Origin of the sequence: Escherichia sp. HH26CH (assembly GCF_009820205.1) — a bacterium.
Taxonomy (GTDB): Bacteria; Pseudomonadota; Gammaproteobacteria; order Enterobacterales; family Enterobacteriaceae; genus Escherichia; species Escherichia coli_F.
This window is the reverse complement of sequence record NZ_VNXM01000029.1, coordinates 1-57671: the sequence shown is the minus strand read 5'-3', so window position 1 is coordinate 57671 and position 57671 is coordinate 1. Positions and strand designations below refer to the sequence as shown.

Here is a 57671-nt window from a genome sequence, read left to right as displayed (position 1 = left end):
TAATAAGTCCACCACCGATAAAAACCCATGGTTCAATCTCACTGCTATTATTAACAAAATCACTTAATGAACCCGCTTTTTCAAGTGAATAAAATGAAGGATTTTTAAGATACGACACTATATCGTCAACGATTAATTGAGTTTTATTTTTTCCTCCATCCAAATCAGGTATGAAAGAAGAAGATTGTACACATACTCTGCTAACAGTTACGTTATCAACCATTTTCTTTCTCCTCATTCATATGAAAGTTGTAGTAATAATAAGGTTACTATTTAAATATCAACTATCAAATTTCGCTCATTTATAGAGTTATTCGTCTTTTTACGTCATTTCCCTATAAGGTCATCGACCTGGTAATGAGGTGAGTAAACCGCGACACGTCAACGTGGGAAAAAGCTCCTTGTAATGGTATCCCTATAATCAATGCCATCACCTTCAACAATAATGATAAAAATTAAAAAATTATCCACCCACGGATTTATGTTAATATTCCGTATGCGCCAGCTCCCACAAACACAGCCAATAACTAATTGTGATTCGATTCACATTTAAACAATTTCAGCATAGACAAATTTCTTGAGTATTATACTGTAGCCTCGTGTCTTTCGAGGATAAGTGCATTATGAATATCTTACATATATGTGTGACCTCAAAATGGTTCAATATTGACAACAAGATTGTCGATCACCGCCCTTGATTTGCCCTTCTGTAGCCATCACCAGAGCCAAACCGATTAGATTCAATGTGATCGATTCGTTTGCTATATCTTAATTTTGCTTTTTGCAAAGGCTGTCTCTCATTTATTTACTTGTTTTAGTAAATGATGGTCTTGGCATATATAACTGGCGAATTAATAGATATTGCAAATATCATATTCACAGGGATCACTGTAATTAAAATAAATGAAGGATTATGTAATGGAAAACTTTAAACATCTCCCTGAACCATTCCGCATTCGTGTTATTGAGCCAGTAAAACGTACGACTCGCGCTTACCGTGAAGAGGCAATTATTAAATCCGGTATGAACCCGTTCCTACTGGATAGTGAAGATGTGTTTATCGATTTACTGACCGACAGCGGCACCGGGGCAGTGACGCAGAGTATGCAGGCCGCGATGATGCGCGGCGACGAAGCCTACAGCGGCAGCCGCAGCTACTATGCGTTAGCCGAGTCAGTGAAAAATATCTTTGGTTATCAATACACCATTCCGACTCACCAGGGCCGTGGTGCAGAACAAATCTATATTCCGGTACTGATTAAAAAACGCGAGCAGGAAAAGGGCCTGGATCGCAGCAAAATGGTGGCGTTCTCTAACTATTTCTTTGATACCACTCAGGGCCATAGCCAGATTAACGGCTGTACCGTGCGTAACGTCTATATCAAAGAAGCCTTCGATACTGGCGTGCGTTACGACTTTAAAGGCAACTTTGACCTTGAGGGATTAGAACGCGGTATTGAAGAAGTTGGCCCGAATAACGTGCCGTATATCGTTGCAACCATCACCAGTAACTCCGCAGGTGGTCAGCCGGTTTCACTGGCAAACTTAAAAGCGATGTACAGCATCGCGAAGAAATACGATATTCCGGTGGTCATGGACTCCGCACGCTTTGCCGAAAACGCCTATTTCATCAAGCAGCGTGAAGCAGAATACAAAGACTGGACTATCGAGCAGATCACCCGCGAAACCTACAAATATGCCGATATGCTGGCCATGTCCGCCAAGAAAGATGCAATGGTGCCGATGGGCGGCCTGCTATGCGTGAAAGACGACAGCTTCTTTGATGTGTACACCGAGTGCAGAACCCTTTGCGTGGTACAGGAAGGCTTCCCGACATATGGCGGCCTGGAAGGCGGCGCGATGGAGCGTCTGGCGGTAGGTCTGTATGACGGCATGAATCTGGACTGGCTGGCTTATCGTATCGCGCAGGTGCAGTATCTGGTCGATGGTCTGGAAGAGATTGGCGTTGTCTGCCAACAGGCGGGCGGTCACGCGGCGTTCGTTGATGCCGGTAAACTGCTGCCGCATATCCCGGCAGATCAATTCCCGGCACAGGCGCTGGCCTGCGAACTGTATAAAGTTGCCGGTATCCGTGCGGTAGAAATTGGTTCTTTCCTGTTAGGCCGCGATCCGAAAACCGGTAAACAGTTGCCGTGCCCGGCTGAGCTGCTGCGTTTAACCATTCCGCGCGCAACCTATACCCAAACACATATGGACTTCATTATTGAAGCCTTCAAACATGTGAAAGAGAACGCGGCGAATATTAAAGGGTTAACCTTTACCTATGAGCCAAAAGTATTGCGTCACTTCACCGCAAAACTGAAAGAAGTTTAATTAATACATTCAGAGTGGCTATAAGGATGTTAGCCACTCTAACTCCCTACATCTTCAATAACAAAAATAGCCTTCCTCTAAAGGTGGCATCATGACTGATCAAGCTGAAAAAAAGCACTCTGCATTTTGGGGTGTTATGGTTATAGCAGGTACAGTAATCGGTGGAGGTATGTTTGCTTTACCTGTTGATCTTGCCGGTGCCTGGTTTTTCTGGGGTGCCTTTATCCTTATCATTGCCTGGTTTTCAATGCTTCATTCCGGGTTATTATTATTAGAAGCAAATTTAAATTATCCCGTCGGCTCCAGTTTTAACACCATCACCAAAGATTTAATCGGTAACACCTGGAACATTATCAGCGGTATTACCGTTGCCTTCGTTCTCTATATCCTCACTTATGCCTATATCTCTGCTAATGGTGCGATCATTAGTGAAACGATATCAATGAATTTGGGTTATCACGCTAATCCACGTATTGTCGGGATCTGCACAGCCATTTTCGTTGCCAGCGTATTGTGGATAAGCTCGTTAGCCGCCAGCCGTATTACCTCGTTGTTCCTCGGGCTGAAAATTATCTCCTTTGTGATCGTGTTTGGTTCTTTCTTCTTCCAGGTCGATTACTCCATTCTGCGCGATGCCACCAGCACCACGGCGGGAACGTCTTACTTCCCGTATATCTTTATGGCTTTGCCGGTGTGTCTGGCGTCATTTGGTTTCCACGGCAATATTCCCAGCCTGATTATTTGCTATGGCAAACGCAAAGATAAGCTAATCAAAAGCGTGGTTTTCGGTTCGCTGTTGGCGCTGGTGATTTATCTCTTCTGGCTCTATTGCACGATGGGGAACATTCCGCGAGAAAGCTTTAAGGCGATTATCTCTTCAGGCGGCAACGTTGATTCGCTGGTGAAATCGTTCCTCGGCACCAAACAGCACGGCATTATCGAGTTTTGCCTGCTGGTGTTCTCTAACTTAGCTGTCGCCAGTTCGTTCTTTGGTGTCACACTGGGGTTGTTCGATTATCTGGCGGATCTGTTTAAGATTGATAACTCCCACGGCGGGCGTTTCAAAACCGTGCTGTTAACCTTCCTGCCACCTGCTTTGTTATATCTCGTCTTCCCAAACGGCTTTATTTACGGGATCGGCGGTGCCGGGTTGTGCGCCACCATCTGGGCAGTCATTATCCCCGCGGTGCTGGCAATCAAAGCTCGCAAGAAATTTCCCAATCAGATGTTCACGGTCTGGGGCGGCAATCTTATTCCGGCGATTGTCATTCTCTTTGGTATAACCGTAATTTTATGCTGGTTCGGTAACGTCTTTAATGTGTTACCTAAATTTGGCTAATCCGTTTAAGAAGCCAGCGAAATAGCTGGCTTCTTGCCTGTCAGGAAATCACTTATGTCCAAATGGCAACTCGCCTGATTCTCCTTCACCACGTATGCTTTGCGTCACCTTACTATCAGGACGCTTTAGCCCATGTCCCGCTTTTTGATTTGTAGTTTTGCCCTGGTTTTACTTTATCCCGCCGGGATTGATATGTACCTCGTTGGTTTACCGCGCATCGCCGCCGATCTCAATGCCAGCGAAGCGCAGTTGCATATTGCGTTCTCCGTTTATCTGGCAGGTATGGCAGCAGCGATGTTATTTGCCGGTAAAGTGGCCGATCGTTCAGGGAGAAAGCCTGTCGCCATACCCGGCGCGGCGCTATTTATTATCGCCTCGGTGTTCTGTTCACTGGCTGAAACCAGCACGTTATTTCTTGCAGGGCGATTTCTACAGGGGTTAGGCGCAGGCTGTTGTTACGTGGTGGCGTTCGCCATTTTACGTGACACACTGGATGATCGACGTCGGGCAAAAGTGCTGTCGTTACTCAACGGTATTACCTGCATCATTCCGGTGTTAGCGCCAGTGCTCGGACACCTGATTATGCTTAAATTCCCGTGGCAGAGTCTGTTCTGGACGATGGCAACGATGGGCATCGCAGTACTGATGTTGTCTTTGTTTATTTTAAAAGAAACGCGCCCTGCCGCCCCCGCAGCTTCTGACAAACCACGAGAAAATAGCGAGTCGCTGCTTAACCGGTTTTTCCTCAGCCGTGTTGTTATCACCACCCTCAGCGTTTCGGTGATCCTCACCTTCGTGAATACGTCGCCGGTATTGCTGATGGAAATCATGGGTTTTGAGCGCGGAGAATACGCCACCATAATGGCGTTGACCGCAGGGGTCAGCATGACCGTTTCATTCTCCACGCCATTTGCACTGGGGATCTTTAAGCCACGTACGTTGATGATCACCTCACAGGTGTTATTTCTGGCGGCAGGTATCACTCTTGCCGTTTCACCTTCCCATGCGGTTTCTCTGTTTGGTATCACGCTGATTTGCGCCGGTTTCTCGGTAGGTTTTGGCGTAGCGATGAGTCAGGCGTTAGGGCCGTTTTCATTACGCGCGGGCGTAGCCAGCTCGACCTTAGGTATTGCGCAAGTTTGCGGTTCGTCACTGTGGATTTGGCTGGCAGCGGTGGTTGGTATCGGCGCATGGAATATGCTGATCGGGATTCTGATTGCCTGTAGCATAGTGAGCCTGTTGCTGATTATGTTCGTCGCGCCTGGACGCCCCGTTGCCGCTCATGAAGAAATCCATCACCACGCTTGATCTCAATTTACTGCTCTGCCTGCAACTGCTGATGCAGGAACGCAGCGTGACCAAAGCGGCTAAGCGGATGAACGTGACGCCTTCGGCGGTGAGTAAGTCTCTGGCAAAACTTAGAATGTGGTTTGATGACCCGCTCTTTGTGAACTCACCGCTGGGCCTGTCACCCACACCGCTAATGGTCAGCATGGAGCAAAATCTGGCGGAGTGGATGCAAATGAGCAATTTGCTGCTGGATAAACCACACCACGAAACGCCGCGCGGTCTTAAGTTTGAACTGGCGGCGGAATCGCCGCTGATGATGATTATGCTTAATGCGCTATCGAAACGGATCTACCAACGATACCCGCAGGCGACCATCAAATTGCGCAACTGGGATTATGATTCACTGGATGCGATTACCCGTGGCGAAGTGGATATTGGTTTTTCCGGTCGCGAAAGTCATCCCCGTTCGCGGGAGCTGTTAAGCTCGCTGCCATTAGCCATTGATTATGAAGTACTGTTTAGTGATGTGCCCTGCGTCTGGTTGCGCCAGGATCATCCAGCACTGCATGAAGCGTGGGATCTGGATACCTTTTTACGTTACCCACATATCAGCATTTGCTGGGAACAGAGCGATACCTGGGCGCTGGACAATGTGTTACAGGAGCTGGGGCGCGAACGCACGATTGCTATGAGTTTGCCGGAATTCGAGCAGTCACTGTTTATGGCAGCGCAGCCCGACAATCTGCTACTGGCGACCGCACCACGCTACTGTCAGTACTACAATCAACTCCACCAACTGCCGTTGGTTGCTCTACCTCTCCCGTTTGACGAAAGCCAGCAAAAAAAGTTGGAAGTCCCTTTTACCCTACTGTGGCATAAACGGAACAGCCATAATCCGAAAATCGTCTGGTTACGGGAAACCATTAAAAATCTTTACGCGTCGATGGCATAACCGAATCGTATGAAACGCGACCCTATTTCACAATAAAATGTAAAAAAGTTGTAATAAACTTATCTGAATCGAACTTTTAGCCGCTTTAGTCTGTCCATCATTCCAGTAAATGATTACTCTTGTATTCATAATGGACCATTAAGCATGGAGCGAAAAATGGCGACTCACTTTGCCCGAGGGATTTTAACGGAAGGACATCTGATTTCTGTTCGTCTCTCCTCCCAGTGTCATCAAGAAGCCCGAAATATTCCCCCTCATCGTCAAAGCCGTTTCCTGGCGTCCAGAGGTTTACTCGCAGAACTGATGTTCATGCTGTATGGCATCGGCGAATTACCGGAAATCGTCACCCTGCCGAAAGGAAAACCGGTTTTCAGTGATAAAAATTTGCCCTCGTTTTCTATTTCCTATGCCGGGAATATGGTTGGCGTGGCGCTAACAACCGAAGGTGAATGTGGCCTCGATATGGAACTGCAGCGTGCGACGCGCGGGTTTCATAGCCCACACGCGCCCGATAACCACACCTTTTCCAGCAACGAATCACTATGGATCAGTAAACAAAACGATCATAACGAAGCGCGAGCGCAACTCATCACGCTGCGCCGAAGCGTGCTAAAACTAACCGGTGATGTTTTGAATGACGATCCGCGCGATCTGCAACTGCTGCCCATTGCCGGACGCCTGAAATGTGCTCATGTAAATCATGTTGAAGCGTTATGCGACGCGGAGGACGTGCTGGTGTGGTCCGTGGCGGTCACGCCCACAATTGAAAAGCTCAGTGTCTGGGAGTTAGATGGCAAACGCGGCTGGAAAAGCCTGCCGGATATTCACAGCCGCGCCAACAATCCTACCAGCAGGATGATGCGTTTTGCCCAACTCTCTACCATGAAGTCTTTTTCTCCAAATTGATAGACAACCACAGGAGTCATCATGTCTGAAAAATTGAAGGTGGTTACGTTACTGGGAAGCCTGCGCAAAGGCTCATTTAATGGCATGGTTGCACGTACCCTGCCGAAAATTGCTCCTGCTAGCATGGAAATCAATGCATTACCTTCCATTGCCGACATTCCCCTGTATGACGCTGATGTACAGCAGGAAGAAGGTTTTCCCGCAACGGTAGAAGCTATGGCGGAGCAGATCCGTCAGGCTGACGGTGTGGTGATCGTCACGCCGGAATATAACTACTCGGTACCGGGCGGGCTGAAAAATGCCATCGACTGGCTTTCCCGCCTGCCGGATCAACCGCTGGCCGGTAAACCGGTGTTGATTCAGACCAGCTCAATGGGTGTGATTGGCGGCGCGCGCTGTCAGTATCACCTGCGCCAGATTCTGGTTTTTCTCGATGCAATGGTGATGAACAGGCCGGAATTTATGGGCGGCGTGATTCAGAACAAGGTTGATCCGCAAACCGGAGAAGTGATTGATCAGGGAACGCTGGATCACCTGACCGGACAATTGACCGCATTTAGCGAGTTTATTCAAAGGGTAAAACGCTAAATAAAAAACCCGCCTGCGGTAGCGCGTGGCGGGTTTTTTTAACGAACTATCGGTTTTAGTGAGCGTCGATAAATACAATCTTCAGGATAAACAGCAGCGCAACGATGATTACGCACGGGCTTAGATCACGCAGACGTCCGGTACCGATTTTCATCACGCAGTAGGAGATAAAGCCCAGTGCGATACCTTCGGTAATCGAGAAGCTGAACGGCATCATCACGGCGGTAATAAACGCTGGAACGGATTCGGTAAGATCCTGCCAGTTCACGCGAGCAAGACTTGAGGTCATCAACACGCCAACGTAAATCAGCGCGCCAGCTGCGGCATATCCCGGCACCATTCCCGCCAGCGGCGACAGGAAGATAACCAGCAGGAACAGCAGACCAACAACCACTGCCGTCAGACCGGTACGACCGCCAACAGAAACGCCGGAAGAGGACTCAATATACGCCGTAACAGAAGAAGTACCGATAAACGAACCGGTCACGGAAGAGATACTGTCGACATACAGCGCCTGCTTCATGCGCGGGAATTTACCTTTCTCATCCGCCAGACCTGCTTTATCGGTCACGCCAATCAGCGTACCGGAGGAGTCAAACAGGTTGACCAGCATGAAAGAGAAAATCACCCCTGCCAAACCGAGGTTAAACGAACCGGCTAAATCGACATGACCCACTACTGTCATTACGCTCGGTGGCGCAGACACGATGCCGTTGTAGTGCACATCACCCAGCATCCAGCCCAGCAGCGTCGTCACCACAATAGAAACCAGCACCGCCGCGTGAATATTGCGCGAGGCCAGAATAGCGATGATGAAGAAGCCGAGGATACCCAGCAGCACGCTGTGAGAAGTCAGGTTACCGATGCTCACCAGCGTTTCGGGATTCGCGACAATCACGCCCGCGTTTTTCAGCCCCATCATGCCAATGAACAGGCCGATACCGCTGGTGATGCCCACACGCAGACTTACCGGAATGTTAGCAATCATCCAGTAGCGAATGCGGAAAACTGTCAGTAACAATAGACCAATCGCGCCCCAGAAGATTGCGCCCATCCCGACCTGCCACGGCAAGCCCATCGCCTGTACAACCACAAAAGCGAAGAATGCGTTCAGGCCCATTGCTGGTGCCAGTGCAACTGGCAGATTAGCAAACAGTCCCATCAGAATGCTGCCAAATGCAGCAATCAGACAAGTGGTGACGAAGACGGCGCTGGTGTCCATGCCAGCAACGCCAAGAATTTGCGGGTTAACAAAAACGATGTAAACCATCGTCAGGAAGGTGGTAAAACCGGCGATCACTTCGGTCCGAGCCGTCGTTCCATGTTCGCGCAGTTTAAACACGCGTTCCAGCATCCCCTGACCAGAAGCCTGGGTTGTGTGTTGTTGACTCATTATCTATTTCCGAACTAAGGAGGGAAAATCCGTCGCTATCGTATACCAAAATGAGACAATATGGACGGCTGAAGATAACTTTTTTTCATTGTATTTGCTTATACGGCAACGATTGCGTTGTGCAAATTTGCATGACGAAAACGTTAAACTAACGATAAAGGAAAGACATGTCCCAGATAGAAGCGGTATTTTTCGACTGCGACGGTACGCTGGTCGATAGCGAGGTCATTTGCTCTCGCGCCTATGTCACGATGTTCAGGGAATTTGGCATTCATGTTGACCTGGAAGAGATTTTTACCCGTTTTAAAGGCGTAAAACTCTATGAAATCATCGATATCATCAGTAAAGAGCAGGGCGTGACGATGGTCCAGGCCGATGCAGAGCACGTTTACCGCGCAGAAGTCACCCGCCTGTTTGATAGCGAACTAGAGGTCATCACGGGAGCGAACGAATTGCTGGCGAGCGTTAACGTGCCGATGTGCGTGGTTTCTAATGGCCCGGTGAGCAAAATGCAGCATTCGCTTGGTAAGCTCAATATGCTGCACTACTTCCCGGAAAAACTGTTCAGTGGTTACGACATTCAGCGTTGGAAGCCTGACCCGGCATTAATGTTCCATGCGGCAAAAGCGATGAATGTGAACGTTGAAAACTGCATTCTGGTCGATGACTCCAGCGCCGGTGCGCAATCAGGAATCGATGCCGGAATGGAAGTGTTTTACTTCTGCGCTGACCCGCACAATAAACCAATCGTTCACCCTAAAGTCACCACCTTTACCGAGCTGGGGCAGCTGCCTGCGCTCTGGAAGGCACGCGGCTGGGATATAGCGCGTTAATTGCTCCGAACTTTAACCCTTACACATCAGTCACGCTGGTTTGAGATAAAGACTACCAAGTGTCTGATGAGTAAGCGTATGTTTCCCTTTCAAAAATTTATGTCGTTATTCGTCCAGTCAATCACTCTCTGCTTAGCTAAGCCTGGGTTATATTTTTCACAATATCGGGATATTTATCGAACCATGTAATAATATTCAAGATTATTTCACTGAGTTTTTTATACTTTTTATATTTTTTCTCCCGACTATAATTTTGAACAATATCCTGGTAAGTTCGTATTTCATCATCTATTTTATCAATATCAATCTTAAAGTTATTTAATTTTCTTTGTATATCATTACGCGTCAAATTATCTTTGTTTTCACTAACTAGTTGTGCTTTCTCTTTCACAATTTTATTATGTTCTTTTGTTAATTCGTTAATTTTTTGCAATATGTCCTCGTAACCTTCATTGGACTCTTTTACTTCCTGATAATATTTGGTTAAACTTTCCTTGTTAATTTTAAATATACCTGCTAAATTTTGAAAATCGAAAGCAAAATTATTGAGTGCTGAGTCGTAAAGTTCTTTAAAAGATTTTATTTTTTCTAGTTGTTTTTTTAGCTCTATTTTGTCTATATCAACATCGTCAAATAGGTGGACAAGATCTTTAAATTTGAAATTTAAATTTCTATCAAATTGGTTATGAGACTCTTGCCTTTCTTTTCGGATAAATTCTTCTGAATATTTAAGATCTTCTTGTGCATTTGACTGCGAAGTTTTTTCTTTTATGACAGATTCAACAAAGTTAATTCTGTCACGTCCCATCATATTGTTAATGATATGTTGTGCCCTACCATGCATATCTTTGAAGATAAAAAAATTAGCTTTTTCAATATCAAAAGAAAATTCCTCTTTAAACGATCCATTTTCATTATAGAGTGCGGCTAAAAACGACTGTAATTCTGCAAATGCTTTTTCATATATTAGCCGAGTATTTGGCAAGGATTTTTCAAGTTCCCCTATGTCTTTATATAGAGCATCTGCCTGATTTATGAAATTAGGTATTTGTTCTTTACTTATAGCTCCATCTATATTCATATAAATGTATTTTTTATCGGTAAGACTACCTTGTGAATAAATTGTAGCAGAATCGATAGCACAGCCTTCGAGTCTGTCCTCTCTGTAACAATAGCCCAGATCCGCCCCGTGCAAACGACTATTTTTAAAGAAAATGTTATTATTCTCTGTATTTTCATTGCTATATGAAGAGTTAATACCTTTATTAATATTGTCTGCACATTTAATAAAATTATCATCTAACTTAAGAGTTCTCGATCTTCTTTCAATGCGATCAGAAAAATACTCAACGGGGTTAAACATATATTTACCTGAACCAGCTTCACCAAGACCACTGTTTATTTTAATATGGTTCAAAGTACAATTATTAAATACTATCCCATGATCCCTCCCCCTGATGTAATTATTATTAGACTTGTTGAATGAGTTTGCCAAAAATTTCATTCCAGGAGCTTCAAGTCCTGTGATATCACAGTTATAAAAATGACTCAGAAGTATACTCGATCCAGGACAACTACCTCCCTGAATTGTACAGTCTTGAACAAAAGACTGCATAAAGAGATAAGCCCCTAATTTTTCTTGGATATTGACGGGTTGTTTAACGGTGTAGACTTGAGACGTCTCACAACTATATTGTTTTATTTCGCATTTAGAAATAAAACAACCTTTAAACATACCTATTATTGATTTTTCATTTCCTGACTCTGCAGTTTTTTCATTAGGATCATAAAAATGTATGTTGTTGAACTTACAATCTTCGAAATAACAATTTTCAAAAACTGGGCCTTCAAGGGTCGGAGTTTCTATATTTCCTGAAAAAGTTACATTTTTAAAACTACAATATTTTAATGAATTTAATACATCTTTAGGCAACGAAGTTAAATTGATAGTTGTATCAAAAATAGGAATTTTATTTTTAATCAGCGTCGTAAGTTTTACAGCATTATCAGAAAACTTTAATCTCTTCATGGGAGAATTATCAAAATGTAAATCATCAAGATAGTTATCAAGAGTGAATCTTTCAGAAAAAACTTGATGCTTATCGGCCTCATTTACAGTCTCCCCCGTGTAGAGATTAAAAGATCTACACACAACCACTTCATTATTTTCATTTGTGGTAAAATCTGTAGTAGTACTAAATCGCCATTGTTCTTCTGTTTTGGCCAGAGATTTAATATTCTTGAACATCTCCGCTTTATTATCATTTTTTGTCACAAATTCGTAAATAAAGGCTTTAACTTGTTTAATATTTGATCCGGGAAAAAGATCGAGAATAAACTCCCACAGTGTACGTTTTTTAAATAATGCCCCATTACCATCCAGAATATTTTCAATATCCTTAAAATTTACATCGTATTTCTTATTATTAATATCTAAAGTAACCTTGTCAGAATATCCGTTATGCTTATGCTTCTCATTTTTCACTTCTGAAAAGGGATTAGTATTTATAAGAACATCTGATCTTAATTTAGCAACCATAAATCCTCCGATGTGCAATATTGGGGTGTTTAAAAATAACGACATCTAGATTGTTAATTAACACTACCGCTAGCCAGGTTAGCAACAAGTGTTACTTATATTACCAGTGAATACTGTAAAAAATAGCTCATTTCCCTCGATTTAATCCAGGGTGTTTACCCTGGATTCCCAATTTTTATGCATAACGAACCATCCCTCAGGTAAACCGCAATATCCGAAAATGAGCGATTTTTTATAGCTGGTTATATTGTCAATGTTAGAATAAAGAGATTTTATTAAATTTTATCAAGGTGATTTATGGATAATCTTATTGGCACACCACCAAACCACGCAGTTCCCCATAAGTATATAGACATGGAGCAAATGGAATATTTATGTCATATCAATCGTTTTTCTAAAATACCTGACGATTTTTTGATAACTGGTCAGAGAGAGGACCTTTTTACATACAAATATGTTTTAGATGGCTCTTTTTCAAATTTACAGCATTTACTTCCCAAAGGACAACTACAGAAGATACAACAGAGATTAAGTTCTCTTATTGACAAAAATAAGTTCCATTGTTTTCATATTTTTTTATTAAAACTATGCTCAATTGAAAATATTCCAGTCCCAAATGCCGATTACGCTTTCTTTGATGACGAAATGCCATTGACATTAACTGATGAACAGATCGAAAATATTTCTTTTTTAAACGCATATCACAAAGAAAAGAAAGAAAACAACGACATTGTTACATTTGATTTCATGAGCGCTGATCACCACCATAATTTTAGCACAACCATAGCTTTAACAAATGATAGCTTCCATATATCTTCAATAAACAACCATAACTCACAGGTTATATTCGATGAAAACATCCATTTACATCCCTATGAATTACCAGAATCATCACAATGGTGTTATCAGTTAATAAAAAACATGATTTCTTTACATTGCAGATATAATAATAATTTCAAAATAAAAAAAACCTTTTGTTTTGATTTTAAAAATAAATCTTTTTGTAATGCCAGGTTGCAATATATAACGTTTATTGCATGTTTATTTTCACATGCAAACATGAAATATTCGACATTTCATGATGTTAACCTTGATATGTGTGAGATAAAGAATTGCAATTTTGACAATTCAGAGATGAATTTCATTTCGTGCGTCGGGACAAATTTTAGCGGTTCTACATTTAACAATGTAAAAACAACAACAGCGCAACTAATTAAGACACCAACAAAGTGGACGAATAATACTCTAAAATATTGGTTCTCCAGTTGTAATAAACGTAATATCATCTTCACTTTTAATACAATATCTGATAGAAATATGAAATTAAAAGGTATCAAGGATATATTACTGTCGTTGGTTGACCAAAAAGTCAATATTTATAGTGTAAGGCAAGAGCTTCTGGATTTTCTTAATAATGATTTATATAAAAATAATGGAGAGATTCTCTCTTATAAAGAATCAATAATGTTGTTTTGTGCTGTGTAGCCGAAAAATAGATGATTCAGATTAACTACCGCACTCTATGTTGTGTTTATATCCATGTCAGGTAACAGGTCATTTGTGAATCCTGACACCAGACTATGACTATCGCCCAGGGATAATCCACAACCGCTGGAAGTAGTCTCATTTCTGCAGGATAAAACCGTAGAGTGCGATTGCGATGAATAATAAATACAGGCTTATTATTCCAGTCTTTTTTATTGCGTTGGTTGTTTCAAATGGCTCGGTTAGTAAAATGCACCATTCGCTCGGAAAACTCAACATGTTGCACTCTTATACGCCGTCTGGAAAAGGCGTAGGAGTGGTATAACCATTTAATCGCCTCCCAACGTCAACGCTTACACATCAGCGACACTGGTTTAATTAAAGCATACCAAATTTCTGATGAGTAAGCGTCTTTTCGTATAACCTCATTGTCACAGGAACGACTTGATCCGTTTATTTATTCGCCATGTTATTCAGTATCAATTTTCTTAATAGCTTTCACCATATTTTCATTTTCTTTTAGCCAACTCCTGATATTTTGAACTACATCATTAAGTGTATTTTCTTGTTGATACTCTTTCTCCAATCTCTCTGTTTCATCCTTAAGATGTAGAATCTCTTTACTTATATTTGGTATTTTTCCATCTATCACCTTTATTATCCCCTTAATCTCATTAATTCTTTCCGCATCTTTTTTATCTTTATTGTCTTTATTATTTAAGTAAAAATCCTCTTTAATCAATTGATCCTTAGTATCGACTAAATCATTTCTTTCGACAATAAGTTTGGCATATTTGTCTTTTATATCGCCATAATTTTCCTTATTATAGTCATTATTTTTCTCAATTACCCACCGTAAGTATTGCTCAATGCCAGAGAATAAATCGACTTTATCATCTACATATTTTGATACTTTTCTATAATCCCTATAATTTATTTTCGTTCTTTCCTTAAATTCATTCAATGCTAAAAAAATCTTTTGCATTTTATCAAAACTATCATCTTTATGATTTTTATTATATTCTTTGTAAATATTTCGCAAATCATTAAAATCAAAGTGGAAGTGAAATGTTTTGCTGTTTGAAATAGCAGAACGATTTATTTTTAAATAGTTACGTTGATCGTAAGGTCTTTGCCAAAAGAATCCAGTATAGAGCTTATGCATGAAATTCACTTTATCAATATCTATTTCATTGGCTATATCTTTTTCTATATTGTACAAAACTTTTAATATAATATACTGGATAGCTTCACCATTAAGTTGATATTTTTTTCCTTCATCATCAAGATTGAAGCGCCCCAGCTTGACCAACAAAGATTGTAAATATAATAGTTCCTTTTGGTAATGACTTTCCGCATCCTTGCCATAATTATTAAATTCTTCTACCCATGAATTAATTTCCATTAAATTTTTCATGAAATCTGAAATGCCATTTTCAGCTATAGCTCCTTTCATGTCCATATAAACAGGAATTCTAATCTGGGTGTTCGCAGCAAGATTACCACTTAACCAAGTGGTTAAATGATCAATAGCACAATCATCCAATTTAATTCCATTGATTGACTCGCCCAAACAAGTTTTAAGTAAATTGCAATTACTAAGTTTTAAATATTTATCTATATCATCAGCAACGTATTTATCATTTATATAACGACCGCCACTCATATTAGGGAAAAGATTAACGTAGATAAGGTTTGAAATGTGTTTATCCAGATTAAGTTTACCTCCATCCTTTTTGAAATACTCTCTGGGATCAAAATCCAGTAAATCTTTGCGAATTCCATTTCGCTTGTATGTCATATCAGAGGAGCTAAAATCACAATTATAAAAATGATTATCATATTTTAATTCACATTTATATTTGTGATAAAACGAAGTCCCTATGAAATCCATTTCAGCACCATTAAGCTTTGCTATTTTACAACATAACAAACTGCTTGCAATAACACTTGCATTTTTACACACTCCATCCTGAAGAGTACACTCATCTACAAATGACTGCATAAACAGATATGCACCAACTGGCTTACCCACATTGGGATCTTGATTTACAGAGTATATTTTTGATGTATCTATGTTAAAATTTTTTATTTCACATCGATACAGAAAACACTCTTTAAACACGCCGTAAATAGGTATTTCATTATTTGGTTTTACTCGATACCTGGAGCTAACAAGTGACACATTCTCAAAAATACAGTCCTCAAAAAAACAATTTCCAAATACTGAACCATTAAGATTTTCGTAAGATATAGCACCAGTGAATGTCACTTTTTTAAAGTTACAATATTTTAGAGATGCCAGGGCTTCTTTTTCCAGCGCAGATAAATCGATTGTGATATTTTCAAAGGGGATTTTATTTTTTAAATATACGCTAAGCTTTTCATTATCATTTGGGAACTGTATTTTCAGCATCCCTGATTGAAAAGCCTTCTGATCAAAATGAATATCATGCTTATAAATATCCAAGCTGAGTTCTTCAGAAAATAAAGAACGCATTGTGTTTTTTTCAGCATCATTATGATAATCTTGCGCATTAATATTTATATTAAATACTCTACTAACAATAATGTCTTTATTTTCATCTACAGTAAATTCTGTAGTCGTATTAAAGCGCCATTGTTGATCTTGATCGGCGAGAGATTTAACTCTATTAAACATCTCAACTTTATCATCAGTTTTCGTCACAAAATCTACAATGGCTTGTTTAGCCTCCTTAATATGAGACATGGGAAAAAGATCGAGTATAAACTCCCAAAGACTTCGTTTAAGAAAAGATTGACTATCACCAGCTAAAATATTTGTTATATCTTTATGAGTTACTGAATACTTACCCACATCATCAAGAGACAAACCAATTTTTCCTGAATATTTTTGCGTTCTATTTTTTTCATTCAGATTTTCATCTGGCATTTTAGTCAGAGTAGCAAATTTATCTGTAACTGTACTATATGATGATATAGCCATAATCATTTCTCCTGAACACAATATTTATTCGCCCGCTCACAATACATAACCGTTTTGTATAAAAAAGAACACTTTGGTGTTGTTTTGATACGATTATGACTAAACCACCTATGAATACTGTAAAAAATCGCTCATTTTTTATGTTCCGATATAGGGCTTTTACCCTGGTTTTTTTGTTTTCTTTTCCATTTTCTGTGCGGGTAACGATATAAATGAAAGGAATAACAAAAAAAATTTTATAACGGGGCACTACATTAAAAGTAAAATAATTCAAATGAAATAATATATTTGCATTGCACTGGGGAGAGTTTCGAGGTGAGTTTGTGTGGCAATATTTCAAGGAGAAAGTTTATCAGCCCGGTAACTATGTATGACCGGGCTGATTGCCAGATGCGGCGTAAAAGCCTTATCTGACCTACAGTTAGCGTTACTCTTTCGGGTCTTTTCCGGCCAGCAGTTTATCCAGCTCATCACCGCCTACGTGACGGAAATCCTGACCTTTCACGTAGTAGAAGATGTATTCACAAATATTCTGGCAGCGGTCGCCGATACGTTCGATAGAACGTGCACAGAACAGCGCGGTAAGGACGCTCGGAATGGTGCGCGAATCTTCCATCATGTAGGTCATCAGTTGACGAACAATACCTTCGTACTCCTGATCGACTTTTTTATCTTCCCGATAAATTCGCACCGCTTCGTCAATATCCATCCGCGCGAACGCGTCCAGCACGTCATGCAGCATCTGGATAGTGTGACGCCCCAGTGATTCCAGGCTTACCAGCAACGGCTGATGCTGCTGGGAGAATTTCTCCAGCGCAGTACGGCAGATTTTATCCGCCACGTCACCAATACGCTCCAGCTCGGCAATGGTTTTGCTGATCACCATCACCAGACGCAGGTCGCTCGCCGTCGGCTGACGTTTGGCGATAATGCGCACGCAGGCTTCATCGATCGCCACTTCCATCATGTTGACGTTCTTGTCGCCTTCGATCACCCGCTTCGCCAGATCGCTGTCCTGGTTATGCATCGCGGTGATCGCATCAGAAAGCTGCTGCTCCACCATGCCGCCCATGGTCATCACCTGCGTGCGGATGCTTTCCAGTTCGGCATTGAACTGGCCGGAAATATGTTTATTAAGATTGAGACTGTCCATAACGCACTCCTGAATCAACCGTAACGACCGGTGATGTAGTCTTCTGTTTGTTTCTTCGCTGGTTTGGTGAACAGATCGTCCGTGTTGCTGAACTCAATCAATTCGCCCAGGTACATAAACGCCGTGTGGTCGGAACAACGCGCTGCCTGCTGCATGTTGTGGGTGACGATCACTACGGTGTAATCCTGCTTCAGTTCGGTGATCAGCTCTTCAATACGCCCGGTAGAGATAGGGTCGAGCGCCGAACACGGTTCGTCGAGTAGCAGCACTTCCGGGCGAATGGCGATACCACGCGCAATGCACAGACGCTGTTGCTGACCACCAGAGAGAGAGTAACCGCTCTGGTGCAATTTATCTTTGGTTTCGTTCCACAATGCGGCTTTGGTCAATGCCCACTGCACGCGCTCGTCCATGTCGGCACGGGAGAGCTTCTCAAACAGACGCACGCCAAAGGCGATGTTGTCGTAAATGGACATCGGGAACGGCGTCGGTTTCTGGAACACCATGCCCACTTTCGCACGCAGCAGGGCGATATCCTGAGTGTTAGTCAGGATGTTGTCGCCATCGAGCAAAATCTCACCTTCCGCACGCTGCTCCGGATACAGTTCAAACATTTTGTTGAAAGTACGCAGCAGCGTCGATTTACCGCAGCCAGACGGCCCGATAAACGCCGTAACCTGGTTTTTGGCGATATCCAGGTTGATGTTTTTCAGGGCATGGAATTTGCCGTAGTAGAAGTTCAAATTACGAACCTGAATTTTACTCGGGGCAGTTTCAACCATACTCATTGCAATCTTTTCCTCATCGTGCCTGATGCACTTCGCTAATCAGGCTTACCGTAGGCCGGATAAGGCGTTTCACACCGCATCCGGCAAAGTGTTAACCGTGTTTATTCTTCGCAAAAACAACGCGCGCCAGAATGTTCAGCAGCAGGACGCACAGGGTAATAATCAACACCCCGGCCCAGGCCAGTTGCTGCCATTCTGCAAATGGGCTCATCGCAAACTTAAAGATCGTTACCGGCAGGTTGGCGATCGGCTGCATCATGTCCGTGCTCCAGAACTGGTTGGAGAGCGCGGTAAACAGCAGCGGCGCGGTTTCACCGGCAATACGGGCAATCGCCAGCAGGATACCGGTCATAATCCCGGACACCGACGCTTTCAGCGTAATCGCGGAGATCATCTTCCACTTCGGCGTACCCAGCGCATAAGCCGCTTCACGCAGGCTGTCCGGCACCAGTTTCAGCATGTTCTCGGTGGTGCGGATAACAATCGGCACCTGCAACAGCGCCAGCGCAATTACACCAGCCCAACCAGAGAAGTGCTCCATTTGCGCCACCACGATGGTGTAAACAAACAGACCAACCACAATCGACGGCGCGGAGAGCAGAATGTCGTTAATGAAGCGAATCACTTCTGCCAGCCAGGACTTACGGCCATATTCCGCCAGATAAATCCCCGCCATAATGCCCAGCGGCGTACCGAATACCGTAGCCCACAAAATTAACAAGCCGCTACCTGCCAGGGAGTTCGCCAGACCACCGCCTTCCGTATTTGGCGGCGGCGTCATTTCAGTGAACAGCGCCAGCGACATACCGTCGATACCGCGGGTGATGGTGGACATTAAAATCCAGATCAGCCAGAACAGGCCGAAGGCCATCGTCGCCATTGAGAGCGTCAGTGCAATACGGTTCTTGAGGCGGCGACGCGCCTGCATTTTGCGGCGGGATTCTGCCAGCGCCGCAGTGGTTTGCATTTCAACCATAGCCATTAGCGTGCCCCCTCATTCTTAGCCAGGCGCATAATCATAAACTTCGATGCGGCGAGGACGATGAAGGTAATCACAAACAGGATCAGGCCCAGTTCCATCAGTGCGGCAACGTGCAGACCGGATTCCGCTTCCGCAAATTCGTTCGCCAGCGCAGAGGTGATACTGTTGCCCGGCATGTACAGCGAGGCGCTGTCGAGCTGGTAGGTGTTACCGATGATAAAGGTCACCGCCATGGTTTCACCGAGCGCGCGCCCCAGACCCAGCATGATGCCGCCGATAACCCCATTTTTGGTGAACGGAAGAACGATACGCCAGATAACTTCCCAGGTGGTGCAGCCGATACCGTAGGCTGACTCTTTCATCATCACCGGGGTTTGTTCGAATACATCGCGCATTACCGCTGCAATGTACGGAATAATCATGATGGCGAGGATCACGCCTGCCGCAAGGATACCGATACCAAAGGCCGGGCCGGAGAACAGCGCGCCAACAATCGGGATATTAGACATGATATTGCCGACCGGCTCCTGGAAGTAAACGGCGAACAGTGGCGCGAAGATAAACAGGCCCCACATGCCGTACACGATACTTGGAATGGCTGCCAGCAACTCAATGGCGATACCCAGCGGGCGCTTCAGCCAGCCAGGCGCAAGCTCGGTCAGGAACAGGGCGATACCGAAACTCACCGGGACGGCGATCAGCAGCGCGATAAACGAGGTCACCAACGTACCGTAGATCGGCACCAGCGCCCCGTAGATATCGTTCGGCGCATCCCACTCTTTGGTCCACAGGAAAGCCAGACCAAATTTCTGAATGCTCGGCCAGGAGGAGATGATCAGAGAGACAATAATGCCACCCAACATCAATAGCACAATCAGCGCCGCCAGTTTTACCAGCACGCTGAAAATTATGTCGCCCTTTTTACCCGGTGGGTTAAAAGCAGGCTTGGTTGCAGCCATAAGTTACTCTTCAGTTAAACGCGTTTACAAAGTCATTTTGTAATGCCGGATAAGCCGTTAATGCCTTATCCGGCATGGTGTTTTATTAGTACAGTGGCTTGCCGCTACTGTCTTTAATATTGGTCTTCCACGCAGCGCGAACTTGTTCAACTACGCTATCCGGCAGGCTGGCGTAATCCAGGTCGTTAGCCTGTTTAGCCCCTGTTTTGTACGCCCAGTCGAAGAACTTCAGCACTTCTACACCCTGCTCAGGTTTCTTCTGATCTTTGTGGACCAGAATGAAGGTGGTAGAAGTGATAGGCCATGCATCTTCGCCTTTCTGGTTGGTCAGATCCTGAGCGAATGTTTTGCTCCAGTCTGCGCCTTTTGCTGCATTAGCGAAGTTTTCTTCGGTCGGACTAACCGGTTTACCATCAGCGGAGATCAGTTTGGTGTACGCCAGGTTGTTCTGCTTAGCGTAAGCATATTCAACGTAACCAATTGCACCCGGCAGACGCTGAACGAACGCGGCGATACCGTCGTTACCTTTACCGCCCAGACCGATTGGCCATTTTACGGTAGAGCCAGTACCAACGTTGTTTTTCCATTCTTCGTTCACTTTCGCCAGGTAGCTGGTGAAGACGAAGGATGTCCCGGAGCCATCTGCACGGCGCACTACAGCAATGTTCTGTGAAGGCAGTTTCAGACCCGGATTCAGTTTGGCGATGGCTTCATCATCCCACTTTTTGATTTTGCCCAGGTAGATGTCGCCGAGGGTTTTACCATCCAGCACCAGTTCGCCAGATTTTAGCCCCGGAATGTTAACCGCCAGCACCACGCCGCCAATTACGGTCGGGAACTGGAACAGACCTTCCTGAGCCAGTTTTTCGTCAGACAGCGGCGCGTCAGAAGCACCGAAATCAACGGTGTTGGCGATAATCTGTTTTACGCCGCCGGAAGAACCGATACCCTGGTAGTTAACTTTATTACCGGTTTCTTTCTGGTAAGTGTCAGCCCATTTGGCATACACCGGCGCAGGGAAGGTTGCACCTGCACCTGTCAGGCTTGCTTCTGCAAACACAGAGAAAGCGCTCATCGATAAGGTCGCGGCGACAACAGTTGCGACGGTGGTACGCATAACTTTCATAATGTCTCCTGGGAGGATTCATAAAGCATTGTTTGTTGGCTACGAGAAGCAAAATAGGACAAACAGGTGACAGTTATATGTATGGAATATGACAGTTTTATGACACAACGAGATTTATGCGTAATTTATTGATTTTTATAACCAGACAAAAAGAAAACTCATGTCATCTTTTTGTCATGTCATGTGCAAATAGGTTAGAAAGAGGTGTCTGATGACAACGGTGCGAGGAGCACCGTTGTCAGTTTGATTAGCGAACAATTTCGAGTGTGATTGTTGCCGTAGCAGTAAATGTTCCAGGCGCGGGTCGTGCACCAGTGAGGCTCGCAGGAGCAGCAGAAAAAGTCACGCTGCCAGCTTTATCACCATAAACGCTTGTTGCTCCCATATCAGTTGACAATTCGCCACCGTTCACGTTGATTTCCCTGTTATTTTTATCGTAGATTTTTATCCCTACATTCGGGTTTGATGTTACAACCATTGAATTGTCGCTACTGGATTCAGTAGCGTAAAAAGAGGTCGTGATCTCATCCTTATTCAGTATTCCCAAATTTACACACTCAATGGTGACAGTTCTGGTGATCTTACTCGCTGACACAGCACTCCCGACAACAGATGAAAAATCTGAGGCTGGAATAGTACTAAAATCAAAATTAATAGGCTGTAAACTATTGATTTCACAACTTTGTGGTGCAGTAATGTCTCCACGAATATAAACCTCAGCCATCGGTTTAGAATAATCAACCGGTGTATCACGACTGATCGTTCCATACAACTTTGCGATAAGTATTTCGGGAATCATTAACTTTCCTGCAAATGGCTTTTTGATATAAAAATAAATCTGAGCCTTAGCGCCACTGGAAATGTTTAATGCCTCCTTTCGACCGCAATTATACTTTGTGTTCCCACCGGGATTATTAGCATGATACTCGAATGGTGCATTAACAAACCCCACACCCAAAAGATCGATTGCTATGCCGGTATCAAGATGAGGGTTAAGATTATAGTAATTTAAATTAGAATGAGCCCCAGCATAACTTAAGGCTTCATTCATTCTTGCTGTATAGTAAATGTAGGGAAACTCACCGACCGTTCCTGTATCACAGTAACAGCGTCCCGGATAAGACTGACCATTAGTGACTATTTTATTAAATATGGTCCCCGCTTTATTCTGACCTGCGCTGATAACGGTCCCTGTAAAATCCAGTGTACTATGAAAAACGCCATTATCAGGAGTACAGATACCTTTAGGAGCCGCAAGCGTCGTACTCGTGTAAAAAATGGCAACAATAGAAAAACACCACACCAGAATATTATTTTTCATAAAAAACCTTTATTTACAGGTGACACTCTGTTCAATTAAACCATTCTCATTTTCTGGTACTGAAAGTGAGTAGCCAAAGGTACATTTCGTGACGGCGTCTCCTCCCCAGGATAAAGTGACCTGCCCTTTATCTGACAGACCCGAGAGATAAAGCTCACCAGAATCACCGACTATTCCTGAATCGGCGGTACTTGCGTTTTGAACTGAGGCAATGGCGCCAAAAGGTGCCGGTTTACCATTTGCATTTACCACTCTGAAGAGAACGCGGTAACCCACATGCGTCACAAACTCCGCTTTAACCACCGCGCCGCGGGTAGGAACCATCGTAACGACGGTATTATCGAGTTCAACATTCGACTTAGAGAAATAGTTGTCGCTGATCGCTACCCGGTTTTCATCATAAGGATTTAGCTGTGTCTTAACCGTGTAACCACGCCAGTCTGTTGCCGCCCCGCGCATATTATCAATTTCCAGACCTGCGGCTCCCGGTGCTTTAATAAGAGCGATGGTTTCACCCAGTTCCTGGCTGAACGTTACCCCTTCACTGTGCGCCAGAATGCCCCCCCGGATACCATAATTGAGTCGCTGAGAATTTTGGCTGTAGTTATAACTGCCGTTTAACGTGCCGTAGGTACCGTCATAGGTCAGCGACATATTACCGCCTACTTGATCATCGCGGCTGTTATAGGACTGCATGAGATTCCAGGAGAGATTATTTTTCTCCAGCGCCGTACCGCTTAGGCCAAGTTGATGCGAGCTACCAGAATCATCATTTTGCGAAACCGAATAGGTGGCATAACTATTTCCCCACCAGCCCGATAATGGAACTGATAAAGAGAGCATGTAGATTTGCTCGCTGGTGTTATCACTGGCCTGACTATTACTCGTCCCTTGCCGGGCCGTATTGGAATAACTCCATGAGACGTTCCACGAGAGGCGCTTCCAGCTACTGCTGTAACCAAATTGGATTAATCGTTCGACATCATCTGTATGCCAATACTGCTGGCGGCTTAATGTCAGGTATAAATTGCCATAATCTCTGCCCAGCGATTGCGTTAACGTTCCTTCCACACGACTGCGGCGGTTTCCGGTTTGCCAGAAATCTTCCGGACTATTTTGCCGAGAGGCCCATTCATTGAGGGTATAGTAGCCTTCGGTGGAGTAACGATAGCCAACCAGGCGTAAGCTGGTGTCTGTATCGTCAAAACGTTTTGAATACAGAAAACGATATGATTGACCCGTTTCCGTATCATCAGCAAATTTCGCTCTGGCATGTGTTACATCTAAGGAGATGGCTCCCAGAGAACCGAGATCTTTACCTACCCCCAAAGCAACAGAACCATACTTTTCAGCAGCCTGTACGCCGCCATACAAGGTAAAACCGTGGGGCAAGCCATGAAGGATCTGTGCCTGAAGCACGTCAGGAGTAAAACCATCTTCATCGCGCAGTTCCCCCACGCTAACATCTACATCAGTCTGACCTTCACGTTTGAGGATTGCCAGCGACGCATAAGGCTGGGTGAATCGTTGTTCACTACCATCTTCTTCCTTGATAGTTACATCCAGGTCGCCGCCTGAGCTGGCAGTATTGAGGTCGGTGATTTCAAAGGCGCCTTGTGGCACGGCTGACTGATAAATTACGTAGCCGTTCTGCCGAATGATGACGGTGGCGTTGGATTTTGCAATCCCACGAACCACTGGCGCGAAGCCATTCTGGCTGGAGGGTAACATATCTTTATCAGTATATAGTCGTGCACCACGGATTTGCGTGCTGTCAAAAATATCGCTCGCCGTCCACGTATCGCCGATCATAATCTGGCTTCTTAACGCAGCAATATCACGTTGTATCCAGGTACTGATAGAGTTGTATTCCGCACGACCATCGGTGGTGTTTAAGGTGCTGTAATTGCGTAGTCGCCACGGCCCAATATTGAGTCCGTTACGCAAGTTGAGATAACTGGTATCGGTCTCCTGAGAGCTGTAATCCGAGCGCAGGGTATGTGAACCGGAAAAATCGTAGTTGATAGTCAGTGCGTTAATTCCCTCATCCCAACGCGTGGGGCTTATGTAATCGTAAGCCATCGCATCCATATAGATCTGGGGAATGGTGATATTCAGTTGCAGCTTATCGCTGTCCAGTTGCCAGGTTGAGCCTTCAATGAGTGGTGCAGGGTCAATACAGGCCTTGTCATCCACCTTATTGAGCGCTTTCAGCGCGTCAACTTTTACGCCAAAGGAAGTCAGCGTTTTTTTAACCGCGACAAAGCAAGCGTGCAGATCGGCATCAGGGTTATCCTGAACAAAAGTCACATCCTGACGCTCGAACATTTTGCCATTGATAAAAATATCAACACTGTAGACGCCGGGAGGTATGTGATTCGCTTTGTTAAACTGGCGAATATCGACTCCGGATTGATGGTCTATTTCCAGCAGCGCCGGATTAAATACACTGACCTCGGCCATCAGGCTTTGCGAGAAAACGAGACACGTCCCTGCCGTCAGACCAACCGCTATTCTGGTCGTAACCATAATTCGCCTATCCTTATGCAATGCTTACAACGCTTGCTTTATTGGCTCGCTTATCGCGCCGTAGTCATTAATAAATCGCCAGGTCATTTGGCTACCCGAAGAATTAGCAGGCAACGGTAATGTGAGCGTCTCGAAAGGTCGGATCATGTTAAGAGGCACATCATGGCCATCTACAATGACATCCATCACGCTGATATGAATCGGGTTAGGGTTCTCAGCAATAAGATTTCGGCCTTCCCGATGCCACTTCACCTTTGGTGCGGCATTTTCGGGAATCATGCGGATAGATGCCGGTCTCCAGAACAGCTTAATTCGCGTTTTAACGGCGATCTCCAGAGAGTTCGCTTCTTTGTTTCTCGCAGAGGGCGGAATATTTTTGATATTTAGCCAGAAGACAGACTCACGATCCTCTGGTAATGACAAACCTTTGGTGTGGACGATACGTAATATTTTTTCTTGTGCGGGTTCTAACCGTGATACCGGAGGAATAACAATAAATGGCGCTTTAGTTTTATCATCTTTATTAAATGGGTCCACCCATGCCTGGATGAGATAAGGAATTTTATCTTCCTTACTAAATACAGAAATAGATTTATCTGCATTATTGCTCGCATAAACGACTCGTGTACCACCAATAACAACACCAGCATAGGTTAATGCTGGCCGGAATAAAAAGGCGCTTAGTAGCATGATATATAATAAGTTATGCGAAATTATTGCTTTAAAGAGCCTGATTAAACAACTTTTTCTGGACATAACGACTCCCTGGCCAAAGCCAACTGAATAAAAAGGCCCTGAATTAATTATTTCTTATATTCGATGGTAAATTGTGAATCCGCGTTCGCCGTACCCGCCGTTACGGTCGCATTGGTAGCAACATAGCGTGCAATAAACTTCATTTCAGCCTTGCCTTCACCGTCGATAGCGGTATAGGCGGAGTCGTTATAGAGTTTAACCTGAGAGTTATCGGACTGGTTAAATATACGGATGCCGACGCCAGTAGCAACTATTGCAGCGCCTGTGCCAGTATAATCACCCGGATCACTCGCTGTAATAGGTGAACCTACTTTCAGATCACCGTCTCCGCCAGGTGCTTCGGTACCATCAAAACGAACGGCTGCCTCAGCATAGGTTAACGGACATTTTTCCAGTTTAATACTAAATTGCTGTGGTGACGCCAGGCTGCCTACTCCTGAAAACGCACTTTTGTTGACCTTACCAAGAGGAACAGTTTGATCGGCGGTATCGGAAGTCACTTCACATGTGCTATCGACAATTTCACCGACAAAGTGAACAACGCCATCTTCTGCAAGTGCATTTCCGGCTAACATTAAAGATGCCAGCGTAAGTGCACCACCAATAATATTACGTTTCATACAAACTCCATTGATATAATATATCCTTCAGTCTAAATCATCACTTAAATTAATAAGTAGTTTAATGATTCAGAGGCATAGTACACCAATGGGGTAGATTTATCTAAAAATAATATTAATTATGCGAAATTAAATATAAATTTATTATATAGTTATTATTAAAATAATAAAAAATCAAGTTTGTTATCGGACATTGGCGATAATTAAGAATATATTTATATTGATTTACGTATCAATAATAACCCACTGATACCCTTTATAAAAAAAGGCCGCCCGTCGGCAGCCCTTTTATATCAATGATGAAAATTACTCAACCGTTACCGATTTTGCCAGATTACGCGGCTGGTCAACATCAGTGCCTTTAATCAGCGCAACGTGATAAGCCAGTAACTGCAGCGGAACGGTGTAGAAGATCGGTGCAATAACCTCTTCCACATGCGGCATCTCGATGATGTGCATGTTATCACTGCTCACAAAACCAGCATCCTGATCGGCAAAGACATACAACTGACCGCCGCGCGCGCGAACTTCTTCAATGTTGGATTTCAGTTTTTCCAGCAGTTCGTTGTTCGGTGCGACGACGATAACCGGCATATCCGCGTCAATCAACGCCAGCGGACCGTGTTTCAGTTCGCCTGCTGCGTAGGCTTCCGCATGAATATAAGAGATCTCTTTCAGCTTCAATGCGCCTTCCAGCGCAATTGGATACTGATCGCCACGACCCAGGAACAGCGCGTGGTGTTTGTCAGAGAAATCTTCTGCCAGTGCTTCAATGCGTTTGTCCTGAGACAGCATCTGCTCAATACGGCTCGGCAGCGCCTGCAGACCATGCACGATGTCATGCTCAATGGAGGCATCGAGACCTTTCAGGCGAGACAGCTTCGCCACCAGCATCAACAGCACAGTTAACTGGGTGGTGAATGCTTTAGTAGACGCCACGCCAATTTCCGTACCCGCATTGGTCATCAGCGCCAAATCGGATTCACGTACCAGCGAAGAGCCAGGAACGTTACAGATTGCCAGCGATCCAAGGTAACCCAATTCTTTTGACAGACGCAGACCCGCCAGGGTATCCGCGGTTTCGCCAGACTGCGACAGAGTGATCATCAGGCTGTTACGACGCACGGCTGATTTGCGATAGCGGAATTCAGAGGCGATTTCAACATCGCACGGAATACCTGCCAGCGCTTCAAACCAGTAGCGGGAAACCATACCGGAGTTGTAAGAAGTACCACAGGCGAGGATCTGAATATGCTCAACCTTCGACAGCAGTTCGTCGGCGTTCGGTCCCAGCTCGCTCAAATCAACCTGACCGTGGCTGATGCGCCCGGTAAGGGTGTTTTTGATCGCGTTCGGCTGTTCGTAGATCTCTTTCTGCATGTAGTGGCGGTAAATACCTTTATCGCCCGCGTCATATTGCAGATTGGATTCGATATCCTGACGTTTCACTTCCGCGCCAGTTTTATCGAAGATGTTTACCGAACGGCGAGTGATTTCCGCAATATCGCCTTCTTCAAGGAAGATAAAGCGACGGGTCACTGGCAACAGCGCCAACTGGTCAGAAGCAATAAAGTTTTCGCCCATGCCCAGGCCAATCACCAGCGGGCTACCAGAACGAGCCGCCAGCAGGGTATCCGGGTGACGGGAGTCCATAATTACCGTACCGTACGCGCCGCGCAGTTGCGGAATAGCACGCAGAACAGCCTCACGCAGAGTACCGCCTTGTTTCAGTTCCCAGTTCACCAGGTGTGCAATCACTTCGGTGTCGGTTTCAGAAACGAAGGTATAGCCACGTGCTTTTAACGCTTCACGCAGCGGTTCATGGTTTTCGATGATGCCGTTATGCACCACCACAATGTGTTCAGAAACATGCGGATGCGCATTCACTTCTGAAGGTTCGCCGTGCGTCGCCCAGCGAGTGTGAGCAATCCCGGTGCCGCCATGCAGAGGATGTTCTTCCGCTGCCTGAGCCAGCATCTGGACTTTACCGAGGCGACGCAGACGGGTCATATGACCTTCTGCATCTACAACCGCCAGACCGGCAGAGTCATATCCACGGTATTCCAGACGACGTAAACCTTCAAGAAGGATTTCTGCTACATCACGTTGCGCGATCGCGCCAACAATTCCACACATAGTTTTTGATTCCGATTTATATCGTTGTCGGTCAACCTGTATGCCCGTTTTTCGGGCGCCCCGAGCCTTTGTAGAGAGTGGGGTTATTTTTATAGTTACTGCTTGTGGGCGGGAGATTATGTTATCTCCTCACCCCATATGGCCGGATTACCCAGCCAGAATTACTTTTTCTTTACCGGACGACGCCAGCCTTCTTTTTGCGACTGCGGCACACGGCTGATTGCCAGAGCATTTTCGCCAACATTACGCGTTACAGTTGTACCCGCAGCAATGGTTGCGCCTTTGCCTACCGTTACCGGGGCCACCAGCTGAGTATCGGATCCAACAAACACATCGTCGCCAATAATGGTTTTAAATTTATTGGCACCATCGTAGTTGCAGGTAATGGTTCCTGCGCCGATGTTGACGTTATCGCCAATTTCCGCATCCCCCAGGTAAGTCAGATGACCAGCTTTCGAGCCTTTACCCAGACGCGCTTTTTTCATCTCAACGAAGTTACCGACGTGTGCGCCTTCCAGCAACTCAGCACCAGGACGCAGACGGGCAAACGGGCCAATGGTACAGGCCGCTGCCAGATTCGCATCTTCCACAACGGTATACGGGCTAATTTCGCAATCATCGCCAATCACGCTGTTTTTAATCACGCAACCGGTGCCGATTTTCACGCGATTACCGAGAGTCACGTTGCCCTCGATGATAACGTTAGTATCAATTTCAACATCGCGCCCGTGAGTAAGCGTACCGCGCAGATCAAAACGCGCCGGATCGCGCAGCATAACGCCTGCTAACAGCAGTTTTTCAGCTTGTTCGGATTGATAAACACGCTCCAGACGCGAGAGTTGCAGGCGGTTATTCACGCCTTCTACTTCGCTTAAACGTTGCGGATGAACGGCAACGATTTCACGCCCTTCCTGATACGCCAGCGCAATAATGTCGGTGATGTAGTATTCGCCCTGCGCATTATTGTTGGTCAGTTTAGCCAGCCAGCGTTTCATATCTGCGCCGTTGGCGATCAGAATGCCGGTGTTGATCTCCTGAATCTGACGCTGCTCGTCGGTGGCATCTTTGTGCTCAACAATGCCGGTAACTTTGCCGTTTTCACGGGTGATACGTCCATAACCGGTCGGATCATCCAGTTTAACCGTCAGCAGACCAATGCCCCCCTGCGGTTTCGCATCACGCAGGCGCTGGAGTGTTTCAACAGAGATCAGCGGCACGTCGCCGTAGAGCATTAAAATGTCTTCGTCATCGGCAAAAAAAGGTGCGGCTTGCTGCATTGCATGGCCCGTACCCAGCTGTTCTGCCTGAAGCACCCAGTTCAGGTTATCGTCTTTCAACGCCTGTTTAAGCAGATCGCCGCCGTGACCGTACACCAGGTGAACGTGCGCTGCGCCTAATTCATTCGCAGCATCAATGACATGCTGAACCATCGCTTTCCCGGCAAGGGTATGCAGCACTTTCGGAAGATCGGAATACATGCGCGTGCCTTTACCTGCGGCAAGGATCACTACGCTCATAGCATTATTCAACATACGCGTCCTGACTGTAATTTGAGAACGAATTTAAACCGCTTCACCTTGAAAAAACTACATTTTTTTCATCGTGAAATGGACAGAGGATAAATTGTTCAATAACGGATTATCCCCGCTAACGAAAGTGCCATTTTCGACCATCGTCACGCCTTTTGTCTGCAGAAAATTAAGGCAGTACCTTCATTTAAGCGTCAGGTGGATGTTTTTGCTCTTATTTCGATCAATGAATAAACGGGAAAACCAGCGAATAATTTCGCTGGTTTATACAAGCAGGGTTAATCGCGGGACATGAAAATGCGCAGAACATACCAGAACATGGTAGCAATAGAGGCGAAGAGATGTAGCGCCGCACCTGCCGGACGATCGGTAGGATAATGATGAATAATATTAGACGTGTCGTACAGCACGAAGCCAGCACACAACAGCACCATTGCCGCCGAGAACCAGACGCCCAGTGAGAATCCCATAAAAATGCTCGCGATAATGGCACCGAAAGCGATAAAGCCCGCCATGGTTAAAAACGAACGCATGAAAGAGAAATCTTTTTTGGTCGTGAAGGCAGTGAATGTCAGACCACCCACAAGCAGTGCTGTGGTGATGCCCGCCGCGCCAATAATTGCTGGATTAATATACGCTGCCAGTGTCAGTAAAGGTGCAAAAATTAACGCTTCTGCCAGTACGTATATCCCCAGTCCAATCAGTTGGGTCTGATTAGACTCCACATTATCTGCCAGACGAGTCGCCAGCATGCTGACCAGAATAAAAGCACCCAGCACCACCAGCCAACCAAACTGACCACTGTTCATCAGCACCCTAAGCATCATTTTGCCAAGCCCACTAAAGATAAACAGCGCGCTGAGAATGATGAACCCGACAACTGCCCCAGCCAGATGCATATAAGCACGGCGGATAAAGGTGGCGCGATCGGTCATCACAACCGGTTGGACACCTTCAAAAGACGTTTTAAAAGACATAGATATGATCCCTCATATAATTATAGAAATAATAATAACAACAGGGACGATATCACTATGGAGAAAAGGTGACAATTAACGACTTGGCAAGACGCTAACTTTTTGATGAATAATATAATTTTTGTATCAATCAGCAAAATACATATAAAAAAGCCAGTCTGTTTCCAGACTGGCTTTTGAGCTTTTCAAGCCGGTGTTACATCGCTTTTTTGGTCAACTCGATAACGCGCAACTGCGCGATCGCTTTGGCCAGTTCCGCAGACGCCTGAGCGTAATCTACGTCGCCGTGAGAGCTGCTAATGTGCTCTTCAGCCTTACGTTTCGCTTCCATGGCTCGCGCTTCGTCGAGATCCTGGCCGCGAATTGCGGTGTCAGCCAGAACGGTCACGTTGCCAGGCTGCACTTCAAGAATGCCGCCAGACAGATAGATAAACTCTTCGTGACCGTGCTGTTTCACGATGCGAATCATACCAGGCTTAATGGCGGTGAGCAGCGGTGCGTGGCCCGGGTAAATGCCCAGTTCACCTTCGCTACCCGTTACCTGGATTTTCTCGACCAGACCAGAGAACATTTGTTGCTCTGCGCTGACGACGTCCAGGTGGTAAGTCATTGCCATATCACCCTCCGATTAAGGCGTTAAAGTTTTTTGGCTTTTTCCACTGCTTCTTCGATGGAACCGACCATGTAGAACGCCTGCTCCGGCAGGTGATCGTATTCGCCTTCCATGATGCCTTTAAAGCCACGGATGGTGTCTTTCAGGGAGACGTATTTACCCGGAGAACCGGTGAATACTTCTGCCACGAAGAACGGCTGGGACAGGAAGCGCTGGATCTTACGAGCGCGCGCTACCACCAGTTTGTCTTCTTCAGACAGTTCATCCATACCCAGGATGGCGATGATGTCTTTCAGTTCCTGATAACGTTGCAGGATGGACTGAACGCCACGCGCGGTGTCGTAGTGTTCCTGACCAACCACCAGCGGGTCCAGCTGACGGCTGGTAGAGTCCAGCGGGTCAACAGCCGGGTAGATACCCAGAGACGCGATCTGACGGCTCAGTACCACGGTTGCGTCAAGGTGCGCAAAGGTGGTTGCCGGAGACGGGTCAGTCAAGTCATCCGCAGGTACGTATACCGCCTGTACGGAGGTGATAGAACCAGTTTTGGTGGAGGTGATACGTTCCTGAAGAACGCCCATCTCTTCCGCCAGAGTCGGCTGATAACCTACCGCTGAAGGCATACGACCCAGCAGTGCGGATACTTCCGTACCGGCCAGGGTGTAACGATAGATGTTGTCAACGAACAGCAGAACGTCACGACCTTCGTCACGGAATTTCTCAGCCATGGTCAGGCCGGTCAGTGCAACGCGCAGACGGTTTCCCGGCGGCTCGTTCATCTGGCCATATACCAGGGATACTTTGTCGATAACGTTGGAGTCGGTCATTTCGTGGTAGAAGTCGTTACCCTCACGAGTACGTTCACCTACGCCCGCAAACACAGAGTAACCGGAGTGCTCGATCGCGATGTTACGAATAAGCTCCATCATGTTTACGGTTTTACCTACACCCGCACCACCGAACAGACCGACTTTACCGCCCTTAGCGAACGGACACATCAGGTCGATAACTTTGATACCGGTTTCCAGCAGTTCCTGAGAGTTTGACAGCTCTTCGTAGGAAGGTGCTGCGCGGTGAATCGCCCAACGCTCTTCTTCACCGATCTCGCCTTTCATGTCGACCGGTTCACCCAGTACGTTCATGATACGGCCCAGAGTCGCTTTACCTACCGGGACTTCGATCGGGTGTTCGAGGTCTTTTACATCCAGACCGCGACGCAGACCGTCGGAGGAACCCATTGCGATGGTACGCACGATACCGCCGCCGAGCTGCTGCTGAACTTCCAGCACCAGACGCTCATTACCATTTTGCACCTCAAGAGCATCGTACACGCGCGGTACGGCATCCTGAGGGAATTCGACGTCAACTACGGCGCCGATTACCTGGACAATCTTTCCAGTAGCCATCTTAAATCCTCTACGAAATAACCTGTTTAAACCGCGGCGGCCCCCGAGACGATCTCGGTGAGTTCCTGAGTAATGCTGGCCTGACGAGCTTTGTTGTATACCAACTGCAGCTCTTTAATCAGGCTGCCGCCATTGTCGGTCGCGGCTTTCATCGCCACCATACGGGCGGCCTGCTCGCTGGCCAGGTTTTCAACCACGCCCTGATAAACCTGAGATTCGACATAACGACGCAGCAGGGTATCCAGCAACGCCTTCGGATCGGGTTCGTACAGGTAATCCCAGGATTTATGTTTCAGATCATCATCATCTGATGCCGGTAACGGCAGCAGCTGGCTGATGGTCGGAACCTGAGACATGGTGTTAATAAATTTGTTGCTGACAATGTAAAGCTTGTCCAGACGGCCTTCGTCGTAGGCCTGCAACATCACTTTTACCGGACCAATCAGTTCGGACAGGGAAGGGTTATCCCCCATGCCGGTGACCTGGGCAACAACATTGCCGCCCACGGAGTTGAAGAACGACACGCCTTTCGAGCCGATCATTGCGAGGTCGCATTGAACGCCTTTGTCGGTCCAGGTCTTCATTTCCGCCAGCAGTTTTTTGAACAGGTTAATGTTCAAACCACCGCACAAACCACGGTCGGTCGACACCACCAGGTAGCCTACGCGTTTAACGTCGCGGTCTTCCAGGTATGGGTGCTTATATTCCAGATTACCGTGTGCAAGGTGACCAATCACTTTGCGCATGGTTTCTGCATAAGGACGGCTGGCCGCCATGCGATCCTGCGATTTACGCATTTTGGAAGCGGCGACCATCTCCATCGCTTTAGTGATCTTTTGCGTGTTCTGGACGCTTGCGATCTTACTACGTATCTCTTTTGCGCCGGCCATGAGCTTCTCCTCAATGCCTTGCGGCCTGCCCTAAGGCAAGCCGCCAGACGTTACCAGGATTGGGTTGCTTTGAAGGAATCGAGGATGCCTTTCAGCTTGCCTTCGATTTCGTCGTTGTAGCCACCGGTCTGGTTGATCTCTTGCATCAACGGAGCGTGATCACGGTCGACGTAAGCCAGCAGAGCGGCTTCGAAGCTGCCGATTTTCGACAGTTCAACATCCGCCAGGTAACCACGTTCTGCTGCGAACAGAACCAGAGACTGTTGCGCTACGGACATCGGCGCATACTGTTTCTGTTTCAGCAGTTCGGTCACTTTCTGACCGTGGTCAAGCTGCTTACGTGTTGCATCGTCAAGGTCGGATGCAAACTGAGAGAACGCTGCCAGTTCACGATACTGTGCCAGAGCGGTACGGATACCACCGGACAGTTTTTTCATGATCTTGGTCTGTGCTGCACCACCAACACGGGATACGGAAATACCCGGGTTAACCGCAGGACGAATACCGGCGTTGAACAGGTTGGTTTCCAGGAAGATCTGACCATCGGTAATGGAGATTACGTTAGTCGGAACGAACGCAGAAACGTCACCCGCCTGAGTTTCGATAATCGGCAGCGCGGTCAGAGAACCGGTTTTCCCTTTCACTTCACCTTTGGTGAAGGCTTCAACGTATTCGGCGTTAACACGCGCAGCACGCTCCAGCAGACGAGAGTGGAGGTAGAATACGTCGCCCGGGAATGCTTCACGTCCTGGCGGACGACGGAGCAGCAGGGAGATCTGACGGTAAGCAACAGCCTGTTTAGACAGGTCATCGTAAATGATCAGCGCATCTTCACCGCGGTCACGGAAGTATTCGCCCATTGCGCAACCGGCATACGGCGCCAGGTATTGCAGTGCAGCGGATTCAGACGCGGTTGCTACCACAACGATGGTGTTAGCCAGTGCGCCGTGCTCTTCCAGTTTACGTACCACGTTAGAAATAGTGGACGCTTTCTGGCCGATAGCGACATAGATACATTTGATACCGGAATCGCGCTGGTTAATGATGGCATCGATTGCCAGTGCGGTTTTACCGGTCTGACGGTCACCGATGATCAATTCACGCTGACCACGACCGATTGGGATCATGGAGTCAACGGCTTTATAACCGGTCTGTACCGGCTGATCTACGGACTGACGTTCGATAACGCCCGGGGCGATAGCTTCTACAGCAGAGAAGCCGTCGTGATCCAGCGGACCTTTACCGTCGATTGGTGCACCCAGAGTGTTAACCACACGGCCCAGCAGGCCACGGCCAACCGGAACTTCCAGGATACGGCCAGTACACTTAACTTTCATGCCTTCGGCAAGGTCAGCGTACGGACCCATAACAACCGCACCTACAGAGTCACGCTCGAGGTTCAGTGCGATAGCGTAACGGTTACCCGGCAGGGAGATCATTTCACCCTGCATACAATCGGCCAGGCCGTGGATGCGGATAACACCGTCACTTACAGAAACAATAGTACCTTCGTTGTGAGCTTCACTCACAACATTGAACTGAGCAATGCGCTGCTTGATCAGTTCGCTGATTTCGGTGGAATTCAGTTGCATGCTCCAGTCCCCTTAAGACTGCAAGACGTCTGCAAGGCGCTCAAGACGACCGCGTACGCTGCCATCAATGACCATATCACCCGCTCGGATGATAACGCCTGCCATTACAGACTTATCGATTTTGCAATTCAGCTTAACTTTGCGTGACAGACGTTTTTCCATCGCAGCAGAAATTTTCGCGAGCTGTTGTTCACTCAACGCGGCAGCGGAAATGACGTCTACCTCAGCGGTAGCCTCACTCACAGCACGCAGGTGAATAAACTGCTCCAGAACATCCGGGAGCGCATTAAGACGACCATTTTCAGCCATAACCCGAATCAGGTTCTGACCGTTTTCGTCCAGTTGCTCACCACAAACTGCGATAAACGACTCGGCGAGCGTTTCTGGCGCAAGCGCGCCAGAGAGAAGCTCTGCCATTTGTTCGTTTTTGGTTACCTCGGCGGCAAACGCCAGCATGTCCTGCCAGCGTTCTACACTTTGGTGTTCGACGGCAAAGTCAAAAGCTGCTTTGGCGTAGGGGCGAGCTACCGTAATAAATTCAGACATCAGCCCCTCCCTCCTTACAGTTCAGCGACAAGTTTATCCACGATGTCGCTGTTAGCAGCTTCATCCACGGAACGTTCGATGATCTTCTCGGCGCCAGCAACAGCCAGGATAGCAACTTGCTTACGCAGCTCTTCACGGGCACGTTTACGCTCGGCTTCAATTTCCGCCTGCGCCTGGGCCACGATTTTAGTACGTTCCTGCTCTGCTTCAGCTTTAGCTTCGTCCAGAATCTGCGAGCGGCGTTTGTTCGCCTGCTCGATGATTACCTGGGCTTCCGCTTTCGCTTTTTTCAGCTGGTCGGTCGCGCTGGCCTTTGCAAGGTCAAGGTCCTTATGTGCTCGTTCTGCGGAAGCAAGGCCGTCAGCAATTTCTTTTTGACGTTTTTCGATGGCTGCCATTAATGGCGGCCATACGTACTTCATGCAGAACAGAACGAACAGGACAAACGCGATGGCCTGGCCGAGGATTGTTGCGTTAAGATTCACAGCACAATGCCTCTATTTAGTTAACGTTCTGATATTGCTCTTTAAATAAAAGCAACGCTTACTACGCGACAGCGAACATCACGTACAGACCCAGACCTACAGCGATCATCGGGATAGCATCCACCAGACCCATAACGATAAAGAACTGAGTACGCAGCAGAGGAATCAGATCAGGTTGACGCGCTGCGCCTTCCAGGAATTTACCCCCGAGGATGCCGATACCGATCGCAGCACCGATTGCCGCCAGACCCATCATCACAGCGGCAGCCATGTACAGCAGATCCATATTCAGGTTTTCCATGACAGTCTCCAGTTTGTTTCAGTTAAAACGTAGTAGTGTTGGTAAATTAATGTTCTTCAGACGCCATCGACAGATAGACGATCGTCAGAACCATGAAGATGAAGGCTTGCAGCGTAATGATCAGGATGTGGAAAATGGCCCACGGCACATTCAGGATCCACTGTGACCACCACGGCAACAGACCAGCAATCAGAATGAAAATCAGCTCACCGGCATACATGTTACCGAACAGTCGCAAACCGAGTGAAACTGGTTTGGACAGCAGGCTTACCCCTTCAAGGATTAAGTTGACAGGAATGAACGCCCAGTGATTGAACGGCTGCAGCGTCAACTCTTTCGTGAAGCCGCCGATGCCTTTCATTTTGATGCTGTAGAACAGAATCAGGATAAATACGCCCAGTGCCATAGACAGCGTTACGTTCACGTCCGCAGACGGAACCACACGCAGTGCCGGCAGACCCAGTACATGTTCAGCGATGTACGGCAGCAGGTCGATAGGCAGTAAGTCCATCAAGTTCATCAGGAATACCCAGACGAAAATCGTCAGGGCCAGCGGAGCAATCAGCTTGCTCTTGCCATGGTACATGTCTTTCACGCTACCATTAACAAAGCCGATCACCAGCTCAATCGCGGTCTGAAACTTACCTGGCACGCCGCTGGTCGCCTTTTTGGCTACACTACGGAATAAAACCAGGAACAACAGACCCAGCACCACCGAGAAGAACATGGAGTCAATATTGATTGTCCAGAAGGTGGCTGGGGGGTTATGCGGATCCACCAGCGAGAATGTACGCAGGTCCAGCTGAAGGTTATTCAGGTGGTGTCCTATGTAATCCTGCGGCGTCATATTTTCTGAAGCCATGATGCCTTTTACCCTTTGTTGTTAATTACAGCCGGTGCCAGTATCTGAACCACCAGCACCAAAACCCACGTAACGATCAGCGGCAAGAATACCGCCTTTAAAACCGCCAACGCCACCACCAGTAACACCAACATCGCCAGAACTTTAAAAGCTTCGCCAAATGCGAATGTCCAGGCCACCCGGCCTTTCGCTGGTGTATGTGCCTGGTGACGCCAGGCAAATATCATAAACAAAACGTTAGGCAGAAAGACTGCCAGGCCTCCACTTAATGCAGAGACGCCCCAGAAGGGGTCTTTGAGGCTGAACAGCAATCCACTTGCTATCACCACCAGTAACTGAACGAGCAGAAGCTTCCGAGCAACGTTTCGACTCACGAGCGACACAGACATCACGTTTTTCACTCCTGCTCCCTTCGAGGTATGCCGCGTGTCGTATAAAACTTTCTTTAAGGCTTAGAGTCAAGCATCAAAAAGCGGTCAAATTATACGGTGCGCCCCCGTGATTTCAAACAATAAGTAGCCAAAAGGTGAATAAATGTTTAAATATTTTTCCAGTGCATACAATTGCGACTTTTCTGCTAACGCTGTTCGATCATGAAAAACTGTAAATAACGCGTAAACACTGGCGATAAAGCGTGCTTCAGATCACATATTGAGCATGTTCGCGCAGAGCATATTTATTTACTTGGCAAATGATGCCTTTGCAAGTTTATGATATTTCAGTCTAAAAACAGATACTGTTTTAATAAATGACATTTACACAACAAAAACCACCCATTGACATTTTTAATAATGTTTTAACAGGCAATGATGATTCTTAGCGCCGATTTTTAGCAGACTGATATTTTCACTTATGACTTATTTTCTGCTTACCAAAAAAAGCCACGTTACTTTGTTGATGCAAAAGAGTGAACGTGGCGTTAAATGTAACCAGTTATATCAGTAGAAAACCTGGTTGTTGTTAACAGTCTAACAGGTCAATTTTTTATGATTTTTTTGATAAAAATTAAATTTTATTTGCTTTAATCACCACCAGATGACGTTCGCCATCCAGGGCCGGAACGTGAAGTTTAACCACTGATTCGACCTGATATTCTTCGGGCAACAAAGCGATTTCATCTTCCGGTATTTGGCCTTTCAGCGCGTAGAAACGACCTTGCTCACCAGGAAGATGGTGGCACCAGCTCACCATATCGTTCAAAGAGGCAAAGGCGCGGCTAATTACGCCATCAAATGGCGGCTCAGAAGGAAACTCTTCTACCCTGCTCTGTACTGGCTCAATATTCTCCAGTTTAAGCTCATGTTGCACCTGACGAAGGAAACGCACGCGTTTACCAAGGCTATCCAACAACGTGAAATGGGCTTCAGGACGCACGATAGAGAGTGGAATGCCAGGCAGTCCTGGTCCGGTGCCGACATCGATAAACCGTTCACCTTGCAGATACGGTGCCACCACAATGCTATCGAGAATATGGCGTACCAGCATCTCATTAGGATCGCGGACCGAAGTCAGGTTGTACGCTTTATTCCATTTATGCAGCATATTCACGTAGGCAATTAGCTGGTTTTTCTGGTGATCGGTAAGCGAAATTCCTGCGTCTTTCAGCAGAGAGGAGAGTTTGTTGAGCACGGTGATTACCTGTTCTTGATGCGTAGCCCGGTAAGCGGGTGCTTACCAGGCATTTTTAATGCGTTATGCGCTACGACGCAGCATACCCTGTTTTTTTAGCCACACCAGTAGAATGGAGATGGCAGCAGGCGTGACGCCAGAAATACGCGAAGCCTGACCGATAGAAGCCGGTTTGTGATCGTTAAGTTTGGCGATCACTTCGTTAGAAAGACCGGATACCTGGCGGTAATCCAGCGTCGCTGGCAGCAAGGTATTCTCGTTACGCTGCTGCTTTTCGATCTCATCTTGCTGGCGCGCAATATAACCTTCGTATTTAACCTGAATCTCAACCTGTTCCGCCGCCTGTTCGTCTGTCAACGCAGGGGCAAACGGCGTCAGCATGGTTAATTTTTCATAAGTCATTTCCGGACGACGCAGCAGATCTTCACCACTGGCTTCACGGGAAAGCGGCGCAGTCAGGTGAGCATTCACTTCGGCTGCAGCTTCCGCCGACGGGGTTACCCATGTCGATTTCAGACGCTGACGCTCACGCTCGATGTTCTCAAGCTTCTCGTTAAAGCGCGCCCAACGTTCGTCATCCACCAGGCCCAGTTCACGACCGATTTCAGTCAAACGCAGATCCGCATTATCTTCGCGTAGCATCAGGCGATATTCTGCACGCGAGGTAAACATACGGTACGGCTCTTTGGTTCCTAAAGTGCACAGGTCATCAACCAGTACGCCGAGATACGCCTGAGAACGCGCCGGAGCCCAACCTTCTTTGTCAGCAGACAGACGGGCAGCGTTAAGACCGGCCAGCAAACCTTGCGCAGCGGCTTCTTCGTAACCGGTAGTGCCGTTAATCTGACCAGCAAAGAACAGCCCCTGGATAAACTTGCTCTCCAGCGTCGGTTTCAGGTCGCGTGGATCGAAGAAGTCATACTCAATGGCATAACCCGGACGCACGATCTTCGCGTTTTCCATCCCCTGCATGGAGCGGACGATTTGCATCTGCACATCGAACGGCAGGCTGGTGGAGATACCGTTCGGATAAATTTCGTTAGAGGTCAGCCCTTCCGGTTCAAGGAAGATCTGATGCTGATTTCTGTCGGCGAAGCGCATGACTTTGTCTTCGATCGACGGGCAGTAGCGTGGGCCGACACCTTCGATCACCCCTGCGTACATTGGGCTACGATCGAGGTTACTGCGGATCACATCATGGGTTTTCTCGTTGGTATGAGTGATATAACACGGCACCTGCTGTGGATGCTGGGACGCATTGCCCATAAACGAGAATACCGGCATTGGGTTATCGCCATGCTGTTGCGCCAGCACGCTGAAGTCGATAGTACGCGCATCAATACGCGGCGGTGTCCCGGTTTTCAGACGACCAACGCGCAGCGGCAGTTCACGCAAACGGCGAGAGAGCGGAATGGACGGCGGATCACCAGCACGGCCACCGCTGTAGTTATCCAGACCGATATGAATTTTACCGTCGAGGAACGTCCCAACGGTGAGCACGACGGCTTTGGCACGGAACTTCAGTCCCATTTGGGTAACAGCACCGACCACGCGATCGTTTTCGACAATAAGATCTTCAACCGCCTGCTGGAAGATCATCAGATTCGGTTGGTTCTCCAGCGCCGTACGTACCGCCTGACGGTAGAGCACACGATCCGCCTGAGCTCGGGTAGCGCGAACTGCCGGTCCCTTGCTTGCGTTTAGTATCCTAAACTGGATACCCGCCTGATCGATCGCTTTAGCCATCAGGCCGCCGAGTGCATCCACTTCTTTTACCAGATGTCCCTTCCCAATACCGCCGATCGCCGGGTTGCAGCTCATCTGCCCCAGAGTGTCGATATTGTGTGTCAAAAGCAGAGTCTGTTGACCCATACGCGCCGCGGCCATCGCGGCCTCGGTGCCTGCATGACCCCCGCCAATGATGATGACGTCAAAAGGATCCGGATAAAACATGGTGATTGCCTCGCATAACGCGGTATGAAAATGGATTGAAGCCCGGGCCGTGGATTCTACTCAACTTTGTCGGCTTGAGAAAGACCTGGGATCCTGGGTATTAAAAAGAAGATCTATTTATTTAGAGATCTGTTCTATTGTGATCTCTTATTAGGATCGCACTTCCCTGTGGATAACAAGGATCCGGCGTTTAAGATCAACAACCTGGCAAGGATCATTAGCTGTGAATGATCGGTGATCCTGGTCCGTATAAGCTGGGATCAGAATGAAGGGTTATACACAACTCAAAAACTGAACAACCGTTGTTCTTTGGATAACTACCGGTTGATCCAAGCTTCCTGACAGAGTTATCCACAACAGATCGCACGATCTGTATACTTATTTGAGTAAATTAATCCACGATCCCAGCCATTCTTCTGCCGGATCTTCCGGAATGTCGTGATCAAGGATGTTGATCTTCAGTGTTTCGCCTATCTGTTTTGCACCGGAATTTTTGAGTTCTGCCTCGAGTTTATCGATAGCCCCACAAAAGGTGTCATATTCACGACTGCCAATACCGATAGCGCCAAAGCGGACCGCAGAAAGATCGGGCTTCTGTTCCTGCAATGCTTCATAGAAAGGAGAAAGGTTGTCCGGAATGTCTCCGGCACCGTGGGTTGAGCTGATAACCAGCCAGATCCCCGAGGCAGATAAATCTTCCAACAGCGGACCGTGCAGCGTTTCGGTGGTAAAACCCGCCTCTTCCAGCTTTTCAGCCAAGTGTTCTGCCACATATTCGGCACCGCCGAGGGTGCTGCCGCTGATAAGAGTGATATCTGCCATAAACCGCCACCTTTATTAAGAGTGGCGTATTGTACGCTGTGAACGCGTTGGGATCTACCTGTGGAAAAGTATGGGATTAAAAAAGCTGATCATGGCTTAATGGTACGCATGATCGGGTTTTGCAGGACGATCAGTGTCTCGGTGGACTGAATTTCATCAATTGTTTGGATCTTGTTGATAAGTACATGCTGGAGAGCATCGATCGAACGGCACATCACTTTGATAAAGATGCTGTAGTGGCCAGTTGTGTAATAGGCTTCAGTGACTTCATCGAGGCTTTCCAGCTTTGCCAGCGCGGAAGGATAGTCTTTGGCGCTCTTTAATATAATGCCGATAAAGCAGCCTACGTCATAACCGAGCTGCTTCGGGCTGACATCAATACGTGCCCCGGTAATGATCCCCGCCTGCTTCATTTTCTCTACACGAACGTGAATCGTCCCCGGACTGACGCCAAATTGTTTCGCCAGTTCGGCGTAAGCGGTACGCGCATTACCCATTAATGCTTCCAGGATGCCGCGGTCCAGATTGTCGATCAGATAATTTTCCATAGGATTTTCTTATGCAGATTGAAGAATCACTCTATTTTAGCCTTCTTTTTTAATGAATCAAAAGTGTGTGAGGCTTTTTATTGAATGATTATTGCATGTGTGTCGGTTTTTGTTGCTTAATCATAAGCAACAGGACGCAGGAGTATAAAAAATGAAAACCGCTTACATTGCCAAACAACGTCAAATTAGCTTCGTGAAATCTCACTTTTCTCGTCAACTGGAAGAACGTCTGGGGCTGATCGAAGTCCAGGCGCCGATTCTTAGCCGTGTGGGGGATGGCACGCAGGATAACTTGTCGGGCTGTGAAAAAGCGGTGCAGGTAAAAGTGAAAGCTCTGCCTGATGCCCAGTTCGAAGTGGTTCATTCACTGGCGAAGTGGAAACGTCAGACCTTAGGGCAACATGACTTCAGCGCGGGCGAAGGGCTATACACGCACATGAAAGCCCTTCGCCCCGATGAAGACCGTCTTTCCCCGCTGCACTCGATCTATGTAGACCAGTGGGACTGGGAGCGCGTAATGGGCGACGGCGAGCGTCAATTCTCGACTCTGAAAAGCACGGTAGAGGCGATCTGGGCGGGAATTAAAGCAACCGAAGCTGCAGTTAGCGAAGAGTTTGGCCTGGCACCGTTCCTGCCGGATCAGATCCACTTCGTACACAGCCAGGAGTTACTGGCTCGTTATCCGGATCTAGATGCCAAAGGACGTGAGCGGGCGATTGCGAAAGATCTTGGCGCGGTATTCCTCGTCGGGATTGGCGGCAAGTTGAGTGATGGTCATCGTCACGACGTGCGCGCACCGGATTATGATGACTGGAGCACCCCGTCAGAGCTGGGCCATGCGGGTCTGAACGGCGATATTCTGGTATGGAACCCGGTACTGGAAGATGCGTTTGAGCTTTCTTCCATGGGGATCCGCGTGGATGCCGAAACGCTGAAGCATCAGCTGGCGCTGACCGGTGACGAAGATCGCCTGCTGCTGGAGTGGCATCAGGCGCTGCTGCGCGGTGAAATGCCGCAGACCATCGGCGGCGGTATCGGCCAGTCTCGTTTGACCATGCTGCTGTTGCAACTGCCGCATATCGGCCAGGTTCAGTGTGGTGTATGGCCAGCTGCTGTTCGCGAGAGCGTCCCTTCTCTGCTGTAATTGTTTATCGCCGCCAGCGTCTGAGCAGGCGGCTTCGCATCCCGGTATCAAAGCGCCAGATATGATCGAAAATGCGCATGATGCCGGGTTTGCCATGTGCCGACATCGCCACGGCATGAAAGCGATGCTGATGTACCCGCTGCAACTCTTTCACTTTGCTCGTCACGTCGTCAGGCAACCGCTGGGCGATAAAATCAGAAATCACCACCGCATCGGCGTCAAACCACTCCCGACTTTGCAAGCGTTCCATAATGGCGCGAAAACAACTGGCAAGATCGGTGCCACCACGAAACTGCTGACTTAAAAAGCGGATCGCTTGCTCAATACCTTGTGGGCCTGAAAGCTCATAACGGACGATCTCGGTGGAAAATAGCATAATATAGCAGCGCCGGTTTTCAGCGAGAGCAATGCGCATCAAGGCCAGGCAGAACGCTTTCGCACACTGTTCATTAAAGCCGCCCATTGAGCCGGAAGTATCCACGCAGACAATAAACGGTCCGCGCGGCTGTTCGTCGTAATCTTTATGCACCACCGGGCGTTCGATCACTTTTTCACGCCACGACTCACCGTGCAGGCGATAGGTGAGCAATTGTTTTTCCACCAGCCGACGGTAAAACTCATACTCCAGTTCCGTTATCCCCAGTGTCGCCAGTTCTGGCGGCAGGAGACGTAAAATATCGTCGCTTTGTTGCAGACCATCAACCTGCTCAGGAACTGTCGCCGGTTCGCGCACCATGGTGCGGAAGGTTTCCATCTGCGCATCGTTGCGCGGTATTGATTTGGCTTCCCGGGAACGTCCCAACTGTTCTGCCAGGCGTTTCAGTTCCGGCTGTTCGTTAAGAAATTCACCGTATTTCACAATCAACTGATAGTCGCCACGTTTAAGCTGACCGGCGCTCATATCCCACAGACGACCAGCTGCGGTATTGTTATCTGCGAGAATCGGTTCAAGTTGCCCGCTCAGCGTCATGCGTTCCTGAACTTCACTCAACAGTTGTTCGCGTTCTTCTTCTAATAGCTGTTGATTTAACGTCGTTGCTTGCACGATCAGACTTAAACGCCAACGCTGGAGAAAAAGTGTGTGTAACGCTGAAGTGATCGTGCTGTTAGCATCAACCAACTGTCGGGCTTGTTCTGCCCATGGGGAATTCAGACGATGCAGTAAGTCCAGGATCTGTGGTAGCTGCACAATAAACTGCGGCGTGGAGAGGAGCTGGCTTTCCTGATAGCACATCACCTCTTCGGTGAGTTCCGGCGGGACTCGGGCATCTTTCAGCCGACTGCGCAGCGCCTCACGCCAGCGGGGAACATCATCAGTGATTGCCGCCTTCAGTCGTGGGAATTTTTCAAAGAAGACTGCCAGCTGCGGTGAGGCCAGCAGCGCGATGATCATCTCTTCGATCAATCCCTCTTCGCTGACGGCCAGCATCACATTAAGCGTATCCAGCGTTAGCATTGTTGTGCCTGGCGAATCTGGGTGCCGACATCCTGTAGGCTGGCTTCAATGCGACCTAACCAGTCGCCAGGGATAAACAGACATTTTTGCTGTTCGCTGAATAAAGCGTGTTGCTTGCGCCAGTCGCTTTCAAGCTCTTCCAGTTGTTGTTTTATTTCACCTGGCAGACCTTCAGCCGATGAACCGGGAAGTGCCAGCGTACTGCCTTGTAAACTTACATCGCGTACGACAAGATGTTGGGCGCTATCAACTTCCAGATTCAGTTTCTGGGCAAAGCCGATACCGTTCAGTTTGCCGCGAATTTCACCACCTCTGCTCAGCCACTGTTCCAGCGCGCTACGCTCAAAGGAGATATGAACCACTTCCATATCATGCAGTTTTAACGGTTTTTGCAGCACCAGAGTCAGGGTGGAAGCAGTAACGTTAACAGGGAGTTGATACTGCTGACGACGGCTGAAAATGCCGCCCAGACGAATTACCGTTAAGGCTGTTTTATCGCTTTGTTGCTGCTGTAGTTGCAGGTGACGTTGCACAATCGCGCCCAGGCGGGTCAACATCCCTTGCTGTTGCCAGGCATGACCGGTCATCAATACATCAATTTGTTGTTGTATCAAATTCAGGCTTTGCGCGTCATACCACAGGCAATCTTTCAGCAAAATGAGATCTACCGGGGCAACAGCACTGCGACCGCTAAAAAAGGCGCTGGCCTGCAATAAGCGGATCGCTTTTTTCCAGCGACGATCCGAGACATAAGGCGCATCCGGTAATTTATCCAGTTGCTGGCGCAGCATAAAAATCAGCTCAAATACATGATCGGGCAGCGTAATTTCACCAATCTCTTTCTGCCAGCGTTCATATTCTTCATCAGTGACCTGCAAGGAGGCAGGAACCGGATTGTCATTTTCATCCTGTTGACTGGTCAGCATGGAGCGGAAATTCGCTTTATCCTGCACTTTATCTAACCACAGACGAATCAGCATGCGGTCATATAACGCTTCCAGACTGCTGTCTGCTTCCGGCAGCTCGTTGGAGGCCGCTACCAGCAGACGCATCGGGATTTTTTCTACGTGTGCACCGTTGCGGAACTGGCGCTCGTTAATGGCGGTGAGCAAGGTATTAAGAATTGCCGGGCCCGCTTTCCAGATCTCATCAAGAAAGACGATTTCTGCTTCCGGCAGGTAACCGCTGGTTAAACGTTCATAGCGCCCTTCATCTTTTAGCGCCTGAATAGAAAGGGGACCAAAAACTTCTTCCGGCGTGGAGAAGCGGGTCATCAGATATTCAAACGCGCGGGCATTCTGAAAGGCGAATTTTAAGCGCCGAGCGATCAAACTTTTGGCAATGCCTGGCGGGCCAAGGAGGAACACACTTTCACCACTTAATGCCGCTAATAAACACAAGCGGATGGCGTGGCTACGTTCATAAAGCCCCTTTTCCAACGAACTGCTCAGGCGGGAAATTCTTTCCGCTAATAAATGAGGGTGAGCCATAATGAAGTGGCGTCCTTTCGTCAAAAGTTCTGCGTAAATTGCGAGTATAGACGTTTCTTGCTGGTGGCTAAAATAGTCTCAAAAGAGGTCTATTTTTCTTTGAGCCAGGTTAATGTGGCCGCATTTAGGAGTACGATTTTGTCGTTAATCGTGCATACTGTGCGCTTTTTTGTGGGCCAAGGGACTAAGCACACATTTCATATTTCAACGAAAGACTAGTCTATGAGCACTGATAATAAGCAATCGTTGCCCGCGATTACCCTCGCGGCGATTGGAGTTGTCTACGGCGATATTGGTACCAGCCCGTTATATACACTTCGTGAATGTTTGTCCGGCCAGTTTGGTTTTGGCGTTGAACGCGATGCCGTGTTTGGCTTTTTATCGCTGATCTTCTGGCTGCTAATCTTTGTGGTTTCCATTAAATATCTCACCTTCGTGATGCGGGCAGATAACGCCGGAGAAGGGGGCATTCTGACGTTGATGTCGCTTGCCGGGCGCAATACGTCGGCGCGAACCACATCAATGCTGGTGATTATGGGATTAATCGGCGGCAGCTTTTTCTATGGTGAAGTCGTCATTACACCCGCTATTTCGGTGATGTCTGCCATTGAAGGTCTGGAAATCGTCGCCCCGCAGCTGGATACCTGGATAGTTCCCCTCTCAATCATCGTTCTCACTTTACTATTTATGATTCAAAAACATGGCACGGCTATGGTCGGTAAGCTGTTTGCGCCGATCATGCTGACCTGGTTTTTGATTCTGGCAGTACTGGGGTTACGTAGCATTATTGCTAACCCGGAAGTGCTGCATGCGCTGAATCCGATGTGGGCGGTGCATTTCTTCCTTGAATATAAAACGGTTTCGTTTATTGCGTTAGGGGCAGTGGTGCTGTCGATTACCGGTGTCGAGGCGCTGTACGCTGATATGGGGCACTTTGGTAAGTTCCCGATTCGCCTGGCGTGGTTCACCGTCGTATTGCCTTCATTAACTCTTAATTACTTTGGCCAGGGCGCTCTGTTGTTAAAGAACCCGGAAGCGATTAAGAACCCGTTCTTCCTGTTGGCACCGGACTGGGCGCTGATCCCGCTGCTGATCATCGCCGCACTGGCGACGGTAATTGCCTCGCAGGCAGTTATCTCTGGCGTCTTCTCATTGACGCGTCAGGCGGTACGTCTGGGATATTTGTCGCCGATGCGCATTATTCACACCTCCGAAATGGAGTCTGGGCAAATCTATATTCCGTTTGTGAACTGGATGCTCTATGTCGCGGTCGTGATTGTGATTGTCAGCTTTGAGCACTCCAGCAACCTGGCGGCGGCGTACGGGATTGCGGTGACCGGAACCATGGTACTGACGTCTATTCTCTCGACTACCGTGGCACGTCAGAACTGGCACTGGAATAAGTATTTTGTTGCGCTGATCCTGATTGCTTTCCTTTGTGTCGATATTCCATTGTTCACCGCTAACCTTGATAAACTGCTCTCCGGCGGCTGGTTGCCATTGAGCCTCGGTACGGTGATGTTTATCGTGATGACCACCTGGAAGAGCGAGCGTTTCCGCTTGCTGCGGCGGATGCATGAACATGGCAACTCTCTGGAGGCGATGATTGCTTCGCTGGAGAAATCACCGCCCGTTCGCGTGCCTGGGACCGCGGTGTATATGTCACGTGCAATCAACGTCATTCCCTTTGCGCTGATGCATAACCTTAAACATAACAAGGTATTGCATGAGCGGGTGATTCTGTTAACTCTGCGCACCGAAGACGCGCCTTATGTCCATAACGTCCGTCGGGTACAGATTGAACAACTGTCGCCCACTTTCTGGCGCGTGGTGGCAAGTTATGGTTGGCGAGAAACGCCAAACGTGGAAGAAGTATTCCACCGCTGCGGTCTGGAAGGATTAAGTTGCCGGATGATGGAAACCTCCTTCTTTATGTCGCATGAGTCGTTGATCCTCGGCAAACGCCCGTGGTATTTGCGTCTGCGCGGCAAGCTGTACTTGCTGCTGCAACGTAATGCGCTGCGCGCACCGGATCAATTTGAAATCCCGCCAAACAGGGTTATCGAACTGGGTACTCAGGTCGAAATTTAACGCCAGACGCCTCCTTTCTCCATAAGGGGGCGTTTTTGTTTTCATGGTTAATCACCATGTAAAACGTTTCGATGTTGATCACATTTCCGTAACGTCACGATGGTTTTCCCAACTCAGTCAGGATTAAACTGCGGGTCAGCGAAACGTTTCGCTGATGGAGAAAAAAATGAAAAAAGGCACCGTTCTTAATTCTGATATTTCTTCGGTGATCTCCCGTCTGGGACATACCGATACGTTGGTGGTGTGTGATGCTGGTTTACCCATCCCCAAAAGTACAACGCGTATCGATATGGCATTAACCCAAGGGGTACCTTCTTTTATGCAGGTGCTGGGCGTCGTCACAAATGAAATGCAGGTCGAGGCTGCCATTATCGCGGAAGAGATCAAACAACATAATCCGCAACTCCACGAAACGTTGCTCACTCACCTTGAGCAGCTGCAAAAACACCAGGGAAATACCATTGAAATTCGTTACACCACGCATGAACAATTCAAACAACAAACCGCAGACAGTCAGGCGGTAATTCGCAGCGGAGAATGTTCTCCGTATGCGAATATCATTCTCTGTGCTGGCGTGACGTTCTGAGGCCGTCATGGAAGCATTACTTCAGCTTAAAGGCATCGATAAAGCCTTCCCGGGCGTAAAAGCCCTCTCGGGCGCAGCGTTAAATGTCTATCCTGGCCGCGTGATGGCGCTGGTGGGCGAAAACGGCGCGGGTAAATCCACCATGATGAAAGTGCTTACTGGTATCTATACTCGCGATGCCGGTACGCTTTTATGGCTGGGGAAAGAAACGACGTTTACCGGACCGAAATCATCCCAGGAAGCCGGGATTGGGATTATCCATCAGGAACTGAACCTGATCCCACAGTTGACCATTGCCGAAAATATTTTCCTCGGCCGTGAGTTTGTTAATCGCTTTGGCAAAATTGACTGGAAAACCATGTATGCCGAAGCGGATAAATTGCTGGCTAAACTTAACCTGCGCTTTAAAAGCGACAAGCTGGTGGGCGATCTTTCCATCGGTGACCAGCAAATGGTTGAAATTGCCAAAGTGCTGAGCTTTGAGTCGAAAGTCATCATTATGGATGAACCGACCGATGCACTGACCGATACCGAAACCGAATCCTTGTTCCGCGTCATCCGCGAGCTGAAATCGCAAGGCCGCGGTATTGTCTATATTTCCCACCGCATGAAAGAAATCTTCGAGATTTGCGATGACGTTACCGTTTTTCGTGATGGGCAATTTATTGCTGAGCGCGAAGTGGCATCACTGACCGAAGATTCGCTGATTGAGATGATGGTGGGCCGCAAGCTGGAAGATCAATATCCGCACCTGGACAAAGCGCCGGGAGATATCCGCCTGAAAGTCGATAATCTCTGCGGACCTGGCGTTAACGATGTCTCTTTTACTTTACGCAAAGGCGAAATTCTTGGCGTCTCTGGTTTGATGGGCGCAGGTCGTACCGAACTGATGAAAGTGCTCTACGGCGCACTGCCGCGCACCAGCGGTTACGTCACCCTGGATGGGCATGAAGTCGTTACCCGTTCACCGCAGGATGGCCTGGCAAACGGCATTGTGTATATCTCCGAAGACCGCAAACGTGACGGTTTAGTGCTGGGTATGTCAGTCAAAGAGAATATGTCGCTGACTGCGCTGCGTTACTTTAGCCGTACTGGCGGCAGTTTGAAGCATGCCGATGAACAGCAGGCAGTGAGTGATTTTATTCGTCTGTTTAATGTGAAAACGCCGTCGATGGAACAGGCAATTGGTCTGCTTTCCGGTGGCAATCAGCAAAAAGTGGCGATTGCCCGTGGTCTGATGACACGCCCCAAAGTGTTGATCCTCGATGAGCCTACCCGTGGCGTAGATGTTGGTGCGAAAAAAGAGATCTATCAACTGATTAACCAGTTCAAAGCCGATGGCTTGAGCATCATTCTGGTGTCATCGGAGATGCCAGAAGTATTAGGCATGAGCGATCGCATCATCGTCATGCATGAAGGGCATCTCAGCGGGGAATTTACTCGTGAGCAGGCCACCCAGGAAGTGTTAATGGCTGCCGCTGTGGGCAAGCTTAATCGCGTGAATCAGGAGTAAAAAAATGACAACCCAGACTGTCTCTGGTCGCCGTTATTTCACGAAAGCGTGGCTGATGGAGCAGAAATCGCTTATCGCTCTGCTGGTGCTGATCGCGATTGTCTCGACGTTAAGCCCGAACTTTTTCACCATCAATAACTTATTCAATATTCTCCAGCAAACCTCGGTGAATGCCATTATGGCGGTCGGGATGACGCTGGTGATCCTGACGTCGGGCATCGACTTGTCGGTAGGTTCTCTATTGGCGCTGACTGGCGCAGTGGCTGCATCTATCGTCGGCATTGAAGTCAATGCGCTGGTGGCTGTCGCTGCCGCTCTCGCGTTAGGTGCCGCTATTGGTGCGGTAACCGGGGTGATTGTAGCGAAAGGTCGTGTCCAGGCGTTTATCGCTACGCTGGTTATGATGCTTTTACTGCGCGGCGTGACCATGGTTTATACCAACGGGAGCCCAGTGAATACCGGCTTTACTGAGAACGCCGATCTGTTCGGCTGGTTTGGTATTGGTCGTCCGCTGGGCGTACCGACGCCAGTCTGGATCATGGGGATTGTGTTCCTCGCGGCCTGGTACATGCTGCATCACACACGTTTGGGGCGTTACATCTACGCGCTGGGCGGCAACGAAGCGGCTACGCGTCTTTCTGGTATCAACGTCAATAAAATCAAAATCATCGTCTATTCTCTTTGTGGTCTGCTGGCATCGCTGGCCGGGATCATTGAAGTGGCGCGTCTCTCCTCCGCACAACCCACTGCGGGAACTGGCTATGAGCTGGATGCTATTGCTGCGGTGGTTCTGGGCGGTACGAGTCTGGCGGGCGGAAAAGGTCGCATTGTTGGGACGTTGATCGGCGCATTAATTCTTGGCTTCCTTAATAATGGATTGAATTTGTTAGGTGTTTCCTCCTATTACCAGATGATCGTCAAAGCGGTGGTGATTTTGCTGGCGGTGCTGGTAGACAACAAAAAACAGTAATAACGACTACAGGACATCTTGAATATGAACATGAAAAAACTGGCTACCCTGGTTTCCGCTGTTGCGCTAAGCGCCACCGTCAGTGCGAATGCGATGGCAAAAGACACCATCGCGCTGGTGGTTTCCACGCTTAACAACCCGTTCTTTGTATCGCTGAAAGATGGCGCGCAGAAAGAGGCGGATAAACTCGGCTATAACCTGGTGGTGCTGGACTCCCAGAATAACCCGGCGAAAGAGCTGGCGAACGTGCAGGACTTAACCGTTCGCGGCACCAAAATTCTGCTGATTAACCCGACCGACTCCGACGCAGTGGGTAATGCTGTGAAGATGGCTAACCAGGCGAACATCCCGGTTATCACTCTTGACCGCCAGGCCACGAAAGGTGAAGTAGTGAGCCATATTGCTTCTGATAACGTACTGGGCGGCAAAATCGCGGGGGATTATATCGCGAAGAAAGCGGGTGAAGGTGCCAAAGTTATCGAGCTGCAAGGCATTGCCGGTACCTCCGCAGCCCGTGAGCGTGGCGAAGGTTTCCAGCAGGCCGTTGCTGCTCACAAGTTTAATGTTCTTGCCAGCCAGCCAGCGGATTTTGACCGTACCAAAGGTTTGAACGTAATGCAGAACCTGTTGACCGCTCATCCGGATGTTCAGGCTGTGTTCGCGCAGAATGATGAAATGGCGCTGGGCGCGCTGCGCGCACTGCAAACTGCCGGTAAATCGGATGTGATGGTCGTCGGATTTGACGGTACACCGGATGGCGAAAAAGCGGTGAATGATGGCAAACTAGCAGCGACTATCGCTCAGCTACCCGATCAGATTGGCGCGAAAGGCGTCGAAACCGCCGATAAAGTGCTGAAAGGCGAGAAAGTTCAGGCTAAGTATCCGGTTGATCTGAAACTGGTTGTTAAGCAGTAGTTTTAATCAGGTTGTATGACCTGATGGTGACATAAATACGTCATCGACAGATGAACGTGTAAAATAAAGAAAAGCAGGGCACGCGCCACCCTAACACGGTGGCGCATTTTATGGACATCCCGAATATGCAAAACGCAGGCAGCCTCGTTGTTCTTGGCAGCATTAATGCTGACCACATTCTTAATCTTCAATCTTTTCCTACTCCAGGCGAAACCGTAACCGGTAACCACTATCAGGTTGCATTTGGCGGCAAAGGCGCGAATCAGGCAGTGGCTGCTGGGCGTAGCGGTGCGAATATCGCGTTTATTGCCTGTACGGGTGATGACAGCATTGGTGAAAGCGTTCGCCAGCAGCTCGCCACTGATAACATCGATATTTCTCCGGTGAGCGTGATCAAAGGCGAATCAACAGGTGTGGCGCTGATTTTTGTTAATGGCGAAGGTGAGAATGTCATTGGTATTCATGCCGGCGCTAACGCAGCCCTTTCCCCTGCGCTGGTGGAGGCGCAACGTGAGCGTATTGCTAACGCATCGGCATTATTAATGCAGCTGGAATCACCACTCGAAAGTGTGATGGCAGCGGCGAAAATCGCCCATCAAAATAAGACTATCGTTGCGCTTAACCCGGCTCCGGCTCGCGAACTTCCTGACGAACTGCTGGCGCTGGTGGACATTATTACGCCAAACGAAACGGAAGCAGAAAAGCTCACCGATATTCGTGTTGAAAATGATGGAGATGCAGCGAAAGCGGCGCAGGTACTGCATGAAAAAGGTATCCGTACTGTACTGATTACTTTAGGAAGTCGTGGTGTATGGGCTAGCGTGAATGGTGAAGGTCAGCGCGTTCCTGGATTCCGGGTGCAGGCTGTCGATACCATTGCTGCCGGAGATACTTTTAACGGCGCGTTAATCACGGCGTTGCTGGAAGAAAAACCATTGCCAGAGGCGATTCGTTTTGCCCATGCCGCCGCTGCGATTGCCGTAACACGTAAAGGCGCACAACCTTCCGTACCGTGGCGTGAAGAGATCGACGCATTTTTAGACAGGCAGAGGTGACGCTTGGCTACAATGAAAGATGTTGCCCGCCTGGCGGGCGTTTCTACCTCAACAGTTTCTCACGTCATCAATAAAGATCGCTTCGTCAGTGAAGCGATTACTGCCAAAGTTGAAGCGGCAATTAAAGAACTCAATTACGCGCCATCAGCTCTGGCGCGTAGCCTCAAGCTCAATCAGACTCGAACCATTGGCATGTTGATTACTGCCAGTACCAATCCTTTTTATTCTGAACTGGTGCGTGGCGTTGAACGCAGCTGCTTCGAACGCGGTTATAGTCTTGTCCTTTGCAATACCGAAGGCGATGAACAGCGGATGAATCGCAATCTGGAAACGCTGATGCAAAAACGCGTTGATGGCTTGCTGTTACTGTGCACCGAAACGCATCAGCCTTCGCGTGAAATCATGCAACGTTATCCGACAGTGCCTACCGTGATGATGGACTGGGCACCGTTCGATGGCGACAGCGATCTTATACAGGATAACTCGTTGCTGGGCGGAGACTTAGCAACGCAATATCTGATCGATAAAGGTCATACCCGTATCGCCTGTATTACCGGCCCGCTGGATAAAACTCCGGCGCGCCTGCGGTTGGAAGGTTATCGGGCGGCGATGAAACGTGCGGGTCTCAACATTCCTGATGGCTATGAAGTCACTGGTGATTTTGAATTTAACGGCGGGTTTGACGCTATGCGCCAACTGTTATCACATCCGCTGCGTCCTCAGGCCGTCTTTACCGGAAATGACGCTATGGCTGTTGGCGTTTACCAGGCGCTATATCAGGCAGAGTTACAGGTTCCGCAGGATATCGCGGTGATTGGCTATGACGATATCGAACTGGCAAGCTTTATGACGCCACCATTAACCACTATCCATCAACCGAAAGATGAACTGGGGGAGCTGGCGATTGATGTACTCATCCATCGGATAACCCAGCCGACCCTTCAGCAACAACGATTACAACTTACTCCGATTCTGATGGAACGCGGTTCGGCTTAGATTTACGCTGTCTTTTGATCAAATTATTACCATCGGTTGTTTTCAGAAGCATGAACATTGCTGCTGAAGCAACAGTAATAATGCCCATTGTGATAAACGTATAGTGGAATTGTTCGACAGTCGTTGTGCCTTCCATCCCTTCATAAACACGAAGGACGGCCGCACTTACAGCAACGCCTAAACTGATAGACAGTTGCTGCGTGACCGCCAGAACACTGTTACCGCTGCTGGCGTTGTCATCGGTCAGATCGGCAAGTGTGATGGTATTCATCGCGGTAAATTGCGTCGACATAGCCATCCCTAATATAAATAACGGCAAGATCAGCATCCATATCGCCATTGCTGGTGATTGCAAAGAGAACTGAGCGATCATTAGCCCAATAATTACCGTGATCCCCACTAACGTATGGCGATAGCCCAGACGACGTAAGACTTGGGTAACCATCGATTTTGCAATAATGGAACCTAACGCTGTCGGTGCCATCATACAGCCGGCAATAAACGCCTGATAACCAAATCCTACCTGTAACATCAATGGCATAAGGAACGGTACACAGCCGGTCCCCAGACGGGTTGCAATATTGCCTACTATACCGATCGAGAAAGTGCGGGTTTTAAATAAATCTAATGAAATTAATGGGTTTAGCGTGCGTCGTGCATGGAGAATATAGATAAGCAGTAACCCGATGCTGGTGACAATTACCGTCAAGGCAATCCAACTGGCGACAATCTTTTCACCGAATAGCTCTATTCCGCTTGAGAAGAGAACAAGGCTGAGGCCAAACAGCAAAAAGCCAGTGATATCGAATCTGCGTCGTGCGGTGGTGAAATTGGGCATATGTTTGCGCGCGTAAAGAAGGCCGGCAATACCTATGGGGATATTGATTAAAAATATCCAGTGCCAGGTTGCCCAGGTGACCAGCACGCCGCCAAGTACGGGGCCTAAAATTGGCCCCACCAGACCCGGCATGGCGACAAAATTCAATACAGGAAGAAGCTCATTACGAGGATAAGCACGCAGTAAGGCCAGCCGAGCAACAGGCATCATCATTGCGCCACCTATCCCCTGAATAACCCGGAAGACAACCAGCTGTGGTAGCGAGTTAGAAAGTGCGCAGGCCAGAGAACCCAATGTGAACAGACTCACGGCAAGGGTAAATATGCGACGCGTACCGAAGCGATCGGCTAGCCATCCGCTTACCGGAATAAGCATCGCCACCGTCAGCGTGTAACTGATGATGGCTGATTGCATCGCGAGAGGAGAACGATTAAGGCTATGAGCGATTGCGGGTAAGGCGGTATTCAGAATAGTGGCATCAAGTGCCTGCATGAAGAAGGCCATCGCCGCGATCCACGGCAAACCCGCCATACTGCGCTTCTTTTTATCGCTCATTCAATGTCCTGTTATCGGGGTGTCACTTATCAGGTGAGCGTAGCAGCGCCTGACAAGCTTTAAATGCCGCGTCGCCATCGCTTTGGATAATCGCATCAACAATCGCCTGGTGCAGATCCAGCTTTATCACTGTGTCGCTGGTAATTGACGTGAAGTAAGTGTGATAAACCGAATGGAAGAGCGAGGCGAATGAGGTCAAAAACGGATTGGCGCTCATTTCATAGATATGCTCATGCCAGGCCATATCGACCTCAATCCAGCGTTCACGGCGAAAGTTCTCTTTTAATGCCACCATTTCGGCCATTAACGTATTGAGATGCGCCTTCTGTTCCGCGGTGCCAACCGTTGCAGCCAGTAGGCAAGCTTGCGGCTCCAGACAGATACGCATAACCAGAAAGTGATCGATGACCTGATGAAAGTTCTCTTCTGTCATCCACCAGGTAAGCAATTCCTGATCAAGAAAATTCCAGTTTGATTGTGGCATGACCCGGGTACCAATTCGTGGTCGCGGTAAAACCATCCCTTTTGCCGTTAACGTTTTAACCGCTTCGCGTACCGCTGTACGACTCACTCCAAATTGCTCGCCCAGCTCAATCTCACCAGGCAAAATGGTGCCGGGTTCATATTCACCTTTTAAGATCCGTTGCGCCAGCTTCTCAGCCAGAACATACGAAAGGTTTTTCTGTGCAGCTAACTGTTGTGCGCTTAAAGGCATTACTAATCTTCCTTTTTCTTTTTATTCCTCCTTAGTATGCCACCAGGAAGTGTGATTACGGTTGCAAAAACGGCAAATTGCTTGTTTTATGGCACATTAACGGGGCTTTTGCTGAAAAAATGCGCGGTCGGAAAATTATTTTAAATTTCCTCTTGTCAGGCCGGAATAACTCCCTATAATGCGCCACCACTGACACG

General features: G+C 47.6%; 50 protein-coding genes and 1 pseudogene (1 of these 51 running past the window's edge). 17 read left to right on the top strand and 34 right to left on the bottom strand.

The genetic code is table 11. The features are described 5' to 3' along the window. Window positions 1-223, bottom strand: partial view of a ShET2/EspL2 family type III secretion system effector toxin gene (locus FQ015_RS10385; protein ID WP_160524015.1) — the beginning only. It extends 1949 nt beyond the left edge of the window; 223 of the gene's 2172 nt are visible here — the first part of the coding sequence; the start codon lies at window positions 221-223; the stop codon falls past the left edge of the window. 400 nt (window positions 224-623) lie between these two features. Between FQ015_RS10385 and tnaC the strand changes: the two genes are divergently transcribed. The 7 genes from tnaC (at window position 624) to yieF (ending at window position 7409) form a co-directional block, all read left to right on the top strand. Continuing rightward, window positions 624-698 carry a tryptophanase leader peptide gene (gene tnaC / locus FQ015_RS10380; RefSeq protein ID WP_001364348.1) on the top strand — a complete coding sequence of 25 codons (75 nt, stop codon included), beginning with the start codon at window positions 624-626 and terminating at the stop codon, window positions 696-698. Between the two features lie 220 nt (window positions 699-918). After that, window positions 919-2334: a tryptophanase gene (gene tnaA, locus FQ015_RS10375; RefSeq protein ID WP_001365206.1), complete on the top strand. Its 1416-nt coding sequence runs from the start codon at window positions 919-921 to the stop codon at window positions 2332-2334. A 91-nt stretch (window positions 2335-2425) separates the two neighbouring features. Then, window positions 2426-3673 carry a low affinity tryptophan permease TnaB gene (gene tnaB, locus FQ015_RS10370; protein ID WP_000131914.1) on the top strand — a complete coding sequence of 416 codons (1248 nt, stop codon included), beginning with the start codon at window positions 2426-2428 and terminating at the stop codon, window positions 3671-3673. Between the two features lie 132 nt (window positions 3674-3805). Continuing rightward, window positions 3806-4981 (top strand): multidrug efflux MFS transporter MdtL, encoded by a 1176-nt coding sequence (gene mdtL / locus FQ015_RS10365; RefSeq protein ID WP_000086006.1) that lies wholly within the window; start codon window positions 3806-3808, stop codon window positions 4979-4981. Then, a complete protein-coding gene (gene yidZ, locus FQ015_RS10360) occupies window positions 4956-5915 on the top strand; it encodes an HTH-type transcriptional regulator YidZ (protein ID WP_039020322.1) in 960 nt (319 codons plus the stop codon). Before mdtL ends, yidZ begins: the two co-directional genes overlap by 26 nt. Before the next feature lie 156 nt (window positions 5916-6071). Then, on the top strand, window positions 6072-6821 hold the full coding sequence (locus FQ015_RS10355) for a 4'-phosphopantetheinyl transferase family protein (RefSeq protein ID WP_039020323.1): 750 nt from the start codon (window positions 6072-6074) through the stop codon (window positions 6819-6821). A gap of 21 nt (window positions 6822-6842) precedes the next feature. Further along, window positions 6843-7409: a class I chromate reductase YieF gene (gene yieF / locus FQ015_RS10350; protein ID WP_039020324.1), complete on the top strand. Its 567-nt coding sequence runs from the start codon at window positions 6843-6845 to the stop codon at window positions 7407-7409. A 55-nt stretch (window positions 7410-7464) separates the two neighbouring features. On the opposite strand, the gene adeP is transcribed toward yieF, so the two are convergent. Continuing rightward, window positions 7465-8802, bottom strand: a complete 1338-nt coding sequence (adeP, locus tag FQ015_RS10345; protein WP_032304110.1) for an adenine permease AdeP — start codon at window positions 8800-8802, stop codon at window positions 7465-7467. A 167-nt stretch (window positions 8803-8969) separates the two neighbouring features. Between adeP and yieH the strand changes: the two genes are divergently transcribed. Further along, window positions 8970-9635 carry a 6-phosphogluconate phosphatase gene (gene yieH / locus FQ015_RS10340; RefSeq protein WP_039020325.1) on the top strand — a complete coding sequence of 222 codons (666 nt, stop codon included), beginning with the start codon at window positions 8970-8972 and terminating at the stop codon, window positions 9633-9635. 136 nt (window positions 9636-9771) lie between these two features. Here yieH and FQ015_RS10335 read toward each other — a convergent pair whose 3' ends face one another. Continuing rightward, window positions 9772-12174 (bottom strand): hypothetical protein, encoded by a 2403-nt coding sequence (locus FQ015_RS10335; protein WP_039020326.1) that lies wholly within the window; start codon window positions 12172-12174, stop codon window positions 9772-9774. A gap of 297 nt (window positions 12175-12471) precedes the next feature. Between FQ015_RS10335 and FQ015_RS10330 the strand changes: the two genes are divergently transcribed. Beyond that, window positions 12472-13659 carry a pentapeptide repeat-containing protein gene (locus FQ015_RS10330; RefSeq protein WP_039020327.1) on the top strand — a complete coding sequence of 396 codons (1188 nt, stop codon included), beginning with the start codon at window positions 12472-12474 and terminating at the stop codon, window positions 13657-13659. A gap of 469 nt (window positions 13660-14128) precedes the next feature. Here FQ015_RS10330 and FQ015_RS10325 read toward each other — a convergent pair whose 3' ends face one another. The 27 genes and pseudogenes from FQ015_RS10325 to asnC all read right to left on the bottom strand — a co-directional run bounded on the left by FQ015_RS10325 (window position 14129) and on the right by asnC (window position 43150). Next, a complete protein-coding gene (locus FQ015_RS10325; RefSeq protein ID WP_148936329.1) occupies window positions 14129-16513 on the bottom strand; it encodes a type III effector protein in 2385 nt (794 codons plus the stop codon). Then, a pseudogene (locus FQ015_RS10320) lies at window positions 16480-16627 on the bottom strand (hypothetical protein). Before FQ015_RS10320 ends, FQ015_RS10325 begins: the two are co-directional and overlap by 34 nt. A gap of 427 nt (window positions 16628-17054) precedes the next feature. Next, window positions 17055-17780, bottom strand: a complete 726-nt coding sequence (phoU, locus tag FQ015_RS10315) for a phosphate signaling complex protein PhoU (RefSeq protein ID WP_000377789.1) — start codon at window positions 17778-17780, stop codon at window positions 17055-17057. A 14-nt stretch (window positions 17781-17794) separates the two neighbouring features. Then, the gene (gene pstB / locus FQ015_RS10310) at window positions 17795-18568 is read right to left on the bottom strand and encodes a phosphate ABC transporter ATP-binding protein PstB (RefSeq protein WP_000063126.1); all 774 of its coding nucleotides are present in this window, start codon (window positions 18566-18568) and stop codon (window positions 17795-17797) included. 91 nt (window positions 18569-18659) lie between these two features. Further along, window positions 18660-19550 (bottom strand): phosphate ABC transporter permease PstA, encoded by an 891-nt coding sequence (gene pstA / locus FQ015_RS10305; RefSeq protein WP_160524014.1) that lies wholly within the window; start codon window positions 19548-19550, stop codon window positions 18660-18662. Next, entirely contained in the window at window positions 19550-20509 is a 960-nt protein-coding gene (pstC, locus tag FQ015_RS10300; RefSeq protein ID WP_000741620.1) for a phosphate ABC transporter permease PstC, read from the bottom strand. Before pstC ends, pstA begins: the two co-directional genes overlap by 1 nt. 85 nt (window positions 20510-20594) lie before the next feature. Beyond that, window positions 20595-21635 carry a phosphate ABC transporter substrate-binding protein PstS gene (gene pstS, locus FQ015_RS10295; RefSeq protein WP_000867152.1) on the bottom strand — a complete coding sequence of 347 codons (1041 nt, stop codon included), beginning with the start codon at window positions 21633-21635 and terminating at the stop codon, window positions 20595-20597. A 247-nt stretch (window positions 21636-21882) separates the two neighbouring features. Continuing rightward, entirely contained in the window at window positions 21883-22956 is a 1074-nt protein-coding gene (locus FQ015_RS10290) for a fimbrial protein (protein WP_039020329.1), read from the bottom strand. Between the two features lie 9 nt (window positions 22957-22965). Continuing rightward, window positions 22966-25485, bottom strand: a complete 2520-nt coding sequence (gene lpfC-O113, locus FQ015_RS10285) for a long polar fimbrial usher protein LpfC-O113 (protein WP_115738998.1) — start codon at window positions 25483-25485, stop codon at window positions 22966-22968. A gap of 24 nt (window positions 25486-25509) precedes the next feature. After that, on the bottom strand, window positions 25510-26241 hold the full coding sequence (gene lpfB-O113, locus FQ015_RS10280; protein ID WP_160524013.1) for a long polar fimbrial chaperone LpfB-O113: 732 nt from the start codon (window positions 26239-26241) through the stop codon (window positions 25510-25512). A gap of 47 nt (window positions 26242-26288) precedes the next feature. Next, the gene (locus FQ015_RS10275) at window positions 26289-26861 is read right to left on the bottom strand and encodes a chaperone-usher fimbrial major subunit (RefSeq protein ID WP_115738996.1); all 573 of its coding nucleotides are present in this window, start codon (window positions 26859-26861) and stop codon (window positions 26289-26291) included. 306 nt (window positions 26862-27167) lie between these two features. Beyond that, complete coding sequence (glmS, locus tag FQ015_RS10270) at window positions 27168-28997, bottom strand: glutamine--fructose-6-phosphate transaminase (isomerizing) (protein WP_000334093.1); 1830 nt, start codon at window positions 28995-28997, stop codon at window positions 27168-27170. Between the two features lie 161 nt (window positions 28998-29158). Further along, complete coding sequence (gene glmU / locus FQ015_RS10265; RefSeq protein WP_000933745.1) at window positions 29159-30529, bottom strand: bifunctional UDP-N-acetylglucosamine diphosphorylase/glucosamine-1-phosphate N-acetyltransferase GlmU; 1371 nt, start codon at window positions 30527-30529, stop codon at window positions 29159-29161. 275 nt (window positions 30530-30804) lie between these two features. Continuing rightward, entirely contained in the window at window positions 30805-31503 is a 699-nt protein-coding gene (locus tag FQ015_RS10260; RefSeq protein ID WP_000008757.1) for a Bax inhibitor-1/YccA family protein, read from the bottom strand. Between the two features lie 196 nt (window positions 31504-31699). Continuing rightward, window positions 31700-32119 (bottom strand): F0F1 ATP synthase subunit epsilon, encoded by a 420-nt coding sequence (locus FQ015_RS10255; RefSeq protein ID WP_001251965.1) that lies wholly within the window; start codon window positions 32117-32119, stop codon window positions 31700-31702. 20 nt (window positions 32120-32139) lie between these two features. Then, window positions 32140-33522 carry a F0F1 ATP synthase subunit beta gene (atpD, locus tag FQ015_RS10250; protein ID WP_000190506.1) on the bottom strand — a complete coding sequence of 461 codons (1383 nt, stop codon included), beginning with the start codon at window positions 33520-33522 and terminating at the stop codon, window positions 32140-32142. Between the two features lie 26 nt (window positions 33523-33548). Then, window positions 33549-34412, bottom strand: coding sequence for a F0F1 ATP synthase subunit gamma (atpG, locus tag FQ015_RS10245; RefSeq protein ID WP_000896498.1), 864 nt, complete (start codon window positions 34410-34412; stop codon window positions 33549-33551). Between the two features lie 50 nt (window positions 34413-34462). Next, complete coding sequence (gene atpA, locus FQ015_RS10240; RefSeq protein WP_001176745.1) at window positions 34463-36004, bottom strand: F0F1 ATP synthase subunit alpha; 1542 nt, start codon at window positions 36002-36004, stop codon at window positions 34463-34465. 12 nt (window positions 36005-36016) lie between these two features. Then, window positions 36017-36550, bottom strand: a complete 534-nt coding sequence (gene atpH / locus FQ015_RS10235; RefSeq protein ID WP_001288587.1) for a F0F1 ATP synthase subunit delta — start codon at window positions 36548-36550, stop codon at window positions 36017-36019. 14 nt (window positions 36551-36564) lie between these two features. Then, entirely contained in the window at window positions 36565-37035 is a 471-nt protein-coding gene (gene atpF, locus FQ015_RS10230) for a F0F1 ATP synthase subunit B (RefSeq protein ID WP_001052219.1), read from the bottom strand. A 61-nt stretch (window positions 37036-37096) separates the two neighbouring features. Further along, window positions 37097-37336 (bottom strand): F0F1 ATP synthase subunit C, encoded by a 240-nt coding sequence (gene atpE / locus FQ015_RS10225; RefSeq protein WP_000429386.1) that lies wholly within the window; start codon window positions 37334-37336, stop codon window positions 37097-37099. Window positions 37337-37382: 46 nt separating this feature from the next. Further along, the gene (gene atpB / locus FQ015_RS10220) at window positions 37383-38198 is read right to left on the bottom strand and encodes a F0F1 ATP synthase subunit A (RefSeq protein WP_000135618.1); all 816 of its coding nucleotides are present in this window, start codon (window positions 38196-38198) and stop codon (window positions 37383-37385) included. Window positions 38199-38206: 8 nt separating this feature from the next. After that, window positions 38207-38587: a F0F1 ATP synthase subunit I gene (gene atpI, locus FQ015_RS10215; RefSeq protein ID WP_000116699.1), complete on the bottom strand. Its 381-nt coding sequence runs from the start codon at window positions 38585-38587 to the stop codon at window positions 38207-38209. Window positions 38588-39203: 616 nt separating this feature from the next. Continuing rightward, window positions 39204-39827, bottom strand: a complete 624-nt coding sequence (rsmG, locus tag FQ015_RS10210) for a 16S rRNA (guanine(527)-N(7))-methyltransferase RsmG (RefSeq protein ID WP_000932856.1) — start codon at window positions 39825-39827, stop codon at window positions 39204-39206. A gap of 63 nt (window positions 39828-39890) precedes the next feature. Next, window positions 39891-41780, bottom strand: coding sequence for a tRNA uridine-5-carboxymethylaminomethyl(34) synthesis enzyme MnmG (gene mnmG / locus FQ015_RS10205; RefSeq protein WP_000499784.1), 1890 nt, complete (start codon window positions 41778-41780; stop codon window positions 39891-39893). Window positions 41781-42158: 378 nt separating this feature from the next. After that, window positions 42159-42602 carry an FMN-binding protein MioC gene (gene mioC, locus FQ015_RS10200; protein ID WP_130206832.1) on the bottom strand — a complete coding sequence of 148 codons (444 nt, stop codon included), beginning with the start codon at window positions 42600-42602 and terminating at the stop codon, window positions 42159-42161. 89 nt (window positions 42603-42691) lie between these two features. Then, window positions 42692-43150, bottom strand: coding sequence for a transcriptional regulator AsnC (asnC, locus tag FQ015_RS10195; protein WP_000432970.1), 459 nt, complete (start codon window positions 43148-43150; stop codon window positions 42692-42694). Between the two features lie 151 nt (window positions 43151-43301). On the opposite strand from asnC, the gene asnA reads away from it, so the two are divergent. Then, a complete protein-coding gene (gene asnA / locus FQ015_RS10190) occupies window positions 43302-44294 on the top strand; it encodes an aspartate--ammonia ligase (protein ID WP_160524012.1) in 993 nt (330 codons plus the stop codon). Window positions 44295-44298: 4 nt separating this feature from the next. Here asnA and viaA read toward each other — a convergent pair whose 3' ends face one another. Both viaA and ravA read right to left on the bottom strand, forming a co-directional pair. Next, on the bottom strand, window positions 44299-45750 hold the full coding sequence (gene viaA, locus FQ015_RS10185; protein ID WP_000956611.1) for an ATPase RavA stimulator ViaA: 1452 nt from the start codon (window positions 45748-45750) through the stop codon (window positions 44299-44301). Next, entirely contained in the window at window positions 45744-47240 is a 1497-nt protein-coding gene (gene ravA / locus FQ015_RS10180) for an ATPase RavA (RefSeq protein WP_160524011.1), read from the bottom strand. The genes viaA and ravA overlap by 7 nt, the downstream gene beginning before the upstream one ends. A 222-nt stretch (window positions 47241-47462) precedes the next feature. On the opposite strand from ravA, the gene kup reads away from it, so the two are divergent. The 7 genes from kup to rbsR all read left to right on the top strand — a co-directional run bounded on the left by kup (window position 47463) and on the right by rbsR (window position 55366). After that, window positions 47463-49331, top strand: a complete 1869-nt coding sequence (gene kup, locus FQ015_RS10175; protein WP_000102332.1) for a low affinity potassium transporter Kup — start codon at window positions 47463-47465, stop codon at window positions 49329-49331. A gap of 166 nt (window positions 49332-49497) precedes the next feature. Beyond that, a complete protein-coding gene (gene rbsD, locus FQ015_RS10170; protein WP_039020334.1) occupies window positions 49498-49917 on the top strand; it encodes a D-ribose pyranase in 420 nt (139 codons plus the stop codon). Window positions 49918-49924: 7 nt separating this feature from the next. Beyond that, window positions 49925-51430 carry a ribose ABC transporter ATP-binding protein RbsA gene (gene rbsA / locus FQ015_RS10165; RefSeq protein WP_000387771.1) on the top strand — a complete coding sequence of 502 codons (1506 nt, stop codon included), beginning with the start codon at window positions 49925-49927 and terminating at the stop codon, window positions 51428-51430. Window positions 51431-51434: 4 nt separating this feature from the next. Next, the gene (gene rbsC / locus FQ015_RS10160) at window positions 51435-52400 is read left to right on the top strand and encodes a ribose ABC transporter permease (protein ID WP_000211858.1); all 966 of its coding nucleotides are present in this window, start codon (window positions 51435-51437) and stop codon (window positions 52398-52400) included. Window positions 52401-52424: 24 nt separating this feature from the next. After that, on the top strand, window positions 52425-53315 hold the full coding sequence (gene rbsB, locus FQ015_RS10155; protein ID WP_001056273.1) for a ribose ABC transporter substrate-binding protein RbsB: 891 nt from the start codon (window positions 52425-52427) through the stop codon (window positions 53313-53315). 125 nt (window positions 53316-53440) lie between these two features. Continuing rightward, window positions 53441-54370, top strand: coding sequence for a ribokinase (gene rbsK / locus FQ015_RS10150; RefSeq protein WP_032185543.1), 930 nt, complete (start codon window positions 53441-53443; stop codon window positions 54368-54370). Window positions 54371-54373: 3 nt separating this feature from the next. Further along, on the top strand, window positions 54374-55366 hold the full coding sequence (gene rbsR / locus FQ015_RS10145) for a ribose operon transcriptional repressor RbsR (protein ID WP_000224481.1): 993 nt from the start codon (window positions 54374-54376) through the stop codon (window positions 55364-55366). Here the strand turns inward: rbsR and mdtD are convergent. Together mdtD and FQ015_RS10135 are read right to left on the bottom strand one after the other, a co-directional pair. Next, complete coding sequence (gene mdtD / locus FQ015_RS10140) at window positions 55332-56759, bottom strand: multidrug transporter subunit MdtD (protein ID WP_039020335.1); 1428 nt, start codon at window positions 56757-56759, stop codon at window positions 55332-55334. The two genes, rbsR and mdtD, sit on opposite strands and share 35 nt — an antisense overlap. 22 nt (window positions 56760-56781) lie before the next feature. Next, complete coding sequence (locus FQ015_RS10135; RefSeq protein WP_001131177.1) at window positions 56782-57474, bottom strand: FadR/GntR family transcriptional regulator; 693 nt, start codon at window positions 57472-57474, stop codon at window positions 56782-56784. Between the last annotated feature and the right edge of the window lie 197 nt (window positions 57475-57671).

Bases quoted from the DNA above. Each gene is read 5' to 3' on its own strand.
- tnaA (WP_001365206.1), top strand. From the start codon at position 919: ATGGAAAACTTTAAACATCTCCCTGAACCATTCCGCATTCGTGTTATT.
- tnaB (WP_000131914.1), top strand. From the start codon at position 2,426: ATGACTGATCAAGCTGAAAAAAAGCACTCTGCATTTTGGGGTGTTATG.
- mdtL (WP_000086006.1), top strand. From the start codon at position 3,806: ATGTCCCGCTTTTTGATTTGTAGTTTTGCCCTGGTTTTACTTTATCCC.
- yidZ (WP_039020322.1), top strand. From the start codon at position 4,956: ATGAAGAAATCCATCACCACGCTTGATCTCAATTTACTGCTCTGCCTG.
- FQ015_RS10355 (WP_039020323.1), top strand. From the start codon at position 6,072: ATGGCGACTCACTTTGCCCGAGGGATTTTAACGGAAGGACATCTGATT.
- yieF (WP_039020324.1), top strand. From the start codon at position 6,843: ATGTCTGAAAAATTGAAGGTGGTTACGTTACTGGGAAGCCTGCGCAAA.
- adeP (WP_032304110.1), bottom strand. From the start codon at position 8,802: ATGAGTCAACAACACACAACCCAGGCTTCTGGTCAGGGGATGCTGGAA.
- yieH (WP_039020325.1), top strand. From the start codon at position 8,970: ATGTCCCAGATAGAAGCGGTATTTTTCGACTGCGACGGTACGCTGGTC.
- FQ015_RS10335 (WP_039020326.1), bottom strand. From the start codon at position 12,174: ATGGTTGCTAAATTAAGATCAGATGTTCTTATAAATACTAATCCCTTT.
- FQ015_RS10330 (WP_039020327.1), top strand. From the start codon at position 12,472: ATGGATAATCTTATTGGCACACCACCAAACCACGCAGTTCCCCATAAG.
- phoU (WP_000377789.1), bottom strand. From the start codon at position 17,780: ATGGACAGTCTCAATCTTAATAAACATATTTCCGGCCAGTTCAATGCC.
- pstB (WP_000063126.1), bottom strand. From the start codon at position 18,568: ATGAGTATGGTTGAAACTGCCCCGAGTAAAATTCAGGTTCGTAATTTG.
- pstA (WP_160524014.1), bottom strand. From the start codon at position 19,550: ATGGCTATGGTTGAAATGCAAACCACTGCGGCGCTGGCAGAATCCCGC.
- pstC (WP_000741620.1), bottom strand. From the start codon at position 20,509: ATGGCTGCAACCAAGCCTGCTTTTAACCCACCGGGTAAAAAGGGCGAC.
- pstS (WP_000867152.1), bottom strand. From the start codon at position 21,635: ATGAAAGTTATGCGTACCACCGTCGCAACTGTTGTCGCCGCGACCTTA.
- FQ015_RS10290 (WP_039020329.1), bottom strand. From the start codon at position 22,956: ATGAAAAATAATATTCTGGTGTGGTGTTTTTCTATTGTTGCCATTTTT.
- lpfC-O113 (WP_115738998.1), bottom strand. From the start codon at position 25,485: ATGGTTACGACCAGAATAGCGGTTGGTCTGACGGCAGGGACGTGTCTC.
- lpfB-O113 (WP_160524013.1), bottom strand. From the start codon at position 26,241: ATGTCCAGAAAAAGTTGTTTAATCAGGCTCTTTAAAGCAATAATTTCG.
- FQ015_RS10275 (WP_115738996.1), bottom strand. From the start codon at position 26,861: ATGAAACGTAATATTATTGGTGGTGCACTTACGCTGGCATCTTTAATG.
- glmS (WP_000334093.1), bottom strand. From the start codon at position 28,997: ATGTGTGGAATTGTTGGCGCGATCGCGCAACGTGATGTAGCAGAAATC.
- glmU (WP_000933745.1), bottom strand. From the start codon at position 30,529: ATGTTGAATAATGCTATGAGCGTAGTGATCCTTGCCGCAGGTAAAGGC.
- FQ015_RS10260 (WP_000008757.1), bottom strand. From the start codon at position 31,503: ATGTCTTTTAAAACGTCTTTTGAAGGTGTCCAACCGGTTGTGATGACC.
- FQ015_RS10255 (WP_001251965.1), bottom strand. From the start codon at position 32,119: ATGGCAATGACTTACCACCTGGACGTCGTCAGCGCAGAGCAACAAATG.
- atpD (WP_000190506.1), bottom strand. From the start codon at position 33,522: ATGGCTACTGGAAAGATTGTCCAGGTAATCGGCGCCGTAGTTGACGTC.
- atpG (WP_000896498.1), bottom strand. From the start codon at position 34,412: ATGGCCGGCGCAAAAGAGATACGTAGTAAGATCGCAAGCGTCCAGAAC.
- atpA (WP_001176745.1), bottom strand. From the start codon at position 36,004: ATGCAACTGAATTCCACCGAAATCAGCGAACTGATCAAGCAGCGCATT.
- atpH (WP_001288587.1), bottom strand. From the start codon at position 36,550: ATGTCTGAATTTATTACGGTAGCTCGCCCCTACGCCAAAGCAGCTTTT.
- atpE (WP_000429386.1), bottom strand. From the start codon at position 37,336: ATGGAAAACCTGAATATGGATCTGCTGTACATGGCTGCCGCTGTGATG.
- atpB (WP_000135618.1), bottom strand. From the start codon at position 38,198: ATGGCTTCAGAAAATATGACGCCGCAGGATTACATAGGACACCACCTG.
- atpI (WP_000116699.1), bottom strand. From the start codon at position 38,587: ATGTCTGTGTCGCTCGTGAGTCGAAACGTTGCTCGGAAGCTTCTGCTC.
- mnmG (WP_000499784.1), bottom strand. From the start codon at position 41,780: ATGTTTTATCCGGATCCTTTTGACGTCATCATCATTGGCGGGGGTCAT.
- mioC (WP_130206832.1), bottom strand. From the start codon at position 42,602: ATGGCAGATATCACTCTTATCAGCGGCAGCACCCTCGGCGGTGCCGAA.
- asnC (WP_000432970.1), bottom strand. From the start codon at position 43,150: ATGGAAAATTATCTGATCGACAATCTGGACCGCGGCATCCTGGAAGCA.
- asnA (WP_160524012.1), top strand. From the start codon at position 43,302: ATGAAAACCGCTTACATTGCCAAACAACGTCAAATTAGCTTCGTGAAA.
- viaA (WP_000956611.1), bottom strand. From the start codon at position 45,750: ATGCTAACGCTGGATACGCTTAATGTGATGCTGGCCGTCAGCGAAGAG.
- ravA (WP_160524011.1), bottom strand. From the start codon at position 47,240: ATGGCTCACCCTCATTTATTAGCGGAAAGAATTTCCCGCCTGAGCAGT.
- kup (WP_000102332.1), top strand. From the start codon at position 47,463: ATGAGCACTGATAATAAGCAATCGTTGCCCGCGATTACCCTCGCGGCG.
- rbsD (WP_039020334.1), top strand. From the start codon at position 49,498: ATGAAAAAAGGCACCGTTCTTAATTCTGATATTTCTTCGGTGATCTCC.
- rbsA (WP_000387771.1), top strand. From the start codon at position 49,925: ATGGAAGCATTACTTCAGCTTAAAGGCATCGATAAAGCCTTCCCGGGC.
- rbsC (WP_000211858.1), top strand. From the start codon at position 51,435: ATGACAACCCAGACTGTCTCTGGTCGCCGTTATTTCACGAAAGCGTGG.
- rbsB (WP_001056273.1), top strand. From the start codon at position 52,425: ATGAACATGAAAAAACTGGCTACCCTGGTTTCCGCTGTTGCGCTAAGC.
- rbsK (WP_032185543.1), top strand. From the start codon at position 53,441: ATGCAAAACGCAGGCAGCCTCGTTGTTCTTGGCAGCATTAATGCTGAC.
- mdtD (WP_039020335.1), bottom strand. From the start codon at position 56,759: ATGAGCGATAAAAAGAAGCGCAGTATGGCGGGTTTGCCGTGGATCGCG.
- FQ015_RS10135 (WP_001131177.1), bottom strand. From the start codon at position 57,474: ATGCCTTTAAGCGCACAACAGTTAGCTGCACAGAAAAACCTTTCGTAT.